This is a genomic window from Gangjinia marincola (assembly GCF_039523415.1).
Classification (GTDB): domain Bacteria; phylum Bacteroidota; class Bacteroidia; order Flavobacteriales; family Flavobacteriaceae; genus Gangjinia; species Gangjinia marincola.
Window position 1 is genome coordinate 1 of record NZ_BAAAFG010000005.1, and the last position, 57,671, is coordinate 57,671.

The 57,671-nt window shown below is 38.4% G+C and carries 58 protein-coding genes and 1 pseudogene (1 of these 59 running past the window's edge); 26 read left to right on the forward strand and 33 right to left on the reverse strand.

Annotation, left to right across the window (positions count from 1 at the left end; translation table 11 throughout):
- The first annotated feature begins 213 nt into the window (after positions 1–213).
- Complete coding sequence (locus ABD000_RS03775; RefSeq protein WP_343764039.1) at positions 214–1,041, forward strand: tyrosine-type recombinase/integrase; 828 nt, start codon at positions 214–216, stop codon at positions 1,039–1,041.
- Here the strand turns inward: ABD000_RS03775 and uvrB are convergent.
- The 17 genes from uvrB to ABD000_RS03860 form a co-directional block, all read right to left on the reverse strand.
- Positions 1,038–3,044, reverse strand: coding sequence for an excinuclease ABC subunit UvrB (gene uvrB / locus ABD000_RS03780; RefSeq protein ID WP_343764042.1), 2,007 nt, complete (start codon positions 3,042–3,044; stop codon positions 1,038–1,040). The genes ABD000_RS03775 and uvrB overlap by 4 nt on opposite strands.
- 1,008 nt (positions 3,045–4,052) lie before the next feature.
- Complete coding sequence (locus ABD000_RS03785) at positions 4,053–4,352, reverse strand: GIY-YIG nuclease family protein (protein WP_343764045.1); 300 nt, start codon at positions 4,350–4,352, stop codon at positions 4,053–4,055.
- Positions 4,353–4,743: 391 nt separating this feature from the next.
- Positions 4,744–7,128 (reverse strand): T9SS type B sorting domain-containing protein, encoded by a 2,385-nt coding sequence (locus ABD000_RS03790; protein ID WP_343764048.1) that lies wholly within the window; start codon positions 7,126–7,128, stop codon positions 4,744–4,746.
- 41 nt (positions 7,129–7,169) lie between these two features.
- Positions 7,170–8,006, reverse strand: coding sequence for an ABC transporter permease (locus ABD000_RS03795; RefSeq protein WP_343764051.1), 837 nt, complete (start codon positions 8,004–8,006; stop codon positions 7,170–7,172).
- A 4-nt stretch (positions 8,007–8,010) separates the two neighbouring features.
- Positions 8,011–8,907 (reverse strand): ABC transporter ATP-binding protein, encoded by an 897-nt coding sequence (locus ABD000_RS03800; protein WP_343764053.1) that lies wholly within the window; start codon positions 8,905–8,907, stop codon positions 8,011–8,013.
- Positions 8,908–8,974: 67 nt separating this feature from the next.
- Positions 8,975–9,196 carry a DUF6095 family protein gene (locus ABD000_RS03805; RefSeq protein ID WP_343764055.1) on the reverse strand — a complete coding sequence of 74 codons (222 nt, stop codon included), beginning with the start codon at positions 9,194–9,196 and terminating at the stop codon, positions 8,975–8,977.
- Positions 9,183–10,004 carry an N-acetylmuramic acid 6-phosphate etherase gene (gene murQ, locus ABD000_RS03810; RefSeq protein WP_343764058.1) on the reverse strand — a complete coding sequence of 274 codons (822 nt, stop codon included), beginning with the start codon at positions 10,002–10,004 and terminating at the stop codon, positions 9,183–9,185. The genes ABD000_RS03805 and murQ overlap by 14 nt, the downstream gene beginning before the upstream one ends.
- An 18-nt stretch (positions 10,005–10,022) precedes the next feature.
- Positions 10,023–10,838, reverse strand: coding sequence for a DUF4249 domain-containing protein (locus ABD000_RS03815; protein WP_343764061.1), 816 nt, complete (start codon positions 10,836–10,838; stop codon positions 10,023–10,025).
- 2 nt (positions 10,839–10,840) lie between these two features.
- A complete protein-coding gene (locus ABD000_RS03820; protein ID WP_343764064.1) occupies positions 10,841–13,210 on the reverse strand; it encodes a TonB-dependent receptor in 2,370 nt (789 codons plus the stop codon).
- 98 nt (positions 13,211–13,308) lie between these two features.
- Positions 13,309–15,531, reverse strand: coding sequence for an NADP-dependent isocitrate dehydrogenase (locus ABD000_RS03825; protein ID WP_343764067.1), 2,223 nt, complete (start codon positions 15,529–15,531; stop codon positions 13,309–13,311).
- Positions 15,532–16,032: 501 nt separating this feature from the next.
- Positions 16,033–16,386, reverse strand: a complete 354-nt coding sequence (rplS, locus tag ABD000_RS03830) for a 50S ribosomal protein L19 (RefSeq protein ID WP_343764071.1) — start codon at positions 16,384–16,386, stop codon at positions 16,033–16,035.
- Between the two features lie 317 nt (positions 16,387–16,703).
- Positions 16,704–17,384 carry a tRNA (guanosine(37)-N1)-methyltransferase TrmD gene (gene trmD, locus ABD000_RS03835; RefSeq protein ID WP_343764074.1) on the reverse strand — a complete coding sequence of 227 codons (681 nt, stop codon included), beginning with the start codon at positions 17,382–17,384 and terminating at the stop codon, positions 16,704–16,706.
- A 2-nt stretch (positions 17,385–17,386) separates the two neighbouring features.
- Entirely contained in the window at positions 17,387–17,821 is a 435-nt protein-coding gene (locus ABD000_RS03840) for a GNAT family N-acetyltransferase (RefSeq protein WP_343764077.1), read from the reverse strand.
- 24 nt (positions 17,822–17,845) lie between these two features.
- Positions 17,846–19,456 (reverse strand): S8 family peptidase, encoded by a 1,611-nt coding sequence (locus ABD000_RS03845; protein ID WP_343764080.1) that lies wholly within the window; start codon positions 19,454–19,456, stop codon positions 17,846–17,848.
- A gap of 15 nt (positions 19,457–19,471) precedes the next feature.
- On the reverse strand, positions 19,472–20,068 hold the full coding sequence (locus ABD000_RS03850; RefSeq protein ID WP_343764083.1) for a hypothetical protein: 597 nt from the start codon (positions 20,066–20,068) through the stop codon (positions 19,472–19,474).
- 124 nt (positions 20,069–20,192) lie between these two features.
- Positions 20,193–21,641 carry a glyceraldehyde-3-phosphate dehydrogenase gene (locus tag ABD000_RS03855; protein WP_343764086.1) on the reverse strand — a complete coding sequence of 483 codons (1,449 nt, stop codon included), beginning with the start codon at positions 21,639–21,641 and terminating at the stop codon, positions 20,193–20,195.
- A gap of 176 nt (positions 21,642–21,817) precedes the next feature.
- Complete coding sequence (locus ABD000_RS03860; RefSeq protein WP_343764089.1) at positions 21,818–23,218, reverse strand: trypsin-like peptidase domain-containing protein; 1,401 nt, start codon at positions 23,216–23,218, stop codon at positions 21,818–21,820.
- A gap of 119 nt (positions 23,219–23,337) precedes the next feature.
- On the opposite strand from ABD000_RS03860, the gene dapF reads away from it, so the two are divergent.
- From dapF to ABD000_RS03885, 5 genes are all read left to right on the forward strand, one after another.
- On the forward strand, positions 23,338–24,126 hold the full coding sequence (gene dapF, locus ABD000_RS03865) for a diaminopimelate epimerase (protein ID WP_343764092.1): 789 nt from the start codon (positions 23,338–23,340) through the stop codon (positions 24,124–24,126).
- Positions 24,120–24,650: a GNAT family N-acetyltransferase gene (locus tag ABD000_RS03870; RefSeq protein ID WP_343764095.1), complete on the forward strand. Its 531-nt coding sequence runs from the start codon at positions 24,120–24,122 to the stop codon at positions 24,648–24,650. Before dapF ends, ABD000_RS03870 begins: the two co-directional genes overlap by 7 nt.
- Complete coding sequence (mltG, locus tag ABD000_RS03875; protein WP_343764098.1) at positions 24,640–25,683, forward strand: endolytic transglycosylase MltG; 1,044 nt, start codon at positions 24,640–24,642, stop codon at positions 25,681–25,683. Before ABD000_RS03870 ends, mltG begins: the two co-directional genes overlap by 11 nt.
- A complete protein-coding gene (locus ABD000_RS03880) occupies positions 25,683–26,588 on the forward strand; it encodes a DUF2279 domain-containing protein (RefSeq protein WP_343764100.1) in 906 nt (301 codons plus the stop codon). The genes mltG and ABD000_RS03880 overlap by 1 nt, the downstream gene beginning before the upstream one ends.
- A gap of 298 nt (positions 26,589–26,886) precedes the next feature.
- Positions 26,887–27,534: a peptidoglycan-binding protein LysM gene (locus ABD000_RS03885; RefSeq protein WP_343764102.1), complete on the forward strand. Its 648-nt coding sequence runs from the start codon at positions 26,887–26,889 to the stop codon at positions 27,532–27,534.
- Positions 27,535–27,620: 86 nt separating this feature from the next.
- Here ABD000_RS03885 and ABD000_RS03890 read toward each other — a convergent pair whose 3' ends face one another.
- The 12 genes and pseudogenes from ABD000_RS03890 to dnaA form a co-directional block, all read right to left on the reverse strand.
- Positions 27,621–28,208, reverse strand: coding sequence for a hypothetical protein (locus ABD000_RS03890; protein WP_343764104.1), 588 nt, complete (start codon positions 28,206–28,208; stop codon positions 27,621–27,623).
- Positions 28,209–28,552: 344 nt separating this feature from the next.
- The gene (locus ABD000_RS03895) at positions 28,553–29,062 is read right to left on the reverse strand and encodes a hypothetical protein (RefSeq protein WP_343764106.1); all 510 of its coding nucleotides are present in this window, start codon (positions 29,060–29,062) and stop codon (positions 28,553–28,555) included.
- 432 nt (positions 29,063–29,494) lie between these two features.
- Positions 29,495–30,589 (reverse strand): serine hydrolase domain-containing protein, encoded by a 1,095-nt coding sequence (locus ABD000_RS03900; protein ID WP_343764108.1) that lies wholly within the window; start codon positions 30,587–30,589, stop codon positions 29,495–29,497.
- 229 nt (positions 30,590–30,818) lie between these two features.
- A complete protein-coding gene (locus tag ABD000_RS03905; RefSeq protein WP_343764111.1) occupies positions 30,819–31,361 on the reverse strand; it encodes a hypothetical protein in 543 nt (180 codons plus the stop codon).
- Positions 31,362–31,592: 231 nt separating this feature from the next.
- Positions 31,593–31,826, reverse strand: a complete 234-nt coding sequence (locus ABD000_RS03910) for a hypothetical protein (protein ID WP_343764113.1) — start codon at positions 31,824–31,826, stop codon at positions 31,593–31,595.
- A gap of 231 nt (positions 31,827–32,057) precedes the next feature.
- A complete protein-coding gene (locus ABD000_RS03915) occupies positions 32,058–32,678 on the reverse strand; it encodes a hypothetical protein (RefSeq protein WP_343764115.1) in 621 nt (206 codons plus the stop codon).
- 3 nt (positions 32,679–32,681) lie between these two features.
- On the reverse strand, positions 32,682–33,749 hold the full coding sequence (locus ABD000_RS03920) for a GmrSD restriction endonuclease domain-containing protein (RefSeq protein ID WP_343764117.1): 1,068 nt from the start codon (positions 33,747–33,749) through the stop codon (positions 32,682–32,684).
- A gap of 312 nt (positions 33,750–34,061) precedes the next feature.
- A complete protein-coding gene (locus ABD000_RS03925; protein WP_343764119.1) occupies positions 34,062–34,787 on the reverse strand; it encodes an SAM-dependent methyltransferase in 726 nt (241 codons plus the stop codon).
- Positions 34,787–36,136: a PQQ-dependent sugar dehydrogenase gene (locus ABD000_RS03930; protein WP_343764122.1), complete on the reverse strand. Its 1,350-nt coding sequence runs from the start codon at positions 36,134–36,136 to the stop codon at positions 34,787–34,789. Before ABD000_RS03930 ends, ABD000_RS03925 begins: the two co-directional genes overlap by 1 nt.
- Positions 36,072–36,281: pseudogene (locus ABD000_RS14025) on the reverse strand (pentapeptide repeat-containing protein); the annotation flags it as partial. The gene ABD000_RS03930 and the pseudogene ABD000_RS14025, both read right to left, overlap by 65 nt.
- A 304-nt stretch (positions 36,282–36,585) precedes the next feature.
- The gene (locus ABD000_RS03940) at positions 36,586–37,041 is read right to left on the reverse strand and encodes a low molecular weight protein-tyrosine-phosphatase (RefSeq protein WP_343764126.1); all 456 of its coding nucleotides are present in this window, start codon (positions 37,039–37,041) and stop codon (positions 36,586–36,588) included.
- Positions 37,042–37,052: 11 nt separating this feature from the next.
- Positions 37,053–38,480, reverse strand: coding sequence for a chromosomal replication initiator protein DnaA (gene dnaA / locus ABD000_RS03945; protein ID WP_343764128.1), 1,428 nt, complete (start codon positions 38,478–38,480; stop codon positions 37,053–37,055).
- Between the two features lie 196 nt (positions 38,481–38,676).
- On the opposite strand from dnaA, the gene ABD000_RS03950 reads away from it, so the two are divergent.
- Complete coding sequence (locus ABD000_RS03950) at positions 38,677–39,075, forward strand: acyl-CoA thioesterase (RefSeq protein WP_343764130.1); 399 nt, start codon at positions 38,677–38,679, stop codon at positions 39,073–39,075.
- Between the two features lie 11 nt (positions 39,076–39,086).
- Here ABD000_RS03950 and ABD000_RS03955 read toward each other — a convergent pair whose 3' ends face one another.
- From ABD000_RS03955 to ribD, 4 genes are read right to left on the reverse strand one after another with little or no spacing between them, the layout of a single operon-like run.
- Positions 39,087–39,701: an IMPACT family protein gene (locus tag ABD000_RS03955; protein ID WP_343764132.1), complete on the reverse strand. Its 615-nt coding sequence runs from the start codon at positions 39,699–39,701 to the stop codon at positions 39,087–39,089.
- Positions 39,701–40,573 (reverse strand): EamA family transporter, encoded by an 873-nt coding sequence (locus tag ABD000_RS03960; RefSeq protein ID WP_343764134.1) that lies wholly within the window; start codon positions 40,571–40,573, stop codon positions 39,701–39,703. The genes ABD000_RS03955 and ABD000_RS03960 overlap by 1 nt, the downstream gene beginning before the upstream one ends.
- Positions 40,570–41,175, reverse strand: coding sequence for an HAD family hydrolase (locus ABD000_RS03965; protein ID WP_343764136.1), 606 nt, complete (start codon positions 41,173–41,175; stop codon positions 40,570–40,572). Before ABD000_RS03965 ends, ABD000_RS03960 begins: the two co-directional genes overlap by 4 nt.
- On the reverse strand, positions 41,153–42,217 hold the full coding sequence (gene ribD / locus ABD000_RS03970; protein WP_343764138.1) for a bifunctional diaminohydroxyphosphoribosylaminopyrimidine deaminase/5-amino-6-(5-phosphoribosylamino)uracil reductase RibD: 1,065 nt from the start codon (positions 42,215–42,217) through the stop codon (positions 41,153–41,155). The genes ABD000_RS03965 and ribD overlap by 23 nt, the downstream gene beginning before the upstream one ends.
- A gap of 48 nt (positions 42,218–42,265) precedes the next feature.
- Here ribD and ABD000_RS03975 point away from each other — a divergent pair, with 48 nt between their 5' ends.
- The 19 genes from ABD000_RS03975 to ABD000_RS04065 form a co-directional block, all read left to right on the forward strand.
- Entirely contained in the window at positions 42,266–42,748 is a 483-nt protein-coding gene (locus ABD000_RS03975) for a GNAT family N-acetyltransferase (RefSeq protein ID WP_343764140.1), read from the forward strand.
- Position 42,749: 1 nt separating this feature from the next.
- Positions 42,750–43,595, forward strand: coding sequence for a peptide chain release factor N(5)-glutamine methyltransferase (prmC, locus tag ABD000_RS03980; protein ID WP_343764144.1), 846 nt, complete (start codon positions 42,750–42,752; stop codon positions 43,593–43,595).
- The gene (locus ABD000_RS03985; protein ID WP_343764148.1) at positions 43,592–44,125 is read left to right on the forward strand and encodes a GNAT family N-acetyltransferase; all 534 of its coding nucleotides are present in this window, start codon (positions 43,592–43,594) and stop codon (positions 44,123–44,125) included. The genes prmC and ABD000_RS03985 overlap by 4 nt, the downstream gene beginning before the upstream one ends.
- 57 nt (positions 44,126–44,182) lie before the next feature.
- Entirely contained in the window at positions 44,183–44,773 is a 591-nt protein-coding gene (locus ABD000_RS03990) for an LOG family protein (RefSeq protein WP_343764150.1), read from the forward strand.
- 15 nt (positions 44,774–44,788) lie between these two features.
- Positions 44,789–46,783: an NAD-dependent DNA ligase LigA gene (gene ligA / locus ABD000_RS03995; RefSeq protein WP_343764152.1), complete on the forward strand. Its 1,995-nt coding sequence runs from the start codon at positions 44,789–44,791 to the stop codon at positions 46,781–46,783.
- 64 nt (positions 46,784–46,847) lie between these two features.
- On the forward strand, positions 46,848–47,516 hold the full coding sequence (locus ABD000_RS04000) for a hypothetical protein (protein ID WP_343764154.1): 669 nt from the start codon (positions 46,848–46,850) through the stop codon (positions 47,514–47,516).
- 108 nt (positions 47,517–47,624) lie between these two features.
- Positions 47,625–48,287: a hypothetical protein gene (locus ABD000_RS04005; protein WP_343764156.1), complete on the forward strand. Its 663-nt coding sequence runs from the start codon at positions 47,625–47,627 to the stop codon at positions 48,285–48,287.
- A gap of 44 nt (positions 48,288–48,331) precedes the next feature.
- Entirely contained in the window at positions 48,332–48,850 is a 519-nt protein-coding gene (locus ABD000_RS04010) for a DUF6913 domain-containing protein (protein ID WP_343764159.1), read from the forward strand.
- A 6-nt stretch (positions 48,851–48,856) separates the two neighbouring features.
- Positions 48,857–49,735: a 4-hydroxy-tetrahydrodipicolinate synthase gene (gene dapA / locus ABD000_RS04015; RefSeq protein ID WP_343764162.1), complete on the forward strand. Its 879-nt coding sequence runs from the start codon at positions 48,857–48,859 to the stop codon at positions 49,733–49,735.
- Between the two features lie 78 nt (positions 49,736–49,813).
- Positions 49,814–50,659 carry an outer membrane protein assembly factor BamD gene (locus ABD000_RS04020; protein ID WP_343764164.1) on the forward strand — a complete coding sequence of 282 codons (846 nt, stop codon included), beginning with the start codon at positions 49,814–49,816 and terminating at the stop codon, positions 50,657–50,659.
- A 5-nt stretch (positions 50,660–50,664) separates the two neighbouring features.
- Positions 50,665–51,000 carry a DNA-directed RNA polymerase subunit omega gene (locus ABD000_RS04025; protein ID WP_343764166.1) on the forward strand — a complete coding sequence of 112 codons (336 nt, stop codon included), beginning with the start codon at positions 50,665–50,667 and terminating at the stop codon, positions 50,998–51,000.
- A gap of 4 nt (positions 51,001–51,004) precedes the next feature.
- Complete coding sequence (gene coaBC, locus ABD000_RS04030; protein ID WP_343764168.1) at positions 51,005–52,213, forward strand: bifunctional phosphopantothenoylcysteine decarboxylase/phosphopantothenate--cysteine ligase CoaBC; 1,209 nt, start codon at positions 51,005–51,007, stop codon at positions 52,211–52,213.
- Entirely contained in the window at positions 52,210–53,106 is an 897-nt protein-coding gene (gene porD, locus ABD000_RS04035) for a type IX secretion system protein PorD (protein ID WP_343764170.1), read from the forward strand. The genes coaBC and porD overlap by 4 nt, the downstream gene beginning before the upstream one ends.
- Before the next feature lie 55 nt (positions 53,107–53,161).
- A complete protein-coding gene (recN, locus tag ABD000_RS04040) occupies positions 53,162–54,814 on the forward strand; it encodes a DNA repair protein RecN (protein WP_343764172.1) in 1,653 nt (550 codons plus the stop codon).
- 18 nt (positions 54,815–54,832) lie between these two features.
- The gene (locus ABD000_RS04045; RefSeq protein ID WP_343764175.1) at positions 54,833–55,648 is read left to right on the forward strand and encodes an enoyl-ACP reductase FabI; all 816 of its coding nucleotides are present in this window, start codon (positions 54,833–54,835) and stop codon (positions 55,646–55,648) included.
- A 92-nt stretch (positions 55,649–55,740) separates the two neighbouring features.
- Entirely contained in the window at positions 55,741–55,989 is a 249-nt protein-coding gene (locus tag ABD000_RS04050) for a type II toxin-antitoxin system ParD family antitoxin (RefSeq protein ID WP_343764177.1), read from the forward strand.
- Positions 55,982–56,281 (forward strand): type II toxin-antitoxin system RelE/ParE family toxin, encoded by a 300-nt coding sequence (locus tag ABD000_RS04055; RefSeq protein ID WP_343764180.1) that lies wholly within the window; start codon positions 55,982–55,984, stop codon positions 56,279–56,281. The genes ABD000_RS04050 and ABD000_RS04055 overlap by 8 nt, the downstream gene beginning before the upstream one ends.
- A 44-nt stretch (positions 56,282–56,325) precedes the next feature.
- Positions 56,326–57,330, forward strand: a complete 1,005-nt coding sequence (locus tag ABD000_RS04060; protein ID WP_343764183.1) for a glycosyltransferase family 2 protein — start codon at positions 56,326–56,328, stop codon at positions 57,328–57,330.
- On the forward strand, positions 57,327–57,671 hold the 5' end (the start) of the coding sequence (locus ABD000_RS04065) for a CdaR family protein (protein ID WP_343764185.1). It continues 609 nt past the right edge of the window; the window shows 345 of its 954 coding nt (coding positions 1–345); the start codon lies at positions 57,327–57,329; its stop codon lies off the right edge, out of view. Before ABD000_RS04060 ends, ABD000_RS04065 begins: the two co-directional genes overlap by 4 nt.

The following is a 57,671-nucleotide window of genomic DNA, read 5'->3' on the forward strand; positions in this document are numbered from 1 at the left end:
ATAGACAATTAGATTCAAATGGGGTGCGATGTACAAATCCCGTTGAAGGCGATGGAGCAAAAAGGGAAACGCACAGCGTGCGTGATTTTTGCGTCCCCCTTGGGCCATTGCCTTCAACTCGTTTATAAACGCAAGTTATATAAAAATAGGTGATTATATCATTTTAAAGTATATAAAGCACTAAAATTCAGTAAATATTGTATTTTTAACATTATGCAGGATATAGTCGATTTTGGGCAAATAATGGATATAAAGCGCTATAGTCCTCAAACTAAAGCAAGCTATAGTAATGCCGTCAAATTATTGTCTCATCACTATAGCGATATTTCGCTAGAATCTATTTCTGATAAGCAAATACAACAGTTTATCTTAACTCTAATACGAGAAAAAGAAATTTCAGCATCCTACCAAAGACAAATTGTAGGTGGATTAAATCTGTTTTACAAAGAGATGTATCAACGGCATCTTAATGTAACTCAATTAGCGGTTACACGCCGCGAATCTGCATTACCTCAAGTACTTGATAAAGCAGAAATCACAGCCTTACTCCATAAAACACACAATATAAAGCATAGAGCTATGCTAACATTGCTGTATAGCAGTGGCCTTAGAGTAGGGGAGTTAATTAATGTAAAGATCAATCATATCGATTCTAAACGTATGGTCATCTACGTTAAGGCAGCTAAAGGAAAAAAAGACAGGTATACCTTATTATCCATTAAGGCGTTACATCTTTTGCGGGAGTATGTAAAACAGCATAAGCCTAAAGATTTTCTGTTTGAAGGGCAAAAAGGAGGAAAATATTCTGCTAATAGTGTACGACAAATATTTAAGGCGTCTTGCAAAAGGGCTAATATAAGAAAGAACGTCAACCTTCATTCGCTTAGACATAGCTTTGCGACCCATCTTTTAGAACAAGGAACAGGTATTGCACATATTCAAAAGCTCTTAGGTCATGCTAATATTAAAACTACGTTGATCTATACACAGATTACAACCGCCAATCTTTCTACCATCATTAGCCCATTAGACAGTCTCTAAACCTCTTCAGACTTCATTTTATCCTGGATCATCTTAATCTCATCACGTAACTTTGCTGCCGTCATAAAATCCAGCTCCTTGGCCGCTTTTTCCATATCCCTGCGCAATAATTTGACCCGATCCTGTAATTGATCCTTGCTAAAATACTGTACCTCTTTTTCTGCTGCCTTTAACGTAGGAGCGTGTTCAAAGGTATAGGGTTCTACTTTCTTTCCGGCTAATGCATTGTCCAGTGACTTGTTTAGCGCAGTAGGGGTGATGCCATGTTCTTTATTATACGTCAACTGCTTGTTGCGTCGGTATTCGGTTTCATCGATGGTTTTTTGCATGCTGTCCGTAATTTTATCAGCATACATAATAGCTTTTCCCTCTAAATGACGCGCTGCGCGACCAATCGTTTGAGTCAGTGAACGGTTGCTGCGTAAAAAGCCTTCTTTATCAGCATCCAGGATGGCGACTAGCGAAACTTCGGGCAGGTCTAATCCCTCACGCAATAAGTTTACTCCTATCAAGACATCAAAAATGCCCTTACGCAAGTCCTGCATAATCTCTACCCGTTCTAACGTGTCGATATCACTATGAATATAACGACAGCGTACATTAATACGCGTTAAGTATTTTGCCAACTCTTCGGCCATTCGCTTAGTCAGCGTAGTGACCAAAACACGTTGATCTTTATCTACGCGCTGTTGTATCTCTTCAATCAAATCATCAATTTGATTGAGACTGGGACGCACCTCAATAATCGGGTCCAGTAATCCTGTTGGCCTGATCACCTGTTCTACATACACCCCTTCAGACTTGCCTAATTCATAATCTGCCGGAGTCGCACTTACATAAATCACCTGATTCTGAAGTGTTTCAAACTCTTCAAACTTCAACGGGCGGTTATCCATCGCTGCCGGAAGCCGAAACCCATACTCCACCAAATTCTCTTTTCTGGATCGATCCCCACCGTACATGGCAGAAACTTGCGGAATGGTTACGTGGCTCTCATCAATGATCATCAAATAATCATCTGGAAAGTAATCTAACAAGCAAAAGGGCCGGGTGCCGGGTGCTCTCCCGTCCAGGTACCTGGAGTAGTTTTCAATCCCGCTGCAATAGCCCAGTTCCCTGATCATCTCCAGGTCAAAATTAGTGCGCTCCTCCAGGCGTTTAGCCTCCAGTGGCTTCCCAATTTCTTTAAAGTACTCCACCTGTTTGCCCAAATCAATGCTAATTTGCTGGATAGCGCCATTAAGCACATCAGGCGAAGTCACGAACATGTTGGCGGGATATACATTTAAACGATCGTACTTTTCTAATACCTCATTGGTTTTGGGATCAAAAGCTTCTACTTCTTCAATCTCATCCCCAAAAAAATGTACCCTAAACGCATCATCTGCATACCCGGGAAAGATATCTACGGTATCTCCCTTAATCCTAAAGTTTCCGCGTTTGAACTCTGCCGTGGTACGCGAATAAAGTGATTGTACCAGGCGGTGCAGTAGTTTAGTACGTGAAAGTACCTGATCTTTTTTAAGCGAAATCACATTTTTTTGAAACTCAATGGGGTTACCAATCCCGTACAAACAACTTACACTGGCAACCACCAATACATCACGTCGACCGCTAAGTAGGGAAGAGGTGGTACTAAGCCGCATTTTTTCAATCTCCTCATTAATTGATAGATCTTTTTCAATGTATGTTCCGCTGGAGGGGATAAATGCTTCCGGTTGATAGTAATCGTAGTACGACACAAAATACTCTACCGCATTTTGAGGGAAAAATTGTTTGAACTCAGAATATAACTGTGCCGCCAGGGTTTTGTTGTGCGCCAGGACCAGGGTGGGTCGTTGCACTTCTTTTACCACATTCGCCACGGTAAAGGTCTTACCAGATCCGGTTACCCCTAACAGGGTTTGATATCTGTCCTGTTGCTCAATGCCCGCAACTAATTGTTTGATGGCTTCCGGTTGGTCCCCGGTGGGCTGAAATGAAGATTCTAACGTAAATTTCATGCAAAAATGATAAGAAACCAAAAATACGACAGATGTACCTAGAAATTACTAATACGATGTGAAGGTTTTAAATTTTTTGGCGTGATCCCCAACATATTGGGGACCGGGCTATCCGCTGTATCCTGCCCAATTACGTTGGGGAGGGATGCCGCTGCTATCCCTTCCCGAAATCATAACATTAGTCCTTTCGAACCGATCCCCAACTTGTTGGTGGGGAGTGTGAGAAATCTTATTGTTGCTAACCAAGATTTTAATGCAGTTCCTAGTTGGCAGATTTCTCGTCGCTTCGCTCCGTCGAAATGACCTAAATATGTCGATTCGCTTGCCTGTCTTATCTTTTTGATTAGAAATGAAATTACCAGCTGTCCTTTCGAACCGAATGAAATGAGTGTGAGAAATCTTATTATTGCTAACCAAGATTTTAGTACAGTTCCCAGTCGGCAGATTTCTCGTCGCTTCGCTCCGTCGAAATGACCTAAATATATCGATTCGCTTGCCTGTCTTATCTTTTTGATTAGAAATGAAATTACCAGCTGTCCTTTCGAACCGAATGAAATGAGTGTGAGAAATCTTATTATTGCTAACCAAGATTTTAGTACAGTTCCCAGTCGGCAGATTTCTCGTCGCTTCGCTCCGTCGAAATGACCTAAATATATCACTTTGCTTGCCTGTCTTATCTTTTTGGTTAGAAAGACTTTACCAGCTGTCATTTCGAACCGAATGCAATGAGTGTGAGAAATCTTATTGTTGCTAACCAAGATTTTAGTACAGTTCCTAGTCGGCAGATTTCTCGTCGCTTCGCTCTGTCGAAATGACCTAAATATATCACTTTGCTTGCCTGTCTTATCTTTTTGGTTAGAAAGACTTTACCAGCTGTCATTTCGAACCGATCTCCAACTTGTTGGTGGGGAGTGTGAGAAATTTTATTGTTGCTAACCAAGATTTTAATACAGTTCCTAGTCGGCAGATTTCTAATCGCTTCTCTCTGTCGAAATGACAAAACGATACTCAAAATACTTGATCATTGAGAAAATCCCAATTTGGATTAAAAGAACTAATAAGTTTATCTTTCTTTTCTCTTCTCCATTTTTTAATTTCTTTCTCACGATCTATGGCCTCTTTCGGTGTGTCAAAAGATTCGAAATAAATTAAGTAATAGCAATTATATCTTCCTGCGAAAGATTTTTTGGTATGCTCACTATCAAAATAATGTTGTGATAGTCTACGCTGGATATCATTAGTCACGCCTACATACAAGACGGTCTTGTTTTTATTGGTTATGAAGTAAACATGATAGGGATTAAGCATAGCTAAATATTTCTTTTTTAACTTAAGCAAAGTATAATAGATTGCAGTTCCTAGACGGCAGATTTCTCATCGCTTCGCTCTGTCGAAATGACCTAAATATATCGCTTCGCTTGCCTGTCTTATTTTTTTAGTTAGAAATAACTTTACCAGCTGTCATTTCGAACCGAATGCAGTGTTTGAAAAATCTTAACGTCAAAAACAAACAGTCATTTCGAACCGATCCCCAACTTGTTGGTGGGGAGCGTGAGAAATCTTATTGTTGGTAACCAAGATTTTAATGTAGTTCCTAGTCGGCAGATTTCTCATCGCTTCGCTCTGTCGAAATGACCTAAATATATCGCTTCGCTTGCCTGTCCCGTTTTTGGGGATCAAAATAACGAGAATGGAATAATTACCTATTCAAATACACCCAGCCCTTATAGGGTTCAGGATAATCGGGATCATTGAGGTTTAGAATATAGTAATACGTGCCGGTAGGTAATTCATTCCCTCCTAATCCTTCATTGGGCGTTCCATCCCAGGCAGGGATATCATTATTTCCTTTGTAAATGGTACTGCCATACCGATTAAAAACCTGTACTTCAAACTCCTTAAAAATATCATAGAGGCCTGTAATATCAAAAGTATCATTCACGCCATCCCCATTGGGAGAAAAACCTTGTGGGATAAACGGCGGACAGTTTTCTGTCTGGATCACGACGCGCTTTACCGTATAGCAAGCACCTTCATCATTTCGACCTATCCTAATAAAAATCTCTTGAGGATCGCCGGTATTTTGATATTGCGACGGCATCAAAATCTCATTTTCCATGAAGCTGGCGTCAGCTTGAGTAAGGTAATAGCCTTGTATAAATTCATCGGCAGATAAGTCATTGATAAATTGTGCTTCGGCATCCTGTAAATTAAAGGTGGCTAGTTCATTACCTTCATTACACTCGGTAAGACCGGTGAGGGTTTCAACTTCTGGAATAGACAATACACTAATTAAGAAGGAATCAATTACCTCGCAGGTAAAACCTTCGGCATTTTCTAATCGCACAAAAATTTCTTGCGGATTTGATGTATTGGTAAATGCTTCTATAGCTTGAAGCTCATTCATGGCTTGTTGGGCATCTTCCGCATTAGCGAAAAAAGAAAGTGTGACTTCGGCTTGACCGCCGACAATGGCTTCACCAACTTCTGTAAGATCAAATAGTGCGCTCTCATCATTGCTGGTGTCGTCACAGACACTCAAATCAAAAATATCCTGCACCACCGGTTGATAGATGATAAAAATATCAAAAGGCGTTACGCTAAAGCAAGAGTCGTTAGTATTATCCTCCACTCTTACATAGATGGTCTGTTGGGGCTCAGTTAGGGTTACTTCGCTTATTGGACTTATGGGATTTTGACTGGCAATAGCCTCATCCTCTGAAAGATGGAAAGAAATTGATATGTTGTCAACATCACCTTGAGCGATATCTAATGTTGGCGTTAAATCAGCAATAACCACTCCATCGTTAGAGGGTTCATCACATATAAAAATATCTTCCAGATCTCCCGCCGGGAACGGACTGGGGTTGAGTAACTCAATGCTGTCACTGTTATTCTCTTCATCTAATTCTGCTACTGTGCCATTGCCTCCACCGGCATCATCGGCAACCACTACCAACGTGAATACTGGCGGTACTCCTGCCGGGATCGTAACATCGGTGGTTTGTTGTGTACTTTGACCGGGTAGGAGTGTTATCTCCAGCGGTACGGTAAACAAAAATATGTCATCCGCATAAAACGCTATGGGAATGCCTTGAGGTAAAGGGTCAGTTCCTAACGTATTTGAAACCGTATAGGTAACTTCTGTCAACGATGCTAGGCATAATGGCGTTGTATTAATAATGCTCACGGTAGCATCAGGTACCTGGCTGTTTAATACCGTTATGATATTATTTACGATGACGTAATCCTGACCGCTGGTGAGCTGTATAAGTGCGGTATCATCTCCCGGATTAATGGTGTTTTGAATATTGAAGAAATCAATATCCATATTATATAATTCATTTGAATCTGTAAAACTATTCGTACCATTAAATGCGTTAGCGCTTGGATTTAGTGGTAGATTACTCAGGATTTGTCCGTTGATACTCAGGGTTTCATTTACAGCCAATGCACTGTCACCTTCCCAGGCGAGAAATCCGATTTTTGCGTCCTCATTATCTATGACATTTAAATTTTCCAGGGTAATGTTTAGTTGTGTATTTCCCGCAAATACACTTTCAAAACCATCAAATACATTGACTTGATTCAAAGGAAGCGTGGGATCCTCATACACAATTACAATGGACCAACCAGCAAAATTTGTGGCCGTGGGGCAGTAGTCATCAATTACCGCACTAACATCTAAATTTGATAGCGTGTATGGACCGTTCCCCGACGTTTGAACAAATGAAGTGACATCTGTAAATCCTCCAAAAAACACCCGTTGATCGTCTATGGCATCATTAAAGGTTCGCTCAGCTGAAATATTTGTTCCATTAAGCGTCACATTAAGATCCCCTTGTCCAGATCCCGCCCAGTAGAGGTAAGCTGCAATAACGGTTTGATTGTTTTGTAATGTTAGTTCTGCGGTTGATGTGGTTAGAACAATACAGTCCTGGGTTGGGTCATTTTCTGTAACGTTCATCGTATTACCAATCGCAATATAATCATATCGTCCCGCAAACTGACTTAAGGGTTCAATTTGCTGAGCAAAGATGCCTGTTACAGAAGATAAAAGGATAAAAAGAACTATTTTTTTCATACGCTTTCAAATATACATATTAAGCGCAAAGAATATCCGTACTATAAATCTCTTTTCTTGAGCAACGCGTATGAGAGATAAATAAAAATTGCTGTCCAGGCTAGCGCAATAACGATTTGGTACCATTGGATGCCATAATCTTTTGTAAACTCTGATCCTAGTTGATTGGCAGCGCTTTTGATTGCTCCTAATCTTGAAATAGGCTCTACCACAAGATTTGCCATGGATTCCAGCGGGAAAAATTGCATGACCTGACCTGCTTTGTCAAAATCATCAAAGATTTTTACCCCTAACACTACTTTAAGGATGCTTTCTGCAATCCACCAAACCACTAAAAAACCTAAGGCAAACGCAGAGCGTTTTACCAACATACCCAAAAACAAGCACATGCTAAAAAAGGCAGTTAACTTTACAAAATATGCAGGGATGTACTCCAGGTCACGAATGATGATAGAGAACTCCGTATAATCTGAAAAGGCCAACCCAAGAATCAGTGAAACCACAAATAAGAAAATAGCAGAGATTCCCGCATAGACCAATACAGTATAAAATTTGGAGAGAATAAATTCTTTTTTGCTTAGTCCGTCAATCAAGTTTTGCTTTAACGTGCGGTTACTATATTCATTGGACATCATGGATACAATTACTATAGCTAAGAATAGTTTTAAAAACGCCACAAAGTATGCATTAAAGTGCCAGATTAGCGGGAAATTAAATATACCCTGATCTGCCAGTCTAAAGTTGATCATTCCAAATTCAAACTTAATTGAAGCGAATAGTGCGATAAAAGTGATGAGAATAAAATAAGTTATCGTCAGAACCCGCGCAGACTTACTATATTTTAACTTGTGAAATTCTATGTTGAGTAGTCTAAGCATGTGATCAGGATTGTTTGGTTAATTCTAAGAACTGCTCTTCTAAGCTCTCCTTTCGTTTCACTAAGTGCGATAATAGGATGCCTTTTTGATGCAGGAGGTGATTGAGATCACTAGCTTCTAAAGGCTGATTTAAAAAAGCGGTCAACATGCCATTTTGATCATTTACCCGGTCAAAGGCTTCATGATGTTCTAAGGTGGTTTTTAGAAGAGCCAGATCATTGCATTTTAACTCAAAGAAACCGTGACTGGCATTCATTTCATCCACACGTCCTGCATAGAGCATTTTTCCTTTTCGAATGATAACTACATGGCTACATACTTTTTCTACTTCATCCAAGAGGTGAGAGGCAAGTAAAATTGTTGTACCATTTGCGGCAATATTTTTTATGATTTCTCTAATTTGATGAATTCCCTGCGGGTCAAGTCCATTCGTAGGTTCATCCAGAATAAGAATCTCAGGGTCATTGAGTAGGGCAGAGGCAATGGCAAGACGTTGCTTCATTCCTAAAGAGAAGGTTTTAAATTTACTGTCTTTACGATCTAACAACCCAACTACATCCAGCTTTTCTTCAATTTTCTCGTTGGTCACTCCTTTAATTTTACAGACCAGGTTAAGATTTTGCTTAGCTGTCATGTATGGATAGAAGTTGGGACGCTCAATAATTGCACCTACTTTTTTTAAGGCTTCATGGGTATCCATAGTTCCATCGAACCATTGATAATCCCCACCAGATTTATTCACTACGTTGAGTACCATTCCAAGTGTTGTGGACTTACCACTTCCGTTAGGACCTAAAATACCATAAACATTGCCTTTTTGAATCGTAAAGGTTAGGTTGTCAACAGCGGTAAGAGCTCCAAAACGCTTGGTGAGGTTATTTAGAGTTAAAATTGTTTGCAAGAGAGCGTAATTTAGAATTACAAGTATGACGAATGTCTGCGCTCTTTGTTACATGGTGTGCGTACAATCAATCAAACATAGATTTTAAAATCGTACGTATTCCTTTAAACATTAGATAAATAGCCAGGAAGAAAAAAAAGATTCCAACACCCAATACCGGGATGAACAGGGCGTGATCCTGATTTTTAAAGGCACTAAAAAGTACCATAGGTCCTAAAGCAATGCAGGGAAGTGCCATCGCCATAAATTTAATTCCTTTTCCTAAGACTTCGCGGTTAGTGTGTTTCATTGTAATAGGTATCGATTGCTTTACGAACGCTTCCGGTTTGATTTAAGAGTCGGGCAGCTTCAGGTTGATCTACCTTCGTTTCATTCATGATCATGCGTATACCACGTTCAACCAGCTTATCATTGCTAAGCTGCATATCTACCATCTTATTTCCTTTTACATGACCTAGTTTGATCATGGTTGTAGTAGAAATCATATTGAGAATGAGCTTTTGGGCTGTGCCTGCTTTCATACGTGAACTTCCTGTTACGACCTCTGGCCCTACAACAACTTCAATGGGATATAGGGCCGTTTTAGCCAACGGACTTCCTGCATTGCAGGTAATGCAACCGGTAAGAATACTGTTTTCATTGCATGCTTTAAGTCCAGAAATCACATAGGGAGTAGTGCCCGAGGCCGCGATACCTATCACCACATCTCTGGATGAGATATGATGACGCTGTAAATCCTTCCAGGATTGGTTGGTGCTGTCCTCGGCAAATTCTACAGCTGAGCGTATAGCATCGTCTCCTCCTGCAATAAGTCCAATAACTAAATCTGGAGATACACCAAATGTTGGAGGGCATTCACTTGCATCTACGATACCCAACCTCCCACTGGTTCCTGCACCAATGTAGAAAAGTCTGCCACCTTCTTTGAGTCTTGGCACGATTTGTTGAACGAGTGCTTCAATCTGGGGAATTACCTTTTTAACCGCTTGGGGTACCGTTTGGTCTTCTTTATTGATAGCAAGCAATAGTTCTGCGGTGCTTTTTGTCTCTAGATTATCATAATGAGAATCCAGTTCTGTTGTACGCGTAAATGTCATGCCGTAAAAATAGAAAGATTATTCTACAACAATGCTAAACTCGTACGTTTCTGAAATGCTAAAATAACCTAATGCAAAATCATCAGTATTTGTCGTGTTGATAATATTACCTCTTACGGTAGCAGGTGGTGCTTCAAAAGGGCCGCCGCCATCCTGACCGCTTTGCTCTATCAGTAAATTTAAGAAATCATAGTGTTGCTTATCTACGCCTATGATAGATATTGTCACCGGTGTCCCTTCATTGAGGTCCTCGTAGAAATAAGAAAATGTAAACTCCTGTCCATCATAAAATCGATCTTCAGTCGTGCCAAGTAGATTATCAAATCCAAAATCAAACAAGTAATAATCCTCTCTTGCGCCAATATCAGTAAAGGTTATTTTTACTTCCTTGTCATCTTCATCAAAAATTACGGTATCGCCTAGCTCAATCGTATCAATAGGAACGGTTGGAACTAGCTGTGTTGATGCTTTATAGGTATTACCTTCAGCAATTACTGTAAGTTCATAGGTTGTATTAAGTTGAAAAATCTCTTCGGTCTGCGCCGAATATACTCCGTCATTGTTAGCATCTGTAAATTCTATAATCTGCCCTGTAGTTAGATCAGTGATAAATACGTCAGCATCCAAAACCGGCGGAAGCTCATCATCAAAAAAGGGAGCAGTTTTAAGAAGTCGAACTTCACCACGTACGGTAGGTTCATTTTCACTCATAATGAGTTTAAACGCTGCATCAATCACTAGGCGCTCATCGTCAAAAGGAACATCAATATCAACAACCTCTTCACATGCCGTTATGCTCAAGATGACCAAAAACAAAACAATGAATTTTTTCATGGCTAGAATTTAAAATTATAGGTGACCGATGGGACGATCCCAAAGATGCTGGTTCTAATGGCTTCATTTCTTCCTGTATCTGTATTTTCTTCAAAACGAATGGAAGCTGCATTCATGCGGTTATAGACATTGTAAATGCTAAATACCCACTGTCCTTTCCAGTTGCGGCTTTCATTTTTTCTGGGATTTAAAGTCGCAGATAGATCCATGCGATGATAAGAGGGTAAGCGCTCTGCATTACGCAATCCAAACGTAGGGATAGTCAATCCCTGATATACGTATTGTCCTGTAGGATAATTGGTAGGTTGCCCGGTCTGGAATAAAAAGTTCGCGCCAAACGTCCATTTTTTAGATAAATCATAGGAGGCATTGATAGAAATATCGTGTGTTTTATCAAATGGAGTATTATACCATTCACCATTATTTATACCAGGTTCTGTTGCTGTTCTTCCGGGAGTTCGTTGCTCTGATCGCGATAATGTATACGCTAACCAACCTTTAAACCTACCTTCATTTTTTCTAAATAGAAGCTCTACTCCATATGCTCTGGCTTCACCGTTGAGAATAACTTGTTCAATATCATCATTTGCAATTAAATCTGCTCCATTAATATAATCAATGCGATTGTCTACGGTTTTGTAAAAAGCTTCCGCTTCAAGCGAAAAGGTATTATTCTTCCATTTTTTAAAATATCCTACTGCATATTGATTGAGTAATTGAGGCTCTATAAAAGGACCACTTGGTGTCCATACATCCAGCGGAGTAGGAGAGGCGGTGTTTGACAATAAGTGCAGGTACTGCGCCATGCGATTAAAACTTGCTTTTATCGATGTCTTGTCGTTAAGTCTGTAGGCCAGAGCTACCCTGGGTTCAATGTTAAAAAAGTCTTTGAGCACCTCACTGCGTTCCGGCTGAATGACATCTATAGGTTCGGCCTCTTCATAAATCTGAATCTCTTCGTTGAACTCGACCGGGCTATTTGCATAGACATTGAGTTTATCCTGACCAAAACGTGCAAAATGACTCAATCTAACCCCATAAGAAAGTGTCAAATCATCTGTAATACCGTGCTCTGCTTCAATATATCCTGAAAATTCATTGGCAAACTTCTTGGTAAGTTCTTCTGCAACGATTCCAGAATCATCACGGTTGGGCTCAATTTCTCCGGGATTAAAGCGATAATAAATGTTATTGATCCCGTAGTTAAGCTGAAAATTATCTGAAACATAATTTTTAAAATCATATTTCAAGTTTATGTTTCGAATTCCTGAATTCCACTGAAAACCTACAAAATCTAACTCTAAGCCATAGTAATAATCTGAATAGATAAGCGAAAGATTGGAGAACAATTTATCTGAAAATAAGTGGTTCCATCTCAAGTTTAAGGTAGAATTGCCATAGACGTTGACGAAACTTTCTGAAATAGCAAAAACATCTCTCCCAAAATACCCTGAAAGATACAAGTTGTTATTCTCGTTCGCTTTATATTTTAATTTGGTATTAAGGTCATAAAAGTAAGCGGTATTATCGTTATCAGTCAATTTTAAAAAGAGGTGCGCGTAGGAAGCTCTACCTCCAAAGAGATAGGAGAATTTATCTTTGATAATAGGTCCCTCTACCAATAAGCGACTCGCTACAGCTCCTATACCACCTTCTACTTTAAGTTCTTTACTGTTTCCTTCTCGCTGATAGATATCTAACACAGATGAGACTCTGCCGCCGTAACGCGCAGGGATCCCTCCTTTATAGAGTTTGATGTCTTTGATGGCATCTGGATTAAATACTGAAAAGAAGCCAAATAAATGAGAGGAGTTAAAGATAATGGCTTCATCCAGGAGAATAAGATTTTGATCTGCACTACCTCCCCGAACGTTAAATCCTGAAGCTCCTTCACCACCACTGGTAACTCCCGGAAGCAGTAAGATAGATTTTATTACATCTGCCTCACCCAATACCACCGGTATTTGTTTTATCGTTTCTGCCGTAAGCGAATTCACACTCATCTGGGGTTTACCTAAACTCAATTCTTCCACATCTTCTTTGATGACCACTTCATCCAGGCTTTCGACTGACTCATAAAGTTCAATATTGAGTTTTTGATTATTGGTTAAGGTTATGGTTTGATCGACATTGGCGAAACCAAGGTATCTAATACTCACCTCGTAAGTTCCCTCTGGTAAGGTGATCGAATAGAATCCGTACTCGTTGGAAACGGTTCCGGTATTTAATTGCGGAATGAGTATATTAACTCCAATAAGCGTTTCATTAGAAGAAGCATCGGTAACTGTACCACTCAAGGTGTATTTTTGTTGTGCAGAAAGGGAAACTGAAATGCTCACAAAGAACATGAAGACTATAAAGCGTTGTATCATCAATTGAGCTTAGGGCATAAAAATAACCCTATACAGTTGGTTATAGTATAGGGTTTATGAAAATTAAGAATTAAATAACATTGGTAGAAACCTGTTTTCTAACCAATAATCTCATTTAGTGTTTTACTCGGGCGCATTGCTTTAGAAACGACTTCATCTGCAGGGTAATAATATCCTCCCAACTCTTTAGGCTCTCCCTGGGCATCAATCAATTCTTTATTGATCTGCTCCTCATTTTCACGCAGTTGCTCCGCAAGTTTAGTAAACTGTTGTTTTAACTCTTGATCTTTATCTTGTTCAGCTAAAGCCTCGGCCCAATATAAGGCGAGGTAAAAATGACTTCCTCGGTTGTCCAATTCGTTTACTTTGCGCGAAGGGGATTTTTTGTTCAGTAAAAACTTTTCAGTTGCTTGATCCAGTGCTTCACCTAAAATGATCGCCTTTTTATTGTCTGTCTTTTCCCCTAAATGATCCAGGGAAACTGCTAGGGCCAAGAACTCACCCAATGAATCCCAACGTAAGTGTGCTTCTTTGACAAATTGTTGTACGTGCTTAGGAGCAGATCCACCGGCACCGGTTTCAAATAAGCCTCCGCCATTCATCAACGGCACAATAGAAAGCATTTTTGCGCTGGTTCCAAGTTCCAGAATAGGAAATAAATCAGTATTGTAGTCTCTCAAAACATTCCCTGTTACAGAGATGGTGTCCTCTCCATTCTTAAGACGGGGTAGGGTGAAGCGTGTGGCTTCTTCAGGCGACATGATGTCGATATGTAGGTCATCTGTATCGTGATCCTTCAGATATTCATTTACTTTTTTGATGAGTTCTGCATCGTGCGCTCTGTGTTGATCTAACCAAAAAATTGCCGGCATCCCGGATGCTTTTGCTCTGTTGACGGCTAATTTTACCCAATCTCTAATGGGGGCATCTTTGGTTTGACACATGCGCCAAATATCACCAGCCTCCACAGCATGGCGCAGGAGCGTATTTCCTTTAGCATCGATCACTTTAACTTCACCATCCTTTGGAATTTCAAAGGTTTTATCATGTGATCCGTATTCTTCGGCTTTTTGAGCCATCAAACCAACGTTAGGAACTGTTCCCATGGTGGTTGGATCAAAAGCACCGTGTTCTTTACAAAAATTAATCACTTCTTGATAGACTCCGGCATAACTGCTGTCTGGAATTACCGCTTTAGTGTCTTGTTGCTTCCCTTCACTATTCCACATTTGACCAGAAGTTCTAATCATCGCCGGCATAGAGGCATCTATGATGACATCGTTGGGAAAGTGCAGGTTGGTTATTCCACGATCAGAATCGACCATGGCTACCGCAGGTCGTTTATTATAAACTGCGCGGATATCTGCTTCAATAGCTTCTTGTTTGTCTTTAGGTAGATCTGTTATTTTAGCATACACATTAGCAAATCCATTGTTTTCTTCTACGCCTAATTTTTTAAACGTATCTGCATATTTTTCAAATACATCTTTGAAAAACACACGGACGGCATGACCAAAAATTATCGGATCAGACACTTTCATCATGGTTGCTTTCATATGCAGCGAAAACAGGATGTTTTTCTCTTTAGCATCTTCAATCTGCTTGACTAGAAATTCGATCAAAGCTTTTTTGCTCATAAACGAGGCATCAATCACTTCACCCGCTAAGAGGGGAGTAGAGGCTTTTAATACCGTAATAGCACCGTCTTTATCCTCATGGACGATTTTAACATCGGTGGCTTCTTTAATTGTAATGGACTTTTCAGTATGTCTAAAATCACCGGCACTCATTGTAGCCACATGAGTTTTAGAATCCTTATTCCAAGCACCCATGCGATGCGGATTGTTCTTTGCATATTGTTTTACTGGTTTAGGAGCTCTACGGTCTGAGTTTCCTTCACGTAAAACGGGGTTCACTGCGCTACCTTTTACTTTATCGTATTTAGCCTTGGTTTCTTTTTCTGCTTCAGTCTTTGCATCATCCGGATAATCTGGTAAGTCAAAGCCTTGTGCTTGTAATTCCTTTATGGCAGCTTTGAGCTGCGGAATAGAAGCACTAATGTTAGGAAGTTTGATAATGTTTGCCTCAGGTGTTTTAGCTAGTTCTCCTAGCTCTGCCAAGTCATCATGGATCTGTTGATCTTTTGGTAATACATCTGAAAAGCCGGCAAGTATTCTGGCAGCTAAGGAAATATCTCTCGTTTCTACATTAACTCCTGCTGCACGGGTGAATTTCTTTATAATGGGTAAGAGAGAATGTGTTGCTAATGCCGGGGCTTCATCAGTTTTGGTATAGATAATTGTATTAATATCAACTTCCATATAGGTGTCAAAATTTAAGATTAAACGTAGAACAATGCCTCATTTTTGAGGAAGGCTTGCAAATATAAGGATTTACACTGGCTTTTGGAACTGGCGCTATCCCGGAATTTACATTGAATGAAGAAACAAAAAAAAGCCATTTAACGAACAGTGTTACCTGTGATTAAATGGCTTCTCGTTGTAAAGGCCTTAACAACAAATATTTATATATTCAATTGCAATCGTACTCGATTGAGCCAGTCAACATGGTTTATGCTTCTTAAATCGCACTGAAAAAATTTTCATTTTTCACTACTTGAATACATAAACATTATTAAAATGAGATTCCTTTTGTCTTCTCATTCAATTCTTACATAAAGATAGGAAAAATTTTAATAGGAGCAAATTTTTGTATCCTTTTCTTTTTCAACCGTTTATAAACCTAAGTTATTAACTTTTGTTCATAAAAAAAGCCTTCGGTAGATATACCGAAGGCTTTATAACCTGAAATAACAAATGGACTTATCGCTTCATTTGCTCTTTAATACGTGCTTTTTTACCTGTAAGACCTCTAAAGTAGAAGATACGTGATCTACGTACTTTACCTTTCTTATTCACTTCAATTTTTTGAAGTGCCGGTAAATTCATAGGGAAAATACGCTCAACACCTACTGAACCACTCATCTTACGAATCGTGAACGTTCTGGTGCTTCCTGTTCCTCTTGTTTGCAACACTACACCTCTAAAAAACTGTGTACGTGTCTTGTTTCCTTCTTTAATTTCGTAGTACACGGTAATCGTGTCTCCTGCTCCAAACGCAGGGAATTCATTTTTAGAAATAAATTCGTCTTGTACGTATTTTACTAACGCTTCCATATTAATCGTTTAAACGTATAGTTTAAAAGAACATTCACGGTGATCGCCAGAGGTTCATCTAAAACGGATGCAAAGATACTTTTTCTTTTCTAATCAACAAGAGCCAGGTGTTTTTTTTGTATAAAGTCTCAGTCTCAGCCTTTCGTTACAGATTCTTAACTAATCATATCCTAAGCCTGCCGTAATAGATATATACAAAGTAAATTTCAAAAAAAACTAAATACCGTCGGTCATTTCGCTTTTCTCTATTTCCTACTACCTGTCAGCAATAATAAATAACTCAATAACCAATAACCAGTAATGATTGTCGACAACCCTCATTCGTCATCCAACAAATCCGGTCGACGTTTTTTAGTGTGTTCGTAAGCTTGTTCTTCACGCCAGGCTTCGATTTTAGGGAAATTACCACTGGTAAGCAGATCTGGTACTTTCCAACCTTTATATTCTGCCGGACGAGTATATATTGGAGGAGCCAGGAGTCCATCTTGAAATGAATCTGTAAGAGCAGAGGTCTCATTATTCAGCACACCGGGAATTAATCGTATGACTGCATCTGCCAGCACTGCAGCACCTAGTTCTCCACCAGATAATACATAATCGCCAATTGAAATTTCACGGGTGATAAAGTGATCGCGTACACGTTGATCCACTCCTTTATAATGCCCGCAGAGAATGATGATATTCTTTTTCAGCGAAAGCGCATTTGCAATTCCCTGATTCAGCGTCTCACCATCTGGTGTCATATAGATGATCTCGTCATAGTCTCGTTCAGCTTTTAATCCTGAAATGCATTTATCAATGGGTTCTATCATCAATACCATACCCGCACCACCACCAAACTGATAGTCATCTACTTGTTTGTGTTTATTGGTACTATAGTCTCTTATGTTGTGAAAGTGCACTTCTACCAGTCCATTATCAATGGCTCTTCTTAGAATAGAAGCGGCGAATGGGCTCTGAATGAGTTCTGGCACAACGGTAATGATATCAATGCGCATAATTAGGCTTGGGGTGAGGTCCAAAAGTAATGAAAAGTACGGTCATCTTTTTTCCAACCCAATTTTTCATAGAGGTATTGTGCGGGATTGTTGTGATCAGTTTCTAAGGCGAGACCTTTTGCCTTTTGTAGTCTACAGAATTCTTTTGCTTTTTCAAGTAGAGCAGTAGCAATGCCTTGATTTCGATGAGTTTCAGCTACAAATAGATCATTTAAAATATATTGGCGTTGTAAGCTCACTGAGGAAAAACTTGAATATAATTGCGTAAATCCAACAATCTGATCTCCATCTTCTGCCATAAAAACAACGGAATCATTTTTTTGAAAACGCTTTTCTAAAAAATCTCTTGCTGCTTCAAGGTGAGAAGATTGCTTATAAAAGACTCTATATTGATCAAAAAGAGGAGCTAATTGGTCTAGGTCCTTTAGTTCAGCCATTCTAATTTGCATTGATCAGGCTTTCTAGTTAATGATTATCTTATGAGTAGAGGTATTTCCAGAAACTTCGGTTAAATGCAGAATATACATTCCGTCAGAGATATTTGAAATATCAATGCGATTGGAATTGAGATGATAGATTTGTTTTATTAATTTACCTGTAGCGTCGTATATGTTAGCGTTGGCTAGTGCATCAGTATTTAGAACGGTTAAGTAATTCTGTGACAGGGATGGATTAGGAAATATAATGATGTCATTAACCGAATTTTCAAACGAAGTCGTACTAAGTAACAACGAACCCATGGTATTTTCAGCATTAAGTCTACCATGGCCATAATAAGGATCCCAACCTTCAACATCTAGCGCATTACCAACCTGATCTTCTGCTCCAAAACGAATTAAATCATATATTTCATCATAGCTTTTAGTGTTATCATGCGACAGAATTAAAGAAACTACTCCTGCCACTAAAGGTGTTGCTTGTGACGTTCCTCCCCAATAGGAGTTGTAATTTGTATCAGAATCGTAGCGTAAGCCCCACATATAATTTCCGGGTGCAACTAGATCGATATGATCTCCGTAATTGCTACCGCTATTAGGATTCCAAAAGAACGGCTCTGAGCGTTCATCATTTGGATTTGTAGAACCAACGGCTATGGTTTTGTCGAATCCCGCAGGATAATAGGTCACGTCATTATTTTCATTCATCATGCATGCAACTATAATTACACCATTGTCATACGCATAGTTAACTGCATTTTGCATACTTGTTGAGAATCCACTACCACCAAGAGACATATTAATTACGCTGGCTCCGTTATTTACAGCGTAATAAATCCCTTCAATCATGTCACTGTAAAAACCACTGTTATCTTCATCCAAAACTTTTAAGGACATAATTTTTGATTGCCAGTTTATACCGGCGTATCCACTGGTATTATTACCAGTTGCCAGAGCGATACCGGTAACATTCGTTCCATGACCTTGATCATCAGTAGGGTCATTGTCACCATTTACGAAATCCCATCCACCGAATGAATCATCGATGTATCCATTATTATCTGTATCATTCCCATCATTACTCTCATCCTCATTGATCCAGATTCTTCCTGAAAACTCGGGATGCTGCATGCGTAAACCAGTATCTAAAACAGCCACGACCAGATTGGGATCTCCGGTAGAGATATCCCACGCGGCTTCAATATCTATATCAGCATCTTCGGTTGCAGGAGAAAGTGAAAACGTACCGTCATTAAATAATCCCCATTGTCTGTTATAAAAGAACTCATCATTAGGGGTGATAAGTTGTTGTCCGGCACCTTTTGCCTGATAGTTGGGTTCTGCGTAGTTGACTTCCGGAATATCTTCCAACGCTGAAATAACATCAGCTCTCGTCGATCTATTTTTACTGTACGTAAGAAGGTATAGGTGATCCTTATCGCTAGCACCTATTTTTTTAGATGAGATGATAATTTTATCTAAGTCACTCGCATCAAAAAACTTGGAATCTAAATCTGGCTGGTCTTCTTTAAAGCTTACAATAATGGTATTACTTATTCCATTATTGTTTTGCTGAGCGAAAAGACCTATCCAAAATATATGTATCAAAAACAGGACATATACTTTTTCTCTCATACTAGTTATATAAAATTATTTCTTACTCAACTTTAATAGTTTATTGCGCTCATCTTGTAACTGCCGACCTAACTTTTGTTGATTTTCAAGGGCTTTCTTGCGGTACTCTTCGAATTCTGTTTCAACTTCAGTTAAATCTGATTTTGCTCTTGTAGTAAGTTGATTGCTATTTTTAAATTTAAAAATAAACAAGGCTAAAGCTGCAATAAGTGCTAAAATAGTTCCCCACAAAATGGTATTGTAGGTAGCTTTAGATACCTGAGCACCTAAAAAACTCATACTGTCCTTTTCATCGGTGACGGCAGATAAATCTTGGCGGGTTTGATTGAGTGTATTCTCCAATCCGTCAATTTCAGCTTTTTGAGTTGCAATCGTTTGACTTAGATCTTGTATTTCCTGATCTAATTTAGCCAGGTAATCTGCAGTATTCTTTTGAAGTTGATTAAGTTTATAACGTTCTACTACCTTATACTTTTGAAAGTTATTCGCTTCTTTGATCACTTTAGCAAATTCTTCTTCAACAGGATTAGGGTAGGTAGTCTCTTGCTCCTGAGCTGTTAGGACCGCGCTAAACAAAAACACCGCGATATAAATAAACGTATATTTTTTCATAAATAGATGGCTTAAAATTTTAAGAAAAACGTGAGAACCTTATTCTTAGTACAAAGAAACATTGTTTTTTGGCTAACGCCGAAAAAAAGCCGCTCTTTTTGAGAGCGGCTTTAGAATTTGTTTACTAGTAGTAGGTGAAACGTCTCACCTTTGCAATGTATTTAGCAAGCCTGATGACCTGATGGCTATACCCGTATTCATTATCATACCATACATATAAGACAACATTTTTCCCATCAGCAGTGCTAATGGTTGCTTTACTGTCGTAAATTGAAGGAGCTGAAGATCCTACAATATCACTAGACACTAATTCATTGTCAAGTGAGTATTTGATTTGTTCCACTAAATCTCCTTCCAGGGCGTACTTTTTAATTACTGCGTTAACGCTTTCGGCGGAAGCCGGTGAACTTAATTCAAGATTTAAAATTGCCAGTGATCCATTAGGAACAGGTACACGTATTGCGTTAGACGTAAGCTTTCCTTCAAATACCGGAAGTGCTTTAGAAACAGCTTTCCCTGCACCCGTTTCTGTAATGACCATGTTTAAAGCAGCTGCTCTACCACGTCTGTACTTGCTATGCATATTGTCTACCAAGTTCTGATCATTGGTATACGCATGAATGGTTTCTAAATGCCCTCGTTCAACACCAAAACTATCTTCCATTACCTTAAGAATGGGAGTGATCGCATTAGTAGTACATGAGGCGGCCGAAAAAACAGACACGTCATCTGGATGGTGCTCTTGATGATTTACTCCGTGTACAATATTTGGAACACCTTTACCGGGAGCGGTTAGTAACACCTTTGAAGCTCCTTTTGCAGATAAATGTCTTGAAAGAGCATCGTGGTCTCTAAAGGCACCCGTATTGTCAATGATCAATGCATCGTCAATTCCGTACGCAGTGTAATCAATATCTTCAGGTTGTTTGGCAGAGATCATGTGTACCGTAGTACCATTAATGATTAATGCTTTTTTTTCTGCATCAATTGCTACTGTTCCCGAAAAATCTTTATGAACCGAATCACTCTTCAGCAATGAGGCTCTTTTTTCCAGTATAGTTTGATCAATTTCACCACGGGTCACAATGGCTCTTAATCGCAACTGCGAACCCTTCCCTGTTTTTTTCATGAGCTCTCTGGCAAGTAGTCTGCCAATACGCCCAAATCCATATAGGACAACATCCTTAGGTTCAATTCCATCAAAGCTTTGAGCTCCAGATAGTCGGGTGTTTACAAATGCTTTAGCATTAAGATGTTCATTCTCTTCTAGGTGATATTCGTAGGTAAGCTTTCCTATGTCTATTTTTGAAGGAGGAAGATTCATCGTGTTGATTGCCTGAGCAATTTCAACCGTATCAAAAATAGAAATAGGCTTTTGAACGAACGCACCGGCATACTCATGTAGATCCAAAATGTCATTGACATTACAGTCAATGAGTTGGTTTCTAAAAAGAACCAATTCGATGGATTGTTCATACCATAATTCACTAACTATCTTTATGCATTCAACGGTTGCCTTTCTTCGATCTGCCTGAAAAGCTAATTCTTTTTCATATACGTTGTTATACGTCATGAGATGGAGGGTTTAAATTTTCGGCAAAAGTATATATTTCAATCGTTTTCGTAAAATAAAAGCCTTCTTTTTATTTCTCTTGAAAATAATATTGTACTATCTTCTAGAAATGAACTTAACTACTTAACAAAAAAAGGCCGCTAATACAGCGGCCTTAGGGTTCAATTAACCAGTGATTATCTGAATACATAGGTTTCAGTTTCACCATCTTTTCCGGCAAACGTAATGCGAATCGGATCGTTAGGATCTCTTTGATTTACAATTTCTTTTACGTCAGCCACACTAGAAACTTCTTTATTATCGATCTTAGTAATGATAATTCCGGTTAAATTTTGTCGTTGCATATCTTGTGTGAGTGCTCTAATGATTTTAACTCCACTTTTGACTTTTAATCTCTTTAATTCTTCTTTAGAGATATCGGTTACTTCTAAACCAACCTCATCAATTTTAAAAGTAATATAACGTGTAAGCGTCACGTTAAACGTCTTTTCTTTTCCGTCACGTTTGGCGACAACTTCAACTGTTTCATTAGGTTTTTTAGCTCCTAAATATCCGGTAAGATCAGAGAATTTTCTCATCTTAATTCCGTCGATTTGTTTGATGATATCTCCCTCTTTGAGGCCTGCTTTGGCTGCACCGCTTCCGGCAGTTACTTCGCCGATATAGATCCCTTGTGTATCATGTAATCCTTCGTTTTCGGCCAGCATAGCGTTTAAACTTCCGCCTTTAATTCCTAAAATTGCATTTTGCACATCGCCATATTCCATGATGTCTTCTACAATTTTTCGCACATTATTACTCGGTACCGCAAAAGAATATCCAATATAGCTTCCGTCTTGAGACGAGATCGCCGTATTGATTCCTACTAACTCTCCATTGACATTAACCAAGGCACCACCAGAGTTTCCCGGATTAACGGCCGCATCGGTTTGCAGGAAAGATTGATTAATAGCATCGGTAGGATCTAAATCCCTCGCTTTTGCACTTATGATACCGGCAGTTACGGTAGAGGTAAGGTTAAAGGGATTCCCTACGGCCAGAACCCACTCACCAATTTGAATATTGTTACTATCACCAAAAGTGATATACGCTAAGTCTTCAGCATCAATTTTTAATAGTGCTATATCGGCAGCTGCATCTCTTCCTATAATTTCAGCTTTGTAAGTTTTGTTATTGTTTAAAGTGATGTCAACCTCTGCTGCACCTTTAATGACATGATTATTAGTTACGATATAACCATCTGGCGAGATTATGACACCAGACCCGGCACCGCGTAAAGCCTTACGTAATTCACCACCACCATTCATATATTCCATCCAGGAACGAGGTTGTTTTGAAAAGGCTACATTTTTTACGTGTACCACTGCGTTAACTGTTTTATTTGCTGCTGTGGTGAAATTGATTTCTTCTGCTGCTGCAAGAGCAGAAGAGGTATAGGTTGTAGTTTTTGTAACAGGTAAGGTGGGTAGAGCTTCGGTAATGGCAATATCTTCTTTTTCAAAAAATAATTGATACGATCCAAGTGCAATTGCACCACCAATCACTGCGACCCCCAGGGTAGAAAATAATCTTCTCATAATCGTTCGGTTTTTTTTATAACTTCAATTTTTATGCTGTGTTGCTGTTTTTGAGCTTTTTTAACGCCTATTTAACAGCAACATCATCCTAAAGTAAATTGTATATTTGACCCTGATTTATGCAAAATTATACATTCTATAAATATCAAGGTACGGGGAACGATTTTATCATCATAGATAACCGTTCACAGAGATTTTCCAAAAATAATACCAAACTAATCCGAACCTTATGTGACCGAAAATTTGGCATAGGAGCAGATGGATTAATCTTATTAGAAAATGCCGAAATGTCATCCCATGATTTTAAAATGGTCTATTATAATGCAGATGGCAGGGAAAGCACAATGTGCGGTAATGGCGGAAGATGTTTGGTAGCTTTTGCAAAATTTCTGGGAATCATTCATGACCAAACAGCTTTTATGGCAATTGACGGTCCTCATGAGGCCAGGATAAATAAGGACGAGGTAAGTCTTAAGATGCAGGATGTCTCTAGCATTAAAGAAGAGCAGAATGCCTACCTATTAGATACCGGTTCTCCACACTACGTGAGCTTTATTCAAAACCTGGAGCAATTAGATGTGGACCAACAGGGTGCAAAAATTCGATACAATGATTCGTTTAATGCTGAAGGAATCAACGTGAATTTTGTTGAGCCCTTAACAACAGGAGAGTTAAGTGTGCGAACCTACGAACGCGGTGTTGAGGCCGAAACACTCTCCTGCGGCACGGGAGTTACCGCTGTAGCACTAAGCGCTTATCATGCGAAAATCACCAATGATAAAAAGATAACATTGACCACACCTGGAGGGAGGTTGAGTGTTTCTTTTAATCCCACCTCAACGGGATTTACTGATATTTGGCTTACCGGTGCGGCAGTGTTTGTTTTTAAAGGAGAAATCTCATGGTAACACTTAAAAATGAACTGGTTAAACTACGGGCACTTGAACCTGAAGATCTGGAGTACCTGTTTAGTGTAGAAAACGACGAAGAGTTTTGGGAAATAAGCCATACGAATAAACCTTTTTCCCGTAAAGTCTTGCAACAGTACTTAAAAAATGATCACCATGATATTTATGTGGTAAAACAGCAGCGTTTTGTCATTTGTTCTTATCAAGATGATATCTTAGGTTTTATTGATCTGTTTGACTTTAATCCCAAACATAAGCGTGCCGGGGTAGGCATCTTGCTGGTGAATAAAGAAGATCGCGGCAAAGGCTACGGTAAACAGGCGCTAACGTTAGTCCTTAACTATTGTTTTGAGCGCTTAGATCTGCATCAGGTTTATGCCAACATTGCAGAAGATAATCACATTAGCAGAACTCTATTTAAATCCTGCGGTTTTAAAGAAATTGGTATTAAAAAAGACTGGAACTTCCATCAGGGCGTTTACCATAATGAACTCATAGTACAACACATTCATCATGTATCTTAAAAAAATTCTACTTATCATTATTCTGCTGAGTATTGCTGTCTTGGGATGGTTTAGCTATACCGTCTACACCAGTATTTTTTCGCCTAATACGGGCTTTAAAGAAGAGCGAAAAGAACTTTATATTCCGACTAATGCCAGTTATGAGGCGGTACGTGATACGTTGGAGCCGTTACTATTGGATATGGATAGTTTTGATGCCATCGCCAAGAGAAAGGGATATATGAGTAATGTAAAAGCGGGGCGTTATTTCTTAAAAAACGGAATGAACAACAACGACCTGGTAAATACGCTACGTAGCGGGAACCAACCCGTTTCGGTTACCTTCAATAATCAGGAGCGTATTGAAAACCTGGCGGGTAGAGTAGCCACCCAAATAGAAGCAGACAGTATCACTCTTCTCAACGCGATGCGTGATCCTGACTTCTTACAAAACCACGGTTTTGATCAGGAAACAGCGTTAAGTATGTATCTGCCGAATAAATACGAATTTTATTGGAATACTTCAGCAGAGAAATTTAGAGATCGAATGTATGAGGAATACCAACGATTTTGGACCGAAGAGCGAAAAACTAAAGCCAAAGCTCTTGCGCTCACTCCGCAACAGGTGATCACGCTGGCATCCATAGTACAAAAAGAAAGTGTTAAAATTGATGAGCGTCCGCGGGTTGCAGGAGTATATTTAAACCGGTACGAACGCGGAATTAAGCTTGACGCAGATCCTACGGTCATTTATTCCATTAAAAGAGCATACAAAAACTACGACACCATTATTAAGCGCGTACTTTACCGTGACCTTGAGCTAGACTCGCCCTACAATACGTATAGAGTTAAGGGATTACCTCCAGGGCCAATCACCATGCCCGATATTAGTGCCATTGATGCCGTACTAAATCCTGAAGATCATAATTACCTCTTTTTCGTAGCAGATGTGAGCAGACCCGGGTATCATCTCTTTGCCGAAACAAATCGCCAACACAATAATAATCGAAAACAGTATAGACGTTGGATCGATAAATTAGGAATACGTCGTTAATGTACCGCATTACAGCACTACTTTTCTTCTTTTTATTTGCGCTTAGCGCGGAAAATTACGGTCAAGCCGAAAAAGAGCGTTCTTTTTTTGAGCCCAGTGATACACTACATAAACCCAGGAGAAATGCGGTTGTGTTAACCGAAGCTGCCATAGGTGGTCTCACATTGGCAGGATTATACCAGCTGTGGTACAAAGATTACGAACAATCCAGCTTTAGGTTTATCAATGACAATGACGAATGGCTGCAACTGGATAAAGTAGGTCATGTGTATTCAAGTTATCATCTGGGTAGAGTAGGAGCAGACCTTTTAGCGTGGAGTGGTGTAAAAAAACGCGATCAATTGCTTTATGGTGCAACCCTAGGCTTAGGTTTTTTAACGGCCGTAGAGGTGTTTGACGGCTTTTCAGCTGAGTGGGGAGCTTCTACAGGAGATTTGTTGGCAAATGCAGCAGGAACAGGATTTTACATCGGGCAGGAGCTCTTGTGGCAGGATCAGCGTATGGTACTTAAATACAGCTTTCATCAAACCCAATTTTCGGCTCAAAACCCTGAAAAACTAGGAAATGGTCTTGCAGAAGAATTTTTGAAAGATTACAACGGTCAAACGTACTGGATAAGCGCAAACGTTAATGCGTTCTTAGGAGACACTCTATTACCCAACTGGCTGAATCTGGCGGTAGGATACGGAGGAGAAGGCATGCTTACGGGTATACCTTTAGCAGATGACCCTACATCGCGCTATAGACAATATTACCTGAGTCTTGACATAGATTTTAGGCGTATAAAAACAACATCAGGTTTTTTACGCAGTGTATTTTCTGTAATTAACACGTTAAAAGTTCCGGCGCCTACGTTGATCTACAGCACAGAAAAGAACCTTCAATTTTCACTACTATATTTTTAACATCCTGGATCTAATCTGGTTCAATTTTTTAGGTTGCAATCGTTAAATATTCCTTCAAACTTGTTAACAATTGTTAGTCGTACTACATAAAATTAAAAAGCAACCGTGCGGGAACAAGTGAATTATAACGTTATCGTAGCATTTTCGGGGTTTTTAGGCTTAACTGACTCATTAGGAATTATTTAACTCGTCATAGTTGAATAGATTTAGATTAGTTGTATCTTTGCACGCTCAAAATTCGGGAGGGCATTAACATTTAACGATCCCTAAGATTGATCATTTTAAATAGAAGTAAGGTTTGAAAAAAGGAATATTATATAGTACATTTTTATCACTAGTGGGAATCTTTGCATTTTCAGCATTTTCATCAGGAGATAAAGTAATGACGTATTATTTTGCCAAGACAGATTTACCTGAGTACTATACGGTAGCAGAGCCTAATGCTTTTTTAGAAAGCGGGATTGATGAACGCGTATATTTTCCTTCTTTAGGTGATGGATATTTAGGGTTTAAAGAGGCCTTAGGTTTTCAGGAATCCGGCGGAGACTATTTTGTGATTAATCAATTTGGTTACCGTGGGAAGTATCAGTTTGGTCGCTCTACCTTAAATACGCTTGGGCTTTATGATGTGCGGGAGTTTCTTAATAGTCCCTTACTTCAGGAAAAGGCTTTTTATGCCAATTGTGCCCGAAACAAATGGGTGTTGCGAAGAGACATCAAACGTTTTGAAGGAAAATGGATCAACGGAGTCAAAGTAACAGAATCAGGTATTCTGGCTGCAGCGCACTTGGCGGGACCTGGAAGTGTAAAGGGATTCCTACGTAGTTACGGTGAAAAGGAGTTCGCTGATGGTTTTGGTACGACCATTTCTTACTACCTGAAAAAATTCGCAGGCTACGATCTTTCGTTTATCAAGGCAGATAAAGAGGCGAGTATAACGGAGTAGGCTTTTATTTCAAAAGAGCCTTAAATAAATGTTGAATCATGTCACAACTGCAATGTGACTATTGCGGCAGATTATTGAATATGCCCTTAATCAGAGTCGAACTTTTCTGCAAGTTCATAGTACTGTACCAATTGTACTTCTCTTCCATAGGTTTCTTCTAACTTGTCTCTTAACAATTCTAAGTTTCGCTTTGCATGCTCTCTTGCATTAAACTCAGATGATACAATCAGGTTAATAAGTGCTGGTATAGATTCATACGTAAAGCGTTGTTGATTATATATTTTAGATAGTATAAATAACTTGTCATAATCCATATTTACAATTAGCGGGTGAGACTTTGCAATATCCCACGCATCGTTAGAGGGCATATCGCTCATAATTGTACCTCTGCCAAACGCCTCATAAATGACTGATTTATCTGCAATAAACGTTTTTATAAAAGTTGTGTCATTAGAAAGACTATCTAGCCTATTAATTATTTCTTTATGATATGGAACCCAATAATCTAAAAGTTTTTTATTCGTTGTTAGCTCTGAATTTATTTTTAGAAACAACTCCTGAGCATCTCTTTCATTTTTTCTGTCCTCTATTCGTTCACTTAGATACAATCCCAATACGACACTAAAAACAATTAGGAGTACTTGTTCGAGATATTTTAGTACAGTGTTTTTCATACTATAAGAGCATTGATAGCTTATCAATTAGCTATTCGTAAAATTATCTTTTCTAGTGGTAATTGATACATTAAAACAAAATTAAGAGCCGTACGCAATTCGGTTTTGAATATCCAATATAACGAATTTATTTACCTGTTTTTAAATAGTTCTAAGAATAGATTTCTTTGCACGCCTAGCTGGACGTTTCTGATTCCTTTATGATATATAATCTTTAGAAAATATGCCAGATCACCTTACAATAGCTGTAAAATTACTACGGAATGGTAACTCTTGTTGTTTAAGTATTTTTCGCGGTCGCATGTTGGATCTGTTTTTTTCTCTGATTTAAACTCTGCCAACAACTATTGTTTTTGGCTCTTAAATCCATAGATAGTTGTATGCATTCCTGCAATCTTCCATTTTCCATTTTCCTTTTCCATTAGTCTAGTTTTTCTTTTTAATCCGCGTATAGAATCCATTTGTTTAAAGCTTACTGACGCTCCATCTCCATATAAACGCACATCTATATCATCGATCAGTTTAGGAACGGGCTCCGGCTCAGGATGTTCTTCAATAAAGGTTTTCACAAATTGGCTTATCTCATCCCAACCTATAGACTCTGAAAACGTGCTATCTACAAAGTTCATATATGTTTTAGATATATTTGGTGTGTGTACCCAATTTTCTGTCCACTTTTCATAGTCCCTTTGAAAAGCGTCCCTCGTTTCATTATTTAACGTTTCCAAAATAGCTGTTTTTTCTTGTTCAAAGTTCATCTTTTTGAAAGTTTTCATTTCAATCGTGTTATTTACATCAGATTTACATCCGATTAATACAGTAATCGACAGTAGTAATAGTAAAATTCTGTTCATTTTATTTTTTTATTTGTGGGCTACAAACCGCTTCAAGTACTAAACATCGGTATGTATAGTTTACACTATGCTTTATAGATTGAAGTTACATAAAATAAAAAAACCGTAGAACCTTATCACCCCTCTTGGTGAACTAGGAACACTCGTTAAATAATAGAGAACTATGAATACATTGTTTTTGGCCATTAATGGTGCATACACCACGCATTTCTTCGTAGAATATTATTAGTTTCGTTTTACACGTTCGAAATAATTAATCCAAGAGCTAAATTTTAATATCGTAGCAGATAAAATTTTATGATCATTTCAACGTAGTTGTCTAGAACAAAAACCAGATCTTATTATTGAAACAGTATGTTTTTAGAGGGGTTGCTATTAGACTTAGGCTTAGTAAAAAAATAACCTTTAAATTTAAAGTATGCCTAAAGAAAATCAATCTGTAACAAACTGATCTAAAAATGCCTGAGCGAATACAGATTGCAGTAAATTTCCATTACTTAGATTGAATGAACTACTTAAACCTTCACTGTTTGTAAGCATGACGAGAGTCAAATTTTTCTCCGGTATTTTTACATATAAACTTGAATATGCCTTAGGTTGCCATCCATAATGCCATATTACTTTATTGTTTTTGTAATTGTCAATAAACCAGCCATATCCATAAGGTGAACGCCTGCCGTCATTGAGTAAAAAAGGTTCAAACATTTTTTCTTTGGCTTTATTGGATATGATCGTATTATGAGTTAGCGCTTTATCAAATAGCAGTAGATCTTCAACTGAAAATACAAGTCCGGCGCCTGCATTTAAATCTTTATCAGGAAATGGACTTCGTACAAATGAATCGTCTTCACTAAAATGGTAGGGGAGAGCAATGGTGTTAAGTAGTTCTGTTTTTGTATCGTCTAATTGAGAGGAAGCCGCATGTTTTAACTCTAGTTTTTGAATGATCAGGCTATCCACCATACGATCAAAATTCACCCCGGTAGCCGTTTTCATTACTGCTGATAACATACCATACAACAACCCGTTGTATTTGTAATTAGTCCCGGGAGAAGCTTCTGCAGTATGAGATAAATGGTGCTTGAGCAAAATATCATCACGATTAGGTTCATAATCTTTTAGTAAGAAAGCATACTCCGGCATTTGCTTTTCAAAATAGGCTAAAATCCGTTCACAGCGTTCCAGGTAATTGGGGACGTAATTTTTTATCTTCCAGTTTAAATCAACGTTTCCTTCTTCTTCTAAGCGCATGAATAAGGTGGAAAATATAGGTTTTGTCAAAGAGGCAATACGAACCGGAGTTTGAGCAGTCATATCCTTCTTAGCTTCAACATTTGCCCAACCAACCCCGGTACTAATAAGGATAGAATCATTTCTCATTACACCCACACTCAAGCCTGGGATTTGATGTTCAATATGTAGAGAATCGATCTTCTCTATAAATCCTGCATAGGCCTCAATGGACTTATTTTGAGCTGAGCATACTAATGTAGTTAACAGAAAAACGAATGGAAGCCACTTTTTCATCTTAACTTTTATAATATAACGATCTAGGGCGGCTTTTGTTACAAGTCTAGATGTTAAGAGAGAAATCCTATTTTCTATAATACAGGTTGTACGTTTGGCTCATAGCTTTTTAATATATATGCTATGATTTTAAGTAAGCATTGCGCTTTGTTGGATTATATTTCTACTTGTTACCTAGGGTAAAAGATTAGATTACATTATTGCGGCAGTGCATTTACTTCAGAGTGGGTTACTTTGTTTCAAAACTGTTCTCTATAGTGGAAAATCCATTTGAGTTTTTATTTTTATCCTCTAAAGATCCTTGTTTTAAAGTTACATAAGAATTTTTATCTCCATTGAATGCAGAAATTGATCCCTCATGCCTAATCCCTAACGTGCTGAATGTAAAATTTGATGTCCTTGATTTTATATGATTGAATTCAGCGTCACGTATAGAGTCAAATTTGAGATTAGCTATGACTGGATTATTTTGAAGTTGTTCTAGATTTATTGAAACTAAATTATCCAGATCAATTTCTTCATCAAATGATACAACGGTAAACAATCCACTTGAATCTAAACCATCTTTTTCGACAGAAAGAAAATAAACACCTTCTTCTAATCCTTCACTGTCTGTAATATTCCAATCATCTGGAAAATCAAAATTAAAATATTCTCCTTCATACCTTTTTTCAGTAGAATCGTTGTTATTCAATTGAGTATTATCACTTTGTGTTTTTTTACACGATGATATCGTAAAAATTAGAACAAAAATTAACAAGAGGTTTTTCATATCATACGTCTGGAAAAGCACTAAGCGCAATGTGATTTTAGATGTTCAATATAGCAAATTTATTCGCTTGTACTTTCACTATTGAAGAAACAGATGCGAAAGTATGCCTAGCTAGCGTTTTGTAGGTATGGTAAAAGTAAAAGTAAGTAGGTATAACGTGAAGCTAATGTAGCAGTAGAACTACTGCGGAGCGGGTTATCTATAAGGAATTAGAATGTACAATATCCCAACTCATTTTTCAAGATTAATTTCTAAATCAATATGTTTGTCCTTGTTCCAATTTTTTAAGCTGTCACGAAAGTGCATATGACAGTTTTCGTTTTCCTTTATGTGACTTTCCACTTGTTTAAAAAAGGAACACAGATTCATAATATCTTCCTTTGTTCCATAAATAATTCCCTGCTTTCCTTCGACTGCAAAAGAACCATCTTCATCTGAATGTGCTTTTGATAGATAAATTTTCATTTTTTTTCATTTTGCGCAAATGGCGCACAATAAACCGCCATGCAAAGTTGCATTTTGAATATTCAATATAGCAAATTTATTTCCATGAGTCTTCACTATTGAAGAAGCCAGATGCGATGGCATACCTAGCTAGAGTTTTGTGATTATAGTAAAGTAATAGCTACATAGGTATAACGTGTAGTTACCGCAGCAGTAACATTATTCTGGAGCGGGTACATTGTTCGGTATAGTTTAAGTGCAAAGATTGTTTGCTATTCCTAATAACTCATCAGAAATAATCTCAAGTTGAGTCATTCCAGTAGCTGAATTTGGTATATTTCGTAAATACCCTGCTGGAGTTTTTTCTACTGGAAGTAGAGTCAAACCCTGAATAATTGCTTGAAATTGATCACTAACTTTTTGACTTTTATGTGCAATTGCATTTCTTATTTTATGAAAATTTGCCAATTTATTTTTTTGTAAGACAGTTAAATCTGAAAACGGTCTAGCATCTACGAAATATATTTTTGCTCTTTTTAAAGTATTCTCTTTATATGGAAGCCAGTCTACATAGGTTCGTTTCTCTCCCTTAATAACAATTTCCACTTCTGTGACTGGTTTGATTGAGACTTTTCTGTCAACTGTTCCATCAGTATGACTAACCGAACCACTCAATATTCCAAGAAAAAGCTTTTCGATTAAACTTTCAAATTCTGTAAATAAATCTAAGTAAAGACCTGCATAACCTTGAATAATGTCTGTATCTGAAATGGTTCCATTACTAAAAGCAAGTTCAAAATTAGCTCTAGTATTGTTTAACTCGATTAATCTATTACTAAATTCTCTTCTTATGGTCGTTGAAAATTTAGGCAAAATTTAAGAAATTAAGTAATCAAATAAAATATTTCTTTCTTTCGGATTTGTCGTTCTTCTATCAGTAGCTTCAAGAACCTTATCGGGTGCGGATCTATTAGCAATACGATCTCCTTTTGCTTTAATCTCTTGAAGTTTCTTGTTATCTATCTTTTTCGCCTTAGTTTTTTTGTCTACATCCGATTTTATTCCATATAGCAAATGATAGATGGACATAAAGAATGTATAAAAAATTGTTTTTTTATAAAAAACAAAGTCATTTTTATTACCAGGAAAATTGTCATTTATATATTCAATCACTGTTCTAAATCTATTCTCTAAAATTTCACGTTCCTTAAATTCTTCGTCATATTTCTTATAATATGATTCTATTTGTGAAGTTGATTTACCTTGAATCTTTTTTTCCATCATCGAAATTATTAGCTCTGATGCTAATTCTACTTCTTGCATTCTTGAGATATCTACATCAGTGAAAGTTTTCCATTTTCTCCAATGATTAAGTTGTTCAGCGGCTAAGTCGTATAGCGAAGTTTTGAACTCTCCAAAATATTGTGAGTTCAAGAGTTCTTGCTTTTTTAATGAATAACTAGTTGAATTCATTCTTCTAAAAATTTGAATAACATCCCTGTCATCCACATTTGAAGAAAGTATATGAACATTGAACTCATAATTGAGAATCCTATTTTTCGCATCCTCATCTAAATTTTTAAATTTAGTTCCAGCAAGCTCAGAATTATGAGTTTTTTTAACTACAAAATCATCAACTTTTGGATCAAAATCATCTAACAAATCTGGGGCTATATATGCTATTATTGTTCTCAATCTTTGTTGACCATCTATGACCTCCCTCATTGGTTCATAATTTTCTTTATTGATTCCACGGTCTCGTAAAAAAATTATTGGTACAGGTAAACCCTTATATATAGTATCTATCAAATATGATTTAGCGCCTTTATTCCAAACAGCTCTTCGTTGAAAATGTGGAGACAATAATAGTCCCCCTTTTTTTTTCCAAGAAATAAAATCTGCAATCTTGTAAAATGTCTTCTGAATGGTTATTAAATTGTTCATCTATTAGCTTTTTAAATTACTGTCAACAGTCAGACGGATAAGGCAGTAGCATCCCAACTTAAATTGAGAGAGCTCCATTTAGCCTTTAGACGTTATTCGGTTTATGTATTGATATAGCTATCGCCGATCGTTGTTACTCTGTTAAATGTTTAGGTTACTAAAGTAGTAAATTAGATAACCAAATAACAGTCATGCTGTCTGGCCATGTTATATCAGCACTAAATATACAAGGTATTCTATATATTTTAAGGATAACAGCAGGTTCTGTTACACATTATCTATTTTTAAATCTTTTTTAATTCAGCGACGAATTTAAACTACCTCCCCAATCACAAAAATCGTGGGGCGTTTATGTAGATCGACCTTGGTGTTTTTCCATTCTTTTACGGACTTGGTAGATATGTATTGATCGGTCAAGGTAAGATCACATCCTATACACAACATGGTTTGTGGGAGTAAGGTTTGGATTAGTTGATCCAGCAATTTGTTGTTGCGGTATGGAGTTTCCATAAAAAGCTGCGCCTGGTTCTCTTCCAGCATCCTGCGCTCCAGTTGCTTTAGTTTTTTCTTTTGTTCGGTTTTATCCAGGGGCAAATAGCCGTTAAAGGCAAAGTTTTGACCGTTTAATCCGCTGGCCATCATAGTGAGTAGGATAGAAGAGGGACCAACTAACGGCATAACCTTGATATTTTTTGCGTGGGCTTTTGCGACCACCACGGCACCGGGATCTGCGATGCCGGGGCAACCTGCTTCACTTATGATCCCCACATCATGTCCATTAAGACAAGGCTCCAGCATGGCGCCGTATTCCAAAGCATCTGTGTGTTTATTGAGTGTTTGTAAGTGTAACTCTGCCTGGACTTTACCCGGGACAACATGTTTAATAAACCTGCGGGCGGTTTTTTCATTTTCTACAATAAAATGATTCAGGCGTTGTAGGGTATGAATAACCGCAGGAGATAAGACATCTGCTGCGGTTTCTTCATTGCCAAGATGGGTGGGAATTAAATAAAGTTTCCCTAACTGGGGTGCATTCATTAGTTCTTGATCAGTTTTTGTGTAAACGTACCTTGCTTGGTCTCTACCGTCACAAAATAGAGTCCGGCAGATTGCGTATTGAGCTTCACATTTGCTTCGCTTTGATCATTGTGATAGATCATTGCTCCTGTAATATCTCGTATGATCACGGTAAACGGCGATTCGATTCCGCTAAGGGTGAATTCTTCCTGAGCAGGATTAGGGAACATGGAAAATGCAGTTGCTGAATTATCTGCGGTAGAAAGGTTGGTCGATACGACTTTAAATATTCTTCCGGATAGGGCAGCCACATACAAATTCTGTTGGTTATCCTCACCAAATCCTGCAAAGCCATTACCGGGATAGGTACTGTCCCACATTAAATTATCGTTTTCATCAATAATGCCGAGTTCATCACTCACATAATCGGCAAAGATGTATTTTCCCACCAGATCAGGAAATTCTGTCCCGCGATAGACCATTCCGCCGGTGACAGAGCTTCTTCCGCCATTTATATGGGCGTAATCCACTAAGGGGAAGGTGAGATCATCATCTTCGGGGCAGTCACCACTTTGATTAAAAACGGCATTCCCTTCATAACATCTCCAACCGTAGTTAATCGCTTCCGCGGAAGCGGACACCCTATTAATCTCTTCAAACGCATTTTGACCTACATCTGCTATCCAAAGCGTACCTGTGGGCTCATCAAATGAAAATCGAAACGGATTTCTCACCCCTATACTCCAAATTTCATCTGCAACATTATCGTCATCAACAAATGGATTATCTGCGGGGATGTAGGGCGCAGGAATATCTACATCCAGCCGAAGCATCTTGCCCAATAAATTTAACGGGTCCTGAGCGCGATCCCCGGGATCACCACCACTACCTCCATCGCCACTGCCGTAAAACAGCTTGCCATCTGGTCCAAAGGCGATGGTGCCACCATTATGATTGGCAAAGGGTTGATCGATTTGTAATAAAATAGTTTCAGAAGTTGGATCAGCTACATTAGCATCACCTGAAACACTAAAGCGTGAAATAACCGTATCTCCATCGGCATCTGAATAATGCACATAAAAGAAGCCATTGGTTGTATAATCCGGATGAAAGGCAAGCCCAAGCACACCTCGTTCGCTATTGGTAGTTATTTGGTTAGAAAGGTCTAAAAAAGGATTGGGCAGTGTAGTACCATCAGGTTGAAGGATTTTGATTAGTCCTTGTTTTTCTACGATGAATAATCGGTCATCGTTCGCGTGTTGAATGTCCAGGGGTTGAGAAAATCCCGTAGCCACTTCTTCTAAATTAAGTTGTTGTTGCGCCTGCATTAGGCCACAAGTCAACCCTAACATGATTAGTGTTTTTTTCATGATTCAATAGTTTTCTATAAAGATACAGATAAAGTTGTATAGTTTGTGAGAGATGAATCTGTGCGAGGCGAGTTTGTGCGAGGCGAGTCTGCGAGAGGTGAGTTTGTGAGAGGTGAGTTTGTGAGAGGTGAGTTTGTGAGAGATGAGTTTGTGAGAGATGAGTTTGTGAGAGATGAGTTTGTGAGAGATGAGTTTGTAAGTTATCATAATGTCACAAATGCAAAAATAAAATTTTTGGGAATGTAGTGATTGAGATTTCTTTTTTGATTACCGAAGCTTAAAGCTAGCCAGTAATACGCTCTTTCTCTTGACGGAGAAGGTGGGGATGAGAAATTAGGAAATGAAATTAAAGTTGAAACTGAAATTAAAACCAATACAATTGGAATTTGGATATTGATTATTGAGATTTTTTTTGACTATAAACCAGTACTAGTTGTTCAAACAAGAAATTACGTCCTATCAAGCTCCTTAGCAATGACCTTACAGGCTTCATCCAACATGTGGTAGACCTTTTCAAAGTTTTTAGGACCTCCCTGATACGGGTCTGGAACATCAACGCGCTCACCCGGGAAAATAGCCTCTAAAATTAAGGAGACTTTTTCTTTGTCCTGATCATTACGCGCAAGCGCAACAACATCGCGATAATTCGCATTGTCCATGACGTAGATACGGTCGAACACATCAAAATCACGAACGCTAAATTGTCGGCCGCGTTGATCGGTAATGTCTAATCCGTGTTTTTTTGCTTCATCAATGGAGCGTCGATCAGGTAGATCGCCAATGTGATAATTTGAGGTGCCGGCAGAATCCACCATTACCTGATCTGAAGTTTTAGCGTCTAAAATACCTTCGGCCAACGGGGAGCGGCAAATATTGCCCAGACAAACCATCAAAACTTTGGTCATGATAACCTTGTTTACATGGTTAATTTCTTGTCCAGATCTTCCACAAACTTTCTAAACTGCTTATCGGTGGAGGCCAAATTATCTACGGTCTTACAGGCGTGGAGTACAGTGGCGTGATCACGGCTTCCTATTTGAGAACCTATACTGGCCAACGATGCCTTGGTTAATTTTTTAGCAAAGAACATGGCTAGCTGGCGTGCCTGTACGATGTGTCTCTTTCGGGTTTTGGATTGCAATGTATCCACATCCATTTGAAAGTAATCACTCACTACTTTTTGAATGTAGTCAATAGAAACTTCACGCTTGGTATTCTTCACGTAGTTGTCTACGATCTTTTTCGCCAGGTCAAGGGTAATTTCACGCTTATTAAACGAAGAGTGTGCAATTAAAGAAATGATCGCACCTTCCAATTCTCTAATGTTGGTTTTGATGTTGTTGGCTAGAAACTCGATGATTTCTTCGGGCATTTCAACTCCGTCTCTAAAGAGTTTATTCTTTATAATTGAGATGCGGGTTTCAAAATCGGGTTGTTGTAGCTCTGCGGAAAGACCCCATTTAAAACGGGATAACAACCGCTGTTCAATATCCTGCATATCTACAGGAGCCTTATCACTGGTTAAAATAACCTGCTTCCCGTTTTGATGTAGGTGATTAAAGATGTGGAAGAAAACATCTTGTGTTCCTGCTTTACCAGAAAGTAACTGAATATCATCTACAATCAATACATCAATCAACTGGTAGAAATGAATAAAATCATTTCGGTTGTTCTTCTTAACCGATTCGATGTACTGCTGGGTAAATTTTTCTGCAGAAATATATAACACCGTGCGCTCAGGATAGTGTTCTTTAATTTGAACTCCGATCGCATGTGCCAAATGTGTTTTTCCTAAACCAACTCCGCCAAAAACTAAAAGCGGGTTAAACGATGTTCCGCCAGGTTTATTGGATACTGCGAGACCTGCAGAACGCGCCAAACGATTAGAATCACCTTCTAAAAAGCTTTCAAAGTTATAGCGTGGATTAAGTTGAGACTCGATTTTTACGTTTCGAATCCCCGGGATGACAAAAGGATTCTTTAATTCAGGATCTTTGTGCTTTACAGGAACGTCTACTTGTTGGTTACCAACATTAGAGGGTTTTTCGCTGGGAATACGTTCTGTAAAGGGTTGTTTGTTGCCGTAGGTATTTTCCATTTTGATCACATAGACCAATTTGGCAGTTTCCCCTAATTCTTTGGTTAAGGCAACTTTTAAGATTTTTACGTAGTGCTCTTCAAGCCATTCGTAAAAGAATTTTGAAGGTACTTGGATGCTTAGTGCTGCATCAGAAAGTTTTACAGCTTTAATCGGTGAGAACCAGGTTTTATACGCCTGTGGTGTAATGTTATCTTCAATAAAGGACAGACAATTCCCCCAAACTGATTCTGCAGTCTTCCCCATAATTAATTAATCGCTTTAGTTTAGTTAGTGTAAAAAAGAGATTTCAGTTTGAGAATCTCCTTAGATCATTAGCGAAGCAAATATGTGAACAAAAAATGGTATAAAAAAATCAAAATACTATTGAATATTCAATATTTTTTTCTCAATATGAACTTTGTTTAAATGTACAAATTTAAATTCACCTTTAATCCATACTTTGAATCATTTCACCTCTAAAATTAAGGTTCGCTACGCAGAAACAGACCAGATGGGCGTGGTACATCACGCAAATTACCCGTTATATTTTGAAGAAGCCCGTCTTAATTGGTTGGACAATTTAGAGATATCGTATGCGACTATGGAAAAAGACGGGATCATGCTCCCGGTTTATAAAATCTCTGTCGCCTACCATGCTCCTGCGCACTTTGATGACGTACTTAGTGTAACTACATCTCTAGTAGGAAAACCCACGGCTAAAATTGTATTTGATTACCGTATTTTAAATCAAGAAGAAAAATTAATTGCGACAGGTTCTACGACCTTAGTTTTTGTAGACGCCACTTCTAGAAAACCTATTGCTTGTCCAAAGATTATTTTAGATCGTTTGGGGTTTTAATAATGGATCAATCAGTCCAATTCTTTTACGGTTATGCCGTAGATTGCTTCAAAAAGAGCGACCATAGATGCTAGATCATTTTTTCGTATCGCCAGCGTCATTTTACAGGTTAGCGTCATTTCTTGAGCTACGATGTCAAGATTTTTTTCTTTAATCACGCACATCACTTTATTGAGTAGGGGATACTCAAAGCTTAACTCAATTTCGATGTCGATGGTTTTTTCTATAATCTTTGCCTCCTCTATGGTGAGTTGGGCGGTTGTGCGATAGGCGTTGATGAGTCCGCCGACGCCTAATTTCGTTCCGCCATAATACCGCAGTACGACCACCAGAACATTGGTGAGATCATAGGATTGCAACTGACCGTAGATGGGCATGCCGGCACTGTTAGAAGGTTCACCATCATCATTAGCTCTATATGAATCGTAGGATTTACTCAATTGCCAGGCGTAACAAAAATGACCGGCCTGGTAGTGCTCTTTCTTGAGGTGATCCAGGTGCTTTTTGATGTCGTCTTCATTCGTTACCGGAAATGCGTAACCAAAAAATTTGCTGTTTCGGTCTTTAAATAAGATGCCTTCAACAGGAGCGAGAATGGTGTTATAGGTGTCTTTCTCTCTAGTCATTATAATGAGGCGTACGCAACTAAGAGAATACTCAGGATCGCTAGTCCTATCCCAATCCAATTCTTAAGAATCAAACGTTCTTTAAATAGTATAATTCCCAGGGCAGTAGAAACCATTACAATAGAAACATTGTTTACCGTAAAAACGGTTGAACTTTCAAATCCGGGAGCTTTTAGAGCTTTGATTAAAAAGTAAATCGAAAAATAGTTAGGAACTCCTAAAATAATCCCTGCCAGTATGCTTTTAACTGAAATCTGTTTCTTTGTTTTGATGTACTGAAACAACATTACACTCAATCCAATAACCGCTGCAACCGCAAAAATCCCTGAAGAAAACAGCGGAGTCTCCTCTGCAGGTACATAATTAGTTTCTAGATATTTAAGGCTGGTGTCTATCACACCACTCCCTAGAAATACCATTAAGGGATAAACGAGATTTTTTTTGTCAATGCTGATCCCTGATGTTGATTTAATCGAAGCCAAATACACTGCCACTAATGCCAGTATGATTCCCAAAAGCTTCAGGAATCCGGTACTTTCATGATATACCGCTATTCCAAACACCACGGGTAGCGCTACACTCATTTTACTGGCTACCGAAACGACCGAAAGCCCACTGCGCTGAGTAGTAATGGCCATCACATTAAACACCACGATAAAGAGGACACCCAGCAGTAACGCCCCATAGAACCAGGAGGAAGAAATCACTTGGTCAACGGTGACAGGTTGATTAAAAGCAATCAACCCCGAAGCACAAGCGGTGACGTAATTCATCACAATTGCCTGAAAAGTGTCTACCTTATAGCGATCAAACAATTTAAAAACAACAAAGATGGTGCTGGAAGCCAGTACGCTGAGTAATAAATAAATCAAAAGAGCTCCTTTTTTATCGCAAACAAATCTACAACATCCTGCGTAGCGGGATTAATATTCCAGGTGTGAATTCCCAATTTTTCAGCAGCTACAGTATTTTCTAAGGTATCGTCAATGAATAATGTTTCTGTAGGTTTCATCTTATGTTGCTCCAGCACATATTCATAAATTTCCAAGTCTGGTTTTCGCAGGTTTATTTCATGCGATAAGTAAAATCCATCAAAGGAGTGTTTAAATTCAGGATAAAAAGACACATGTTTTTTGATGTAATCGATATGAATCTGATTGGTATTACTCAATAAGATAAGCTTGAACTTGCCCTCAGTACGTAATTGCCTTAGAAAGTCGAGTCTGTACGCCGGGAATTCTTTTAAAATGGCATTCCAATGATGTACAATTTCTTCTTTTGAGACATCAAAATAGTTGTGATACGCCTCTAAAAATTGTTCATGGGAATATTCACCTTTTTCAAAGGCGATGTTTAATTGCTCAAGGTGCGGAGGTAAGTTGTCTATTCCTGCTTCACGAAATGAATTTATCGTTGCGGTTTTATCCAAATTGATAAAGACATCGCCAAAATCAAAGACTAAATTCCTGATCATTATAGTAAATTTGGTGTACATCACGCAAGACATTATGCGTTAAACAAGGTTCATGCTTTATCGCCGGAGCTTTAACACCATCTTCCAGCCGGTGTGGCCCGGTGAATACATGTGCCTCATCCCACGATTCAGTATCAATGAATAATTTCAAAGTTTTGGTTCCACCTTCAACTAAAATAGATTGAATGCGCTGGTGATAGAGGATGTCCAGGATTTCTTCGGTAATGGATTTTGTAGGATCTAATTTTTTGATTTCGGCATGTTTTATTCGTGTTTCTATATCTACCGTGGTGAGTACAAGGGTTTCGGCTTGACCGTCAAAAAGAGTTTTATCAGGGTCTAAGGTTTTCTTTGTATTGAACACAATACGAGTTGGACTCCTCCCAAACCAATCTCTGGCAGTGAGGCTGGGATTATCTGCGGCTAGAGTTGCGCCGCCTACCATAATTCCCATCTCCTGTACCCGTAATTGATGAGCAATCTGTCTGGAGTAAGGATTAGTGATCCACACAGGTTCGGCCTTGTCGCGTTGATAGGGTGGTGGTGCGATATAGCCATCTTTAGTTTGCGCCCATTTAAGGGTGACATACGGGCGTTTCTTTTCGTGATAGGTAAAAAATCGTCGGTTGAGCGCCCTGCATTCTTTTTCCAGTACACCGGTGATTACCTTTATCCCGTGATCCCGCAGTTTTTTGATTCCTGTGCCGGCTACTTTTTCATTAGAATCTACCGCACCTATAACTACTTTTTTTACGTCGCTTTTAACAATAAGGTCAGAACAAGGCGGAGTCTTCCCAAAATGATTACAAGGTTCCAGACTAACGTACAAGGTTGCTTTTTTTAATAGCTCCGGATCAGTCACCTGGCGAATGGCATTAACTTCGGCATGAGGACCCCCATGTGGGCTAGTGTAGCCTTCGGCTACAATCATCTTATCCACTACGATCACGCAACCTACCGATGGATTGGGCATGGCAGCCACTAGACCAAGTTTGGCTAATTGCAGGCAGCGTTTCATGTAAATTTCGTCTGTTGACGCCATGGGGTTATATGGTTTAACCTTTATCTTTGTCGCTAAAATAAGTAAAGCTTGGCACACCGCATTAGAAAAATTACTCCGGAAGATAATCCAACCGTAGCACACTTCATTCGCAGCGTTTTTGATGAAATGGGCATTGCAAAAGTAGGCACTGCCTATGAGGATGTTACGCTGGATCGCATGTTTGAAACCTACCAGGCTGCGAACACCACTTATTTTGTTGTTGAAGAAGAAGGCGAACTTATTGGTGGCGCCGGGATTGCACCCTTATCGGGTGCAGAGGCTCATGTGTGCGAACTCCAAAAAATGTATTTTTCACCAAAAGCACGGGGGAGAGGTATTGGCAGTGAAATGATCACCTATTGTATGGATTTCGCCAGGGAAGCCGGGTATACCTTGGCGTATTTAGAAACCATGCCCTATATGCATGCCGCCAAGAAGTTATACGCGAAAACCGGTTTTACGCCTATCAATGGTCCCATGGGGGATACGGGACATTATTCCTGCAATGTGTGGATGACCAAAGCTCTATAATATGCGGTTACAGGAGCTTCAGGAAGCAGTTAGGCAAGAATTAAAAGAGTATTATCCATTGACCGAAGTGGATAGTTTTTTTTACCGTCTGGCGGAAGATTACTTGGGTTATACCAGATTTGAAGTAAGCCTGCATGAGCAGGAGGAAATTTCGGCGAAAGCCAAAGAGAATTTTTTTAGTGCGCTGAAACGGTTGAAAAACCACGAACCTATTCAGTACATCTTAAGAAAGACAGAATTCTACGGACTAAGCTTAGCCGTGAATCCTACTGTGTTAATCCCACGTCCTGAAACCGAAGAGCTGGTTGATCTCATTATTTCACAACACAAAGACAGGCAAGATTTAACGGTGGTAGATTTGTGTACCGGGTCTGGCTGTATCGCGTTGGCTTTAGCTAATCACCTAAAAAGTGCAGAGGTTACGGGAGTGGACATATCCACTGGGGCATTGGAAACAGCGCGTTACAATGCAGCTCAACTCCAGATACCTGTAACTTTTTTAGAAAAAGATGTTCTAACGGGTTCATTGGACATCAAAAATGTGGACATTCTTGTTTCTAATCCACCCTATGTAAGAAATCTGGAACAAAAGGAGATGTCAGCCAATGTGTTGAATTACGAACCTCATTTAGCGCTATTTGTAGAAAATGAAGATCCACTTTTGTTTTATCGTTATATCGCGGAAATGGCAAAAAAGACGCTATCTCCAACCGGTGTGGTATATTGCGAAATAAATGAATATCTGGGTAAAGAGACCAAACAACTCTTTAAAGATGCAAGGTTTAGTATGGTTGAGGTAAAAAAGGATTTATTTGGGAAGGATAGAATAGTAAAAGCATTCTTATGAAGTCTTATGCCTTAAAAAACAAGAGTGTTTTAGTAGTAAGAGAACCACTGGCACGTGATGCTGAAAATATGATTGCTTATGCTAAAACAGTAGGTGACGAAACCGATTTGCTCACGTTTAATGCAGCAGACTTTGACATCACCCTTGATGAAGAAATAGAATTAATTCATCGTTTTAACAGCGATCGTATCAACTTATGCATGTTAGGTATTATTAATGAAAAGATCGTTTCCATGTTGAGTACTAGAACCAGCAAGCGACCACGATTACGTCATGCAAGTGAATTTGGTATCTCTGTGCTTAAAAACGAATGGAATAATGGCATTGCAAGAATCATGATTACCGAAATGATATCACGTCTAAAGCAAAATGGTACTACAACTAAGATCAATTTAAAGGTTTTGGTGCATAACACCAATGCTATTAAACTTTATACCTCTCTTGGCTTTAGGATAGAGGGTCGTTTAGTAAATGATTTTAAATTAAATGATTCTTATAGCGATTGCTATTGTATGGGTCTCATAATTTAAGTGTAAGATTTTAAGATAAATTTTTTTGTATTGATGCCTCTCCCTATTTTAGTGCGCATGAATCAACTACAACGAATTTGTGTGTTCTGCGGGAGCAGTCCCGGGAATAACCCTCAAATCAATCAACAGGCCCAACACTTAGGAAAAGTCTTGGCTCAGCAGGACATAGCACTGGTCTATGGAGCGGCTAAAATTGGGGTTATGGGCGATGTGGCCAAAGGTTCGCTTAATCATGGAGGGAATGTAATTGGTGTAATACCAGATTTTCTAAAGCTAAAAGAAGTGGTACATTTAGGACTTACGCAACTTATTACCACAGAGAATATGCACCAACGTAAACTCAAAATGCATGAATTAAGTGATGGCTTTATCACCTTACCGGGTGGATTTGGCACTTTTGAAGAATTGTTTGAGATTATCACCTGGGCGCAGTTAGGTTTGCATCAAAAACCCATTGGACTACTTAATGTAGATGGTTTTTATGATGATTTGTTGGAAATGCTTCAGGTTATGGTGGATAAAGGTTTTTTGAAACAAGAAAATTTTGATTTACTATTGGTAAATGATGAGGTAGAAGCACTTTTGGAACAAATGAAAACCTATCAGGCACCAGTCATTGAAAAATGGCTTAAAGCAAACCGAACTTAATTTTCCTTCCTCTCGATGAATTCAAGTCAACAGATTGAAGCCCTGCGTAAAGAACTACGTGAACATAACCATATGTATTACGTTCTTGATCAACCTAGCATTACTGACTACGAGTTTGATCAAAAACTCAAGGAATTAGAAGCTTTAGAAGAAAGGCACCCGGAATTTTTTGATCCTAATTCTCCCACCCAGCGCGTGGGTGGAGCGATCACCAAAAACTTTGAAACGGTTAAGCATGATTACCGCATGTATTCGCTGGATAACTCTTATTCTAAAGAAGATCTGCAGGATTGGGAAAAACGCATCAAAAAAAATATAGACGGTGACGTTGAGTATACTTGTGAACTCAAGTATGACGGAGCTTCCATCAGTCTTACCTATGAAAATGGCACTTTGCTGAGAGCCGTTACCCGCGGAGATGGTTTTCAAGGAGATGATGTGACGAATAACGTAAAGACGATACCTTCTGTTCCATTGATCCTTCAAGGAGATTATCCTGATCGATTTGACATACGCGGTGAAATTGTATTGCCGCTTCAAGGTTTTGTGGCGATGAATAAAGTAAGGCTGGAAGCAGGAGAAGAGCCGTATGCAAATCCAAGAAACACAGCTTCTGGCAGTTTAAAATTACAGGATAGTGCTGAGGTAGCCAAACGACCCCTGGTTTGTTTGTTGTATAATATCACCGGGAATCAGTTAAACCTGAACAGTCAATTTGAAGCTTTAGAAAAAGCAAGAAGCTGGGGGTTTAACGTACCAGATGTCGCTCAAAAATGCGCGAATATCGATGAGGTATTGGCCTTTGTGGCCTATTGGGATATACATCGGCATGATTTACCCTACGAGACTGATGGCGTGGTGATTAAAGTGAACAGCTTGCGCCAGCAGGAGGAACTTGGGTTTACGGCTAAAGCTCCACGCTGGGCGATGGCCTATAAATTCAAAGCAGAACAAGAAGAAACACTGTTAGAAAAAATCACCTATCAAGTGGGACGAACGGGAGCCATCACTCCGGTGGCGAACCTTAGTCCGGTGCAATTAGCCGGCACCACGGTGAAAAGGGCTTCATTGCATAATGCAGATCAAATTGAAAAACTAGATATCCGTGAAGATGACACCGTGTTTGTGGAAAAGGGAGGAGAAATTATTCCTAAAGTTATTGGAGTAAATTTTGAAAAAAGGCCCCAAGACTCAATACCTACTCAATACATTGAAGAATGCCCGGAGTGCTCCACGACGTTAATACGCAAAGAAGGCGAAGCCCAGCACTATTGTCCCAATGCAGAGGGGTGTCCGCCGCAAATCATTGGGCGTATTCAGCATTTTATATCCCGTAAAGCCATGGATATAGAGGGACTGGGTGGCGAGACGGTTGCGCTATTGGTAAAAGAAGGACTGATTGAGGACTATGCAGATTTGTATGAGTTACGGGTGGATGATCTGCTTCCGCTGGAGCGCATGGCCCAAAAAAGTGCTGAAAATCTGGTGGAAGGCGTTGAGGCTTCGAAGCAAATTCCGTTTGAACGCGTATTATTCGCCTTAGGAATACGCTACGTAGGGGAGACGGTCGCCAAGAAACTGGCCAAGCACTTTAAAAATATGGATGCAATCGCAGAAGCTGACTTTGACATGTTGGTTTCAGTAGATGAAATAGGCGATAAGATTGCAGAAAGTGTGCTGGATTTCTTCCGACAAGAAAAAAATCAGGAACTCGTTCAGCGACTTAAAGCGAAAGGGCTTCAACTAAGCCTTTCTGAAGAAGAGTTAGAAAATCAAAGTGATACCTTAGCGGGAATGTCTATTGTAATATCTGGAGTTTTTGAAACGATCTCCAGAAATGATCTTAAAAAATTAATTGAACAACACGGTGGGAAAGTAAGTAGTTCAATTTCATCAAAAACAGCATATTTAGTGGCAGGAAATAATATGGGGCCAAGTAAAAGAACAAAAGCAGAATCCAATGGCGTTAAAATAATTAGCGAAAAAAGTTTTTTGTTTATGCTGGAATAATATATTTATATTATTGATTGATTACATAAAACATACCTTTAGGTCAACCTACACCAAAATATGCTTGGTATTTTTTGTTGTTGCGTTTGTGTTATCTGTATATGGAAGCTACATGAACGATGTATGGGTAGAGATTTTTTACTTGGCTTCGTTTATCGCTCTTTTTTTTTCGTATAATCACCGTCGTAATAAGACGCCAATTTTATTTTATCTGGTTTACTTTATATCCATCGTTACAGATGGTCTGCTTATTTACGATTATCGTGCTTTAGAATCGCTGATTCTTTTCATGTATACGGGTGTCTTCTTGGGGATGATCTTGTTTTCTATCATTGAATTTAAGCCTTTTAGGCCTGAACCTATTGATTGGTTGAGTCTACTAATTATATATTCTTTTATTCTTTGGTTGATTTATTATATGTTCCAAATCTCACAACATTTAGGTTTACCTTGGCGTATTGACTATTCTGTATACACCATCGTTTTAGCAATTTTTAGCATTATTTCATATACTCATTATACCGGTAAATCATACAAAGCCTCTCTTTGGTTAGCATTATCTTCTGCATTTGCCATCATGGCAGGTGTGATTTATTTTATCTATGAATATTCGATTTCAACATATTTCGTAAAATTATTTTATACCATTTTTCACTTTTTGTGGTTTTTTGCAATTTTAAATTACATCAAAGAACGACGCACGACAAACAAACTACGTTTTTTTGGAGTATAGATCAACAAAATAGTTATTTTAGTAATCAGTAAATATTGACTCCTGAATACCGCTATACCAAATCTTGAAAAATCTTTTAAAGCAAAAATTGCACTCGTTATAGTTTTTGTGTGCTTAGTCGCTTCTATTTTTGGCGTTATCTTAAAGAATTGGTGGCTGGAAAGTTTTTATATTTTTTCAGCAATTGGGATCTATCTGGCATTTGACAAAACTTCTTTCAAAGTTACCCCACTCATTATATGCTCTTACGTTCTTTTGATTGTTGCAGATGGTATTGCTATAATTAATTATCAAGAATATGAAATTTTAACCATAGTACTATCCTTGATTTCTTACGGCATTTTCAATATTTTTTTGTTTTTAGAGTTTAAACGGCCCAGAATAAAAAAGATAGATATTTTAAGTTTATCAATTATTTACATCTTTATTTTTTGGTTGATATATATGTTTGCGGGGATAATAGAAAATAATGCTGATTCGGGCAGTGAAACAGATTGGGTTTTCTATGTATTTATGGCTAACATGGTTATTCTTTTACTAGGTTCTTTCACACATTATACAAGTCGATCCTACTGGGCTTCAATGTGGTTGGTCGTTATTGCATCTTGCGCTGTTATTTCAGAATCTGCTTTTTTCCTCACAGAATATCTCATAGAAACAAAAGCACTTAAAATCATCTACATCATTTTTCATTTGGTATGGTTTTATGCCACCTTATGCTACGCACAAAAGCGTAGAAAAACAAATAAATTCCCGCTGCTTGGAATATAGACTTATTCTAAAAAAGTCTAAATTTACGGTCCAATAATTTATAAATGATCTTTAAAGGAATAAAGGCTTCGGCAGTCAAAAAAGCGATAGAACAAAACTTAAAAAAATCTTCTAAGCCTTTAATTAATTATCCCACCAGCGTTGGTTTCATTGTTGATATTGATCATTTTTCTAATACAAATGAATTATTTTCACTTGCTCAGGATTTGAACATTAAGGCAAAACATGTGGAGATTATCTCTTATTCACGTACCATCAAAGTTGGTGAAAACTATTCTGGAAAAATGTTAAATGATAAACAAGTAGGATGGAAGGGTGAATTTAAAAGTGAAGCCGTCTCTAATTTTGTAAATAAATCCTTTGACATGCTGATTAATTATTTTCAAGAAGAAGTAGAGACGATGGTATTAGTTTCTGCTCAGTCAAATGCTTGTTTAAGGGTGGGTTTTCCAGAAATTGATGATCGTCTAAACGATTTTACCATAGCGACTTCACTACAGAACATTGAATTATTTGGCAATGAGCTTAAAAAGTATTTAGACATTATCTATCAAAAAGCATAACACAACATGAAAAGTTTAAAAGGTATAGGCGTGGCATTGGTCACCCCATTTACAAATGAGAATACTATTGATGTAGAAGCACTACAACAGATTGTAGCCTATCAAATTAATGAAGGGGTAGATTATTTAGTCGTACTGGGTACTACAGGTGAACCGGCAACCTTAGATAAAGTCGAAAAAGAATTAGTCAAAAAAACGATAATAACGGCTAATGATGGGAAACTTCCATTAATATTGGGAATTGGAGGTAATAATACGAAAAGTGTAATAGAAGAACTAAACAACACAGATCTTAGTGCGTTTGAAGCAGTGTTATCGGTTTCGCCGTACTATAATAAACCAACGCAAGAAGGAATATTCGCTCATTTTGAGGCAGTGGCGAATGCTTCTCCCAAGCCTATAATTCTTTATAATGTGCCGGGAAGAACTGCTTCTAATTTGTCGCCGGCTACTGTTGCTAAATTGGCCCAAGTAGAAAATATTGTCGCCATAAAAGAAGCTGCAGGAGATATTGTTCAGGCCATGGAGATGATTAGGCTTACGCCCGAAGATTTTTTAGTAATCTCTGGTGATGATATGATCACTCTACCTATGATCTTGGCAGGTGGTGCCGGAGTGATTTCTGTCATAGGAGAAGGATTTCCAAAAGCCTTTTCAACCATGGTTCATCTTGGTTTGGAAGGTAGAAATACTGAAGCTTACGCGATACACAACTCTCTAGCACCTTGTATTAATTATATTTTTGAAGAGGGGAATCCTGCCGGGATCAAATCTGTATTCAAGGCAAGAGGAATGTCAACCGGAGAGGTACGATTACCCTTATTACCCGCAAGCCAATCCCTGGAAGATAAAATCAGCAGGTTTGTAGCTGATTTTAATGTGTGATAGAAGTCATTGTGCAACATCAGGTATATTTTTTAGTTTATCTAGAAAGGTGTACTTTTGCAAATCTTTGAAAAACCAATGAAGAAAATCATATCAATTTTTATCATTTTAATCAGCTTAACGGGCTGCGGTGAATATCAGCGTGCCTTAAATGGAGATGATGTGGGTAAAAAATACGAAGCCGCAGTCGCGTTGTATGAAGAAGCTCAGGAAAAAGGTAGAAGCAATAAGGGTAAGTATCGAAAAGCCCTTAGGTTACTGGAACAGGTTGTTCCTCAATACAGGGGTAAACCACAGGGAGAAAAGCTATCCTTTATCTATGCAAATACGTATTTTGAATTAGGAGATTTTTCATTGTCTGGGTACGAATTTGATCGCTTTTCAACATCATATCCCAGAAGTGAGCGCGCCGAAGAAGCTGCCTATAAAAGCGCAAAAAGCTACTATTATGATTCGCCGCGATATACCTTAGATCAAACCTCGACAAATCAAGCAATCCAAAAGTTGCAAACCTACATTAATCGTTATCCCAGCGGAGAATATTTAGACGAAGCAAACGAACTGGCAAAAGAGCTAAGAGAGAAACTGGAAGAGAAAGCCTTTGAAATTGCTAAATTATACTACAATCAGGGAGACTTATTTATTTCGGGGTACAGTAATTATCAAGCTGCAGTATCAGCATTCGATAATTTTATTGTAGATTATCCAGGAACGCCTTATCGCGAGAAAGCGTATTATTATAAATTTGATGCTCAGTACAAATATGCGATCGGTAGTTATGAATTATTAATGGCAGATCGACTTAAAGAAGCTAAAGAGTACTTTAAAACATTAAAAAAATATTATCCTGAAGGTGAACTCACTGCGGATGCAGAGGAATCCATGACAGACATCAACGAACGATTACAACAATTAGAAAAGTAAGATAGATGAATACAGATCTTAAAAAAAGCGACGCTCCTGTGTCTACAGTAACCTTTAATCGTAATGAAATAGATACTCCTACAGATAATATCTATGAGGCAATCGCAATCATTTCAAAGAGGGCTACTCAAATAAATAGCGAAACCAAGAAAGAACTATTAGAAAAGTTAGACGAATTCGCTACATATACAGACAATCTAGACGAGATCTTTGAAAACAAAGAACAAATCGAAGTGTCTAAATTTTATGAGCGTTTACCTAAACCTCATGCGCTTGCCGTACAAGAGTGGTTAGAAGATAAAATCTACTACAGAGATACGAAGAGCGATAGCCAAGAATAAGGCGATGGCTATTTTAGCCGATAAAAAGATTCTTTTAGGCGTTACTGGTGGTATCGCCGCATATAAATCTGCATTACTTGTGCGCCAATTTATCAAGGCTGGCGCACAGGTTAAAGTAGTCATGACAGAAGCTGCAAAGGAATTTGTCACTCCGTTAACCCTTTCTACTTTATCAAAAAACGAAGTGATCTCTTCATTTACACATGATGAAGATGAAAATGCAGTGTGGAATAATCACGTAGAACTAGGGTTATGGGCAGATTATATGGTTATTGCTCCTGTGACGGCAAATACCATGTCCAAAATGGTCTCTGGAGCAGCAGATAATATCTTGTTAGCGACATATCTTTCTGCTAAATGTCCGGTGTATTTTGCTCCGGCGATGGATTTAGATATGTATCAACATCCTTCCACAAAAAACAGTATTGCTAAATTACAAGAGTTTGGAAATACATTTATTCCTGCAACCTCAGGCGAATTAGCCAGCGGGCTGGAAGGACAAGGTCGTATGGCAGAACCTGTTGATATAGTAAGTTTTGTAGAGAACCATATTTTAACTGGCTTAGCACTGCATGGTAAGACCTGTCTCATTACAGCTGGGCCTACATATGAACCTATAGATCCTGTACGATTTATTGGAAATCACTCCAGCGGAAAGATGGGTTTTGAAATTGCCAAGGCTATGGTTAATCAAGGAGCAAAGGTGATTCTAGTTTCGGGTCCTTCACATGAAACCATTGATTCTAAGTACGTTGAGCGAATTGATGTAATGAGTGCAGCGCAAATGTTTGATACTGTCAAAAAACGCTTTGCCTCTTGTGATATAGCAATTGCTGCTGCAGCCGTAGCAGATTATACTCCGGTACATGTTGCGGATCAAAAAATTAAAAAGAAAAAAGAAAATCTTGTATTAGAATTAAAAAAAACTACAGATATCCTCAAATACATGGGCGATCATAAGAAATCGCAGTTTGTGGTTGGTTTTGCGCTTGAAACGCAAAATGAACTGGCCAATGCGAAAGAGAAGCTAGCACGAAAAAATGCAGATTTCATGGTGTTAAATTCACTCAATGATAAGGGAGCCGGATTTAAAAAAGAAACCAATAAAATTACCATCATTCACAATAACGGTGACCTAAATGAGTTTGAATTAAAGTCAAAATCTGCCGTAGCAAATGATATTGTTCATCAGATAATTCAACGTACAGCATGAGATTTATTTACCTTTTGATCATAATATTCAATGCATCTTGTATTTCAGCTTATTCACAAGAGCTAAAATGCAGCGTCATTATGAATGTTGAACAAACCGGTCAAACTAATTTACCAATTTTTAAAACCCTTGAAACGGCTATTTCTGATTTCGTTAATAAAAATGTTTGGACAGATAAAGAAGTAGAACCTTATCAACAGATTGATTGTAGCATGTTTATTACGGTATTGGGTTATCAGGCCAATACATTTACTGCAAATATACAGGTACAATCTAATCGGCCGGTTTACGGGAGTGTCATGAGTACACCGGTATTAAATTATAATGATCAACAGTTTACATTTGTCTATAACGAGTTCCAACCTTTAAATTATGATCCCAATACTTTTGTCAATAATTTAATTTCGGTATTGAGTTTTTACGTTTATACGATTTTAGGTCTTGATGCAGATACGTATAGCGAATTGGGTGGAGATGAATATTTTGAAGAGGCGCTTCAAATTGTAAATACCGCTCAACAGAGCGGATCTGCGGGATGGAGTGCAGGTGCAGGATCAAATGCCAATCGGTTTAGATTGAATAAAGATTTATTATCCAATAATTTTATCGATTTTAGAAAAGCATTATATACATATCATCGCCTTGGATTAGACGTAATGCATGAAGATGTTAAGGCTGGCAAGGAGGCGATCATTAACTCAATTGCCACACTTAGAGCAGTGAATAACAACAGACCTAACTCGCTTTTAATGCGTTCTTTCTTTGATGCGAAAGCCACCGAAATTGAGGCTATATTTACAGGAGGTCCCAGTGTTCCTATCGCGGACTTAAAAGATAATCTTTCCAGAATTTCGCCCATGAATAACAAAAACTGGCGAAACATTAAAATGTAGTTCACAGGTTTTATTGCGCTATAAAAACATCTTATCTTAGCGTAAAATTTATCGTGTGCTAACGTCATTAGATATTCAAAACTTTGCGCTCATTGAGGACATTCATATTGACCTTGCAGATGGCTTTACTATTTTGACGGGTGAAACCGGTGCAGGTAAATCCATTTTACTGGGAGCTCTTGCGCTTTTATTGGGTAAAAGAGCAGATTTATCCACCGTAAAAAATCAGGCGCAAAAGTGTATTATAGAAGCAAACGTTGATATCACGGCATATAAACTTCAAAAATTATTTGAGGTAGAAGATATAGACTACGAGGATTTAACCATTATTAGGCGAGAGATTTTACCTAGTGGGAAATCCAGAGCATTCATCAATGATACTCCCGTACGCCTGGACACGCTTGCATTACTGGGAAAAGAATTAATCGATATTCACAGTCAGCATGATACCCTGTTGATTGGAAATACCGCCTATCAATATAAACTTATTGATTCCCTTGCGGAAAATGAGTCTCACCTTGATGCTTATCGCATTCAGTTTGAACACCTCAAAACACTTGAAAAAGAATTAGAAGATCTGCAGATTGCTCAAGCAGAAGCTTCTAAAACACACGACTATAATGCATTTTTAGTGCAAGAGTTAAATGAGATTGATCTCATACCGGGAGCGCAAGAAGAGCAAGAAGAAATTCAGCATGGTTTAAGCAACGTAGAACTAATAAAAGAACAATTAGGTCAATCCTATGAAGCGATTATCAATGAAGACGTTGGTATAGAGCAGGCGTTACAGGAGATTAAACGTAATCTTCAATATATAGCTTCATTCTCCAGTGAATACCAGCAACTCCTTGATCGCATTGAAAGTCTTAAGGTAGAAGTACAGGACGTCGCACAAGAAATGGATCAACTCAATGATAAAATTAGTGATGATCCACAGGAGTTGATACGAGTAAACGATTTTTTAGAGCAATTGTATGCCCTGCAGAAAAAACATCAAGTTGACAGTATTGAGGGACTCTTGCGCGTTAGAGAAAAGCTTGAGTATAAGGTAAGCATCACTACGAATGCAGAAGAAGAGGTTGCTGCAAAAGCTTCAGAAATACAAAAAGCGAAAGAAGAGGTTGTCAAGCTTGCAGATACGTTATATCAAAGACGTCAGCATGTTATGGCTGATTTTATCGCTTCCGCGGAAGCAGAAATAGCCCGTATGGGAATGCCTCACGCCAGACTCAACATAGAACTGGCTAAGACAGATTCATTAAATTCTTATGGAGGTGACCAAATGAACTGGTTACTATCTGCCAATAAAGGCGGCTCTTTCAATGAGATCAAAAAGGCAGCCAGTGGAGGCGAACTTTCCAGAATTATCTTGGCCATGAAAAGTATTCTTGCCCGGCACAGTCAATTACCCACCATCATTTTTGACGAGATCGACACGGGAGTTTCTGGAGACATTGCACAAAAAATGGGCGTAATTATGCAAAAGATGAGTAAAGACATGCAGGTACTCTCTATTACTCATTTACCCCAAATTGCAGCTAAAGGTGATCAACATTTCAAAGTATTTAAAGAAGAACATAACGGGAATACTATCACTAAGATCAAAGCATTAACACAGCCTGAACGTGTGGAAGAACTTGCTGCAATGTTAGGCAGTAGTAGTGATGCCTCTAGCGCAATGGCGCATGCAAAAGCCTTATTAGAATAATATAAACCAATCAACATTATGTCAACAACCAATTTATTGAAAGGAAAGAAAGGAATCATATTTGGCGCCTTAGATGAACATTCTATTGCGTGGAAAACTGCCGAACAGGTTCATACTCACGGGGGAGAATTTGTACTTACTAATGCGCCTATTGCCATGCGTATGGGAACTATTAATACACTGGCAGAAAAAACCAATGCGACTATCATCCCTGCAGATGCTACGAACCTGGAAGATCTTCAAAAACTGGTTGATGAATCTCAGGAAAAACTTGGTGGTAAATTGGATTTTGTTCTACACTCTATCGGGATGTCTGTCAATGTAAGAAAGGGTCGCCATTATACCGATCAAAAGTATGACTGGACAGAAAAAGGCTGGGACGTGTCTGCGCTATCCTTTCATAAGGTAATGCAAACCTTGTATAAATCTGATGCGATGAATGAGTGGGGGAGTATTGTTGGGTTGACATACATTGCGGCCCAGCGTGTGTTTCCTGATTATAATGATATGGCTGACAACAAGGCCTATTTAGAGTCCATTGCCCGCAGTTTTGGTTATTTCTTTGGCAGAGATAAAAAGGTTAGGGTGAATACGATCTCCCAATCGCCAACACCTACTACAGCAGGAAAAGGCGTAAAAGGATTTGATGATTTTATCTCATATGCCGAAAAAATGTCCCCCTTAGGAAATGCTACAGCAGGTGATTGTGCAGATTATATAGTTTCATTATTCTCAGACTTGACCAAGCGCGTTACACTGCAAAATTTATTTCACGATGGAGGATTCTCTAACATGGGGGTTAGTCAGGCAGTGATTGAAGGGTTTTCTGAGTAGATGAATGTTGTAACTAATCCTGAATAACAGGAGTGAATTCATTAAAATAAACATATTTACCAATTTTTGGTATATTTGAATAAAGAGGAAAAATGAAAAACACGTCTATTTCGCTTGGAAACTATTTTGATCAATTTGTAAAAAATCAGGTTTCTGCGGGTCGATATAAAAATGTAAGTGAAGTCATTCGCGCAGGGCTTAGATTATTAGAAAATGAGGAAAGTAAAGTGACTGCTTTAAGAAACGCAATCCATGAGGGATTGAATAGCCCTTTAGTTGAGGACTTTGACTTTGATAAAAATCTAAACCATCTAAAAGCCCAACAGCAAGATAATGCCTAAGATTGTTTTAAGACAACAATCCATTGAGGACTTGAATGCCATTTGGCTTTATACTGCTAGTCAATGGTCCCAACAACAAGCCGACAAATATTATACTTCTATCCAAGATGCGTGTAATTCCATTGGTGAACAACCAGAGATTGGGAGAAATTATGATGCTATAGAACTAGGCTTATTTGGTTTTAAAATAGGGAGGCATATTATATTCTACCTATTCGCGTCAACAGATAAGATAGAGGTTATACGAATATTACATGAGCGTATGGATTTGAAAAATAGATTAAGAAACTAAACTAATTAAACGTTAAACCTAAGACTTTTTCACTTTTATCCTACATGACCAAACCCGTTTACTCTTTTATCATTCCTGTATATAATCGCCCGCAAGAGATTCGGGAATTGTTAGGGAGTATGCTTGAACTAGATGGAGAGTTCAATTATGAAGTAGTTATTGTAGAGGATGGGTCTCAGGAGACTTCAAAAGGGATTGTAGAAGAATTTAGGGGAAAGATTGATATCAATTATCATCCAAAAGAAAATACTGGTCCGGGTCATTCCCGTAATGTAGGAATGAGTATCGCACAAGCAGACTATTTCATCATTTTAGACAGCGATGTTCTGCTTCCGCCCAATTACTTAAATGTAGTAGACGAATTTTTATCTCAGCATGATGTAGATTGTTATGGAGGACCAGATGCAGCCCATGAGTCATTTTCTCCTACACAAAAAGCCATTGACTACGTGATGACCTCTTGGTTAACTACCGGAGGAATAAGAGGTAAAAAGGGAACGCTAAGCTACGAACCAAGAAGCTTTAACATGGGGCTTTCTAAAAAAGCCTTTGAGGCTACCGGTGGGTTTGGATCGATACATCCTGGGGAAGATCCAGATTTATCTATTCGTCTAAAAAAGCAGGGTTTTACTATAGGTTTAATTACATCAGCTTTCGTTTTTCACAAAAGAAGAATAAGTTGGGATAAATTTTTTATTCAGGTTTCTAAATTTGGTCGAGTGCGTCCTATTCTAAATTCGTGGCATCCTAAACATACTAAGCTCACATTTTGGTTTCCTACTTTTTTTTGTATAGGATTTATCATTTCACTCGTAACATTAGCCTGGGGGAATTATTTATTGGTTTTGTGCTATGCTAGTTATGTTTTAGCTATTTTTATTGATGCAACGCGGCGATATCAATCTGGTAAAATTGGATTAATGGCCGTTAAAGCCATGTGTTACCAATTTTTTGGATATGGAAAAGCCTTTTTGGAATCAACGATTCGCATTGGTTGGTTAAAGTTAGACCCCAAAAAAGAATACCCCGAATTATTTTTTGATCGATGATAAAAAGAATCAAACAAACAGCATCTCAACGTATAAAACGAACTAATTTCAAAGCTCTCGTATTCTTTTTAATTTTATCCTGTATTGTTTGGTTATTCGTTCAGTTTTCTATGGAATATGAAAAACAGTACGCTTTCCCTCTTTCTTATATAAATGTACCTAAAGATAAAGTGATTAAAACAAGCAATCTTGATACGTTGAACATAAGAATCAAAGAAAGTGGTTTTAAACTTTCCTGGATTAGTTTAGTAAATAAGAACTTAGATATTGATGCTTCCAAGTTAGATCAATTTGGTGATGTACTCTTGTTTGACGCAAAAATATATACCCCATTGATTGCC

Bases quoted from the DNA above. Each gene is read 5' to 3' on its own strand.
- ABD000_RS03910 (WP_343764113.1), bottom strand. From the start codon at position 31,826: ATGAAAATTTATCTATCAAAAGCACATTCAGATGAAGATGGTTCTTTT.
- ABD000_RS03870 (WP_343764095.1), top strand. From the start codon at position 24,120: ATGGTAACACTTAAAAATGAACTGGTTAAACTACGGGCACTTGAACCT.
- rplS (WP_343764071.1), bottom strand. From the start codon at position 16,386: ATGGAAGCGTTAGTAAAATACGTACAAGACGAATTTATTTCTAAAAAT.
- ABD000_RS04050 (WP_343764177.1), top strand. From the start codon at position 55,741: ATGAAAAACACGTCTATTTCGCTTGGAAACTATTTTGATCAATTTGTA.
- dapF (WP_343764092.1), top strand. From the start codon at position 23,338: ATGCAAAATTATACATTCTATAAATATCAAGGTACGGGGAACGATTTT.
- ABD000_RS03815 (WP_343764061.1), bottom strand. From the start codon at position 10,838: ATGAAAAAATTCATTGTTTTGTTTTTGGTCATCTTGAGCATAACGGCA.
- ABD000_RS04055 (WP_343764180.1), top strand. From the start codon at position 55,982: ATGCCTAAGATTGTTTTAAGACAACAATCCATTGAGGACTTGAATGCC.
- ABD000_RS03965 (WP_343764136.1), bottom strand. From the start codon at position 41,175: ATGATCAGGAATTTAGTCTTTGATTTTGGCGATGTCTTTATCAATTTG.
- coaBC (WP_343764168.1), top strand. From the start codon at position 51,005: ATGGCTATTTTAGCCGATAAAAAGATTCTTTTAGGCGTTACTGGTGGT.
- ABD000_RS04060 (WP_343764183.1), top strand. From the start codon at position 56,326: ATGACCAAACCCGTTTACTCTTTTATCATTCCTGTATATAATCGCCCG.
- ABD000_RS03795 (WP_343764051.1), bottom strand. From the start codon at position 8,006: ATGCTTAGACTACTCAACATAGAATTTCACAAGTTAAAATATAGTAAG.
- ABD000_RS03895 (WP_343764106.1), bottom strand. From the start codon at position 29,062: ATGAACAGAATTTTACTATTACTACTGTCGATTACTGTATTAATCGGA.
- ABD000_RS03930 (WP_343764122.1), bottom strand. From the start codon at position 36,136: ATGAAAAAAACACTAATCATGTTAGGGTTGACTTGTGGCCTAATGCAG.
- ABD000_RS03900 (WP_343764108.1), bottom strand. From the start codon at position 30,589: ATGAAAAAGTGGCTTCCATTCGTTTTTCTGTTAACTACATTAGTATGC.
- ABD000_RS03820 (WP_343764064.1), bottom strand. From the start codon at position 13,210: ATGATACAACGCTTTATAGTCTTCATGTTCTTTGTGAGCATTTCAGTT.
- ABD000_RS03905 (WP_343764111.1), bottom strand. From the start codon at position 31,361: ATGAAAAACCTCTTGTTAATTTTTGTTCTAATTTTTACGATATCATCG.
- ABD000_RS03920 (WP_343764117.1), bottom strand. From the start codon at position 33,749: ATGAACAATTTAATAACCATTCAGAAGACATTTTACAAGATTGCAGAT.
- uvrB (WP_343764042.1), bottom strand. From the start codon at position 3,044: ATGAAATTTACGTTAGAATCTTCATTTCAGCCCACCGGGGACCAACCG.
- ABD000_RS03775 (WP_343764039.1), top strand. From the start codon at position 214: ATGCAGGATATAGTCGATTTTGGGCAAATAATGGATATAAAGCGCTAT.
- dapA (WP_343764162.1), top strand. From the start codon at position 48,857: ATGAAAAGTTTAAAAGGTATAGGCGTGGCATTGGTCACCCCATTTACA.
- porD (WP_343764170.1), top strand. From the start codon at position 52,210: ATGAGATTTATTTACCTTTTGATCATAATATTCAATGCATCTTGTATT.
- ABD000_RS03940 (WP_343764126.1), bottom strand. From the start codon at position 37,041: ATGACCAAAGTTTTGATGGTTTGTCTGGGCAATATTTGCCGCTCCCCG.
- ABD000_RS03840 (WP_343764077.1), bottom strand. From the start codon at position 17,821: ATGGCTGAACTAAAGGACCTAGACCAATTAGCTCCTCTTTTTGATCAA.
- ABD000_RS03890 (WP_343764104.1), bottom strand. From the start codon at position 28,208: ATGAAAAACACTGTACTAAAATATCTCGAACAAGTACTCCTAATTGTT.
- ABD000_RS04020 (WP_343764164.1), top strand. From the start codon at position 49,814: ATGAAGAAAATCATATCAATTTTTATCATTTTAATCAGCTTAACGGGC.
- ABD000_RS03955 (WP_343764132.1), bottom strand. From the start codon at position 39,701: ATGACTAGAGAGAAAGACACCTATAACACCATTCTCGCTCCTGTTGAA.
- ABD000_RS03860 (WP_343764089.1), bottom strand. From the start codon at position 23,218: ATGAGAAGATTATTTTCTACCCTGGGGGTCGCAGTGATTGGTGGTGCA.
- ABD000_RS03925 (WP_343764119.1), bottom strand. From the start codon at position 34,787: ATGAATGCACCCCAGTTAGGGAAACTTTATTTAATTCCCACCCATCTT.
- ABD000_RS04025 (WP_343764166.1), top strand. From the start codon at position 50,665: ATGAATACAGATCTTAAAAAAAGCGACGCTCCTGTGTCTACAGTAACC.
- ABD000_RS03850 (WP_343764083.1), bottom strand. From the start codon at position 20,068: ATGAAAAAATATACGTTTATTTATATCGCGGTGTTTTTGTTTAGCGCG.
- ABD000_RS03880 (WP_343764100.1), top strand. From the start codon at position 25,683: ATGTACCGCATTACAGCACTACTTTTCTTCTTTTTATTTGCGCTTAGC.
- prmC (WP_343764144.1), top strand. From the start codon at position 42,750: ATGCGGTTACAGGAGCTTCAGGAAGCAGTTAGGCAAGAATTAAAAGAG.
- ABD000_RS04045 (WP_343764175.1), top strand. From the start codon at position 54,833: ATGTCAACAACCAATTTATTGAAAGGAAAGAAAGGAATCATATTTGGC.
- trmD (WP_343764074.1), bottom strand. From the start codon at position 17,384: ATGCGCATTGATATCATTACCGTTGTGCCAGAACTCATTCAGAGCCCA.
- ABD000_RS03845 (WP_343764080.1), bottom strand. From the start codon at position 19,456: ATGAGAGAAAAAGTATATGTCCTGTTTTTGATACATATATTTTGGATA.
- ABD000_RS03990 (WP_343764150.1), top strand. From the start codon at position 44,183: ATGAATCAACTACAACGAATTTGTGTGTTCTGCGGGAGCAGTCCCGGG.
- mltG (WP_343764098.1), top strand. From the start codon at position 24,640: ATGTATCTTAAAAAAATTCTACTTATCATTATTCTGCTGAGTATTGCT.
- murQ (WP_343764058.1), bottom strand. From the start codon at position 10,004: ATGACATTTACGCGTACAACAGAACTGGATTCTCATTATGATAATCTA.
- ABD000_RS03805 (WP_343764055.1), bottom strand. From the start codon at position 9,196: ATGAAACACACTAACCGCGAAGTCTTAGGAAAAGGAATTAAATTTATG.
- ABD000_RS03825 (WP_343764067.1), bottom strand. From the start codon at position 15,531: ATGGAAGTTGATATTAATACAATTATCTATACCAAAACTGATGAAGCC.
- ABD000_RS03985 (WP_343764148.1), top strand. From the start codon at position 43,592: ATGAAGTCTTATGCCTTAAAAAACAAGAGTGTTTTAGTAGTAAGAGAA.
- ribD (WP_343764138.1), bottom strand. From the start codon at position 42,217: ATGGCGTCAACAGACGAAATTTACATGAAACGCTGCCTGCAATTAGCC.
- dnaA (WP_343764128.1), bottom strand. From the start codon at position 38,480: ATGGGGAAGACTGCAGAATCAGTTTGGGGGAATTGTCTGTCCTTTATT.
- ABD000_RS04010 (WP_343764159.1), top strand. From the start codon at position 48,332: ATGATCTTTAAAGGAATAAAGGCTTCGGCAGTCAAAAAAGCGATAGAA.
- ligA (WP_343764152.1), top strand. From the start codon at position 44,789: ATGAATTCAAGTCAACAGATTGAAGCCCTGCGTAAAGAACTACGTGAA.
- ABD000_RS03785 (WP_343764045.1), bottom strand. From the start codon at position 4,352: ATGCTTAATCCCTATCATGTTTACTTCATAACCAATAAAAACAAGACC.
- ABD000_RS03790 (WP_343764048.1), bottom strand. From the start codon at position 7,128: ATGAAAAAAATAGTTCTTTTTATCCTTTTATCTTCTGTAACAGGCATC.
- ABD000_RS03855 (WP_343764086.1), bottom strand. From the start codon at position 21,641: ATGACGTATAACAACGTATATGAAAAAGAATTAGCTTTTCAGGCAGAT.